The sequence below is a fragment of the Aurantimonas sp. C2-5-R2 genome (assembly GCF_036549495.1).
GTDB classification, from domain to species: domain Bacteria; phylum Pseudomonadota; class Alphaproteobacteria; order Rhizobiales; family Rhizobiaceae; genus Aurantimonas; species Aurantimonas coralicida_A.
Window position 1 is genome coordinate 1 of the sequence record NZ_JAZHLJ010000014.1, and the last position, 55933, is coordinate 55933.

The following is a 55933-nucleotide window of genomic DNA, read 5'->3' on the forward strand; positions in this document are numbered from 1 at the left end:
GGGGCATTACCATGTCGATACGTTACCTGCGCCCTCAAGGGTAAATTCCCGGGTGGTCGATGTCTCATCGTCATTGGCACGGAGGGTGCGCAGTCGTCAAGAAATTGGTTGCGGATCTCGCTCGCAGCGGAAACTTGTCCGTTTACGGAATTGTGGATTGGGACGGCAAGAATTCCGTTCAGGGACGAGTGAAAGTCGTGGCTGAGGGCACGCATTATGCGCTGGACAATTTGTTGTTGGACCCTCTCCTAGTCTGCGCTCTGCTAATCCGCGATCGAAACGCTCCGCAGGGGGTGACCGTCACTTTCGCGGGATTGGGAGAACTCGATACATGTGCGCTGCAGAAACTAGCTAACGCTATACAAGACGCGATTCCGTATCCGGTCGACGCACCGGCAGGATTATCGCCAAGCCATTATCAGGGCGGGATCACGCTAGAAATTCGTGCCGCCCACCAAAAATTGAGGGGACATAAAGTTGAAGAGCTTCTGGTTGCTGCCTTTCCGGCGCTAAGAGTCCGTTTCGAAACTCACTGCGGCGGGTTCAAAGGCCCCTCGGATGGTCGCTCCGCAATGACATGATACCCGATTTCCGCGGGTTTGGGCGTCCCGGGTGAACCATGGAGGCTGGTCTTGGCAGGGTTTCGAAACGGCCTCTAAGAAAATATCATGGAAGAGGTAAATTAACGGCAGAGGTTGTCAGTTCTGTGCTCCATGACTACCCGATTTTCTGCCCCGCTCCTATCGCCGAAGTCTTTAAGCAAATCTCGATCGAGGAAGCCTGATCCAATTACGGATCTCCAATATTTGGTCTAATCCGTTCCCGGAGAGGCGCAAGCGTTTACTCCGCTGCTAAAGCTCTCCTCCACTGACGGGGGTAGCGGCCGAAGCGCACTCGCGACGCAGGCGGGGGCCTCGTTACGCTCGGTCCCCTTCATCCGTCCCTCCGAGTTTCCGGGCGAGCAGCTTGTCTCGCCCGTCCTTCGGACCCTTCTCCCCCAAGGCGGAAAGAATCGGCCGCGCCATTCGCGTCCGGTGCCGGTTTTTGCGGCAACGTCTTGCCGGCCGGCTTTTCGGTGCGGCTGACGATCATCGCCGGAACAGGCGGTCCTAATCCGCGTGGCTGCCGATCCAGAACCAGATGCAGGCGTCGCCCTCGATGACCGCCAAGGCGCGGTAGCGCAGGCCGACCCGCGCCGACCAAAACCGGTCGACGGGCTTGAAATGCAGTGACGGATGCCGCGCGTCTCGCTTGAGAAGCGCGAAGTTGCGGTCCGCCAAGGCACGCCTGGCCCGCGGCAGGCCGTCATAGGCATTCCAGAAGGCCGGCGTCGCGTGATGGATCAAAGGCGGCGCGACCGGCCGGCGCGGAAATCCTCCAACGCGGCGTCGGCCAGGGCGTCGAGCCGGCCAGCCTCGGCATCGGCTGCGAGCGCCGCATCGAAGCGCTCGGCGGCGTAGGCCTCGAACCAATCGCGAAACCGGGCCAACTCGTCGGGAGACAGGCCGGCGACGTCCTGTTCGATCTGTTCAAGTCGGGTCATGATCGCTCCCATACCAGTTCGGTCTGAGAATAGGCGCGGTGTCGCGGTTTTTCTACCGCTGGCGTGGGTGGGTGGTGGGCGCACTTCCCCGCTTCGTCATCCCGGCCTTGAGCCGGGATCCATGCCGCAACTTTTATCCCCATCCCGTTCGGTGACGGATTGGCGGTTCGAACGGGATGGAGTGGATCCCGGCCCAAGGCCGGGATGACGAAGAAACGGTTATCCGAAGCCCAACGACGCGCTGTTCGCTCCCTACTGCCCCGGTCGGCCGGTCTTGCCGGGCCGGCGCTTGCGGCGTTTCTCGTCGGCCGGGTCCTCGTAGGAGCCGCGGCCGATGCGCTCGCGCCGGATCGGGGCAGGGGAGTCGTCGGAGGGGGCCGCGCCCGTCACGTCCGGCTTCGGCTTCGTCGGCGGTGTTTTGCCGGCCGGCTTTTCGGTGCGGCCGACGGTCATTTCGTCGAGGCTGTTCTTGCGAAAGTAGCCTTCGCCACGGCGCTCCGGCCGATCGGGTGTCGGCGTGTCGGTGCCGGGGCCCATGTCGTCCAGCGAGGGTTTCTGGAAGTAGGAACCGGCTTCGCCGGGCCCCCTCATCCGCCCCTCCGGGGCACCTTCTCCCCCCGGGGGCGAAGAAGGCGCCGCGCCGACTTCGGGCTCGGCGTTCTTTTCTGAACCCTTTCGCGCCAGCGGCGCCGGGCGGCGGTCGGAACCCTGACCGCGTGGTTTCAGCGGTTCGCCGCGCGGACCAAACCGTTCGCCGCCGGCGGGGGCGCGGTCGCGCTTGGTCTTGCGGCCATGCTTGGAGCGGCCGGTGACGGGGGAGATCGAGTCCTCCTCCATCGCGGCGGCGGCGGCGAGGGTGTCGTCGGCGTCGGCCAGGTCTGAGCCGTCGCGTTTGCCGCCCCTCATCCGCCCCTTCGGGGCACCTTCTCTCCCCTGGGGAGACGAAGCAGCTTCTGTATCAGCGCCTTCGCCCGGCAGGCCGCCACGGCCCATATCGGGTCCGAATTCCAGCTCCTTGGCCTGCAGCCGCTTGATCTCGTCGCGGAGGCGCGCGGCGGTTTCGAAGTCGAGATCGGCGGCGGCGTCGCGCATCTGCTTTTCCAGATGCTGGAGATGGGATTTGAGGTTGTTGCCGACGAGGGCGCCTTCCTTGGCGCCGGGGCCGACATCGACGCGGACATGGTCCTTTTCGTAATAGGAATCGAGAATGTCGGCGATATGCGCCTTCACCGATTCCGGCGTGATTCCGTGCTCGGTGTTGTAGGCCTCCTGCTTCTCGCGGCGGCGGCTGGTCTCGGCCATCGCCCGCTCCATCGAGCCGGTGACGCGGTCGGCATAGAGGATCACCTTGCCGTCGATATTGCGGGCGGCGCGGCCGATGGTCTGGATCAGCGAGGTTTCGGAGCGCAGGAAGCCTTCCTTGTCGGCGTCGAGAATGGCGACCAGCCCGCATTCGGGAATGTCGAGGCCCTCGCGCAGCAAATTGATGCCGACCAAGACGTCGAAGGCGCCGAGGCGCAAGTCGCGGATGATCTCGATGCGCTCCAGCGTGTCGATGTCGGAATGCATGTAGCGCACGCGAATGCCCTGCTCGTGCAGATATTCGGTGAGGTCCTCGGCCATGCGCTTGGTCAGCACGGTGCACAGCACCCGGTAGCCCTTGGCGACCACCTCGCGGATTTCGCCGATGAGATCGTCGACCTGGGAGCGGGCCGGGCGGATCTCCACCGGCGGGTCGATCAGCCCGGTGGGGCGGATCACCTGCTCGGCGAAGACGCCCCCGGCCTCCTCCATCTCCCAGGAGGAGGGGGTGGCCGAGACCGCGACGGTCTGCGGCCGCATGGCGTTCCACTCCTCGAAGCGGAGCGGCCGATTGTCCATGCAGGACGGCAGCCGAAAGCCGTATTCGGCCAGCGTCGCCTTGCGGCGGAAATCGCCGCGATACATGGCGCCGATCTGCGGCACGGTGACGTGGGATTCGTCGATGAAGACCAGGGCGTTGTCGGGCAGATATTCGAACAGGGTCGGCGGCGGGTGGCCGGGCTGGCGGCCGGTGAGATAGCGCGAATAGTTCTCGATGCCGGGACAGGAGCCGGTGGCCTCGATCATCTCGATGTCGAAGCGGGTGCGCTGTTCCAGCCGCTGGGCTTCCAGGAGGCGACCGGCCTTTTCCAGCTCCACCAGCCGGTGTTTCAGCTCCTGCTTGATCGATTTCACGGCCTGGTTGAGGGTCGGACGCGGCGTGACATAATGGGAGTTGGCGTAGATCTTGACGGATTTCAGGTCGTCGGTCTTCTGGCCGGTGAGCGGGTCGAACTCCTGGATCGTCTCGATCTCGTCGCCGAACAGCGAAATGCGCCAGGCGCGATCCTCCAGATGGGCGGGGAAGATCTCGATGGTGTCGCCCCTAACCCGGAAGCTGCCGCGTTGAAAGTCCATGTCGCGGCGCTTGTATTGCTGGGCGACGAGGTCGGCGAGAAGCTGGCGCTGGTCGAGCCGGTCGCCGATCGCCATCTGGAAGGTCATCGCCGTATAGGTCTCGACCGAGCCGATACCGTAGATGCAGGAGACCGAGGCGACGATGATGACGTCGTCGCGCTCGAGCAGCGCGCGGGTTGCGGCGTGGCGCATCCGGTCGATCTGCTCGTTGATCGAGGATTCCTTCTCGATATAGGTGTCCGAGCGCGGCACGTAGGCCTCGGGCTGGTAGTAGTCGTAATAGGAGACGAAATACTCCACGGCGTTGTCGGGAAAGAAATTCTTGAACTCGCCGTAGAGCTGCGCCGCCAGGGTCTTGTTGGGGGCGAGCACCAGCGCCGGGCGCTGGGTCTTCTCGATGACGTTGGCGACGGTAAAGGTCTTGCCGGAGCCGGTGACGCCGAGCAGCACCTGGGTCTGGTCGTGATCGGAAATGCCGGAAACGAGATCGGCGATCGCGGTCGGCTGGTCGCCCTTCGGCACGTAATCCGAGGCGATGCGGAACGGCACGCCGCCCTCGGACTTGTCCGGCCGGGCCGGGCGGTGCGGCACCCAGATCTCACCGTTCTTGAGCAGCGGGTTGCCCTCGGAGATCAGCTTGGTCAGCGCGTCGACGGTGGCGGTGACGCCGCCCTCGGGCAGCGAGCCGGCATCCTCCAGCGAGACGTCGAGGCCGGCGACGGGATTGAGCCCGGCGGCGGCGCGCTGCTTGGGATCGCGTGTCGCGCCCATCGAGGTGCCGCGGGAGGTCTTTTGGGGTTTTTCCGATTTCGCTCCGGCGGACTTGGGGGTCTTCGCCTTGGTAACCTTGCCCTTCGGCTCGGCGTCCGCCTTGCGCTCGGCGTCGACGGTGGCTGCTTGCGCGATCTCGTCGGCCCAGCCCGAGAGCGGACCGGCGGGCACACCGTCGAAGGACGCCTGCGGCGCTTCCTCGAAACCGGCCGGCCGAGTGGGTTCGGCGGCGTCGGCGAAATCCTGCAACGATCCGCGCCGGGCCGGCGCGCTGGGATCGAAGGGCGGCTCGTCAGCGGTGTTAGCGGGCGGGCGCGGGCGGGTCGGTTTGGGTCGGGAAGCCATGGCGGAACATATAGAGACCAAGACGGCGAGTTGAAAGCGGGCGACGCGATGGATCGGCCGACAGCGTGCGAAGGCGGTGCCGCCGGATCGCGCCGATAGACAGACGTGTCAGCCTTTCGGCAACGGAGGTCCTGATTGGTCGGTCCAGGATTGCGCCTGCGATGCGGCCTCGTTGCGCGGCAGGCTGAGCTCGATCGACAGCGACAGAGCGGGGATGGCGAGCGAGAAGATCGGCAGGCGGTCGCCGACGGCGTGGTCGTAGACGATTTGATCATCGACGGAGAAGACGGGGGCCTCCGACTGCCTCACAGTCGGTAGCTCGTCCCCGGAGTCGGTCGTGGACATGGACAGATACCCCTCGTTCGCCAGTGCCGCGAGGACGTAGGGTGGCGCGTAGTAGGCCGCGTTCTCGGGGGTGATTGGCCGGACACGCAGATGCGATCCGCTCTCGCAGGCCTCCGCGCTCGGCTGGCCCGCGGCCGAGAGGGTGACGTAGCACCGCGTTGGGACGGCGGCGCACCCTGTCAGCGTCAGCACAAGCAAAAGACTAATAGCGGGGCGGTAAAGCATGGGGAACTCGATCTGAGATCGCATCAATCCAATTTATGTTACGTAGAGCTAACGTCGAAAGGAGAAAAAGAATTGCAAATATTCAAACGATAGCCCGTATTGAATCAGGCTTTTTCGATCGGGTGGTTACTACTGAGATTCGCGAGAGAAGACAATTCGATGCGCCGCTTTAACGCTAAATAAGTCATGGCGGAGGCGAAGCCCCATCCGAAGTGCATTTGGCGAATGCAGACGAGGCAAGGGGCCGCGTGCAAGCGTGACCCGCCTGAGCGGATCGGGGGGCGGCCCCTGTTCGACCGATCCGGCAGAGATGACTGGGGTCGGTAAAGGTCGAGCCGGCGAGAGACGGAGGACGAGCGCCGGCTACGAATGCGGTCTCGCCCCGATCTCCGGTTGTTCATCGTCATGCGGGATGCGACGACGGTAATCGGAAAACCCCAGGCGGCTACTGACTACCAACCTGCGGTGATAAAATTCCATTCGACCGGGACGATCGCCGATTCATGGCAGGGAGCGGGGCGACGCGCGATGCGGCGCTCCTGGCCGGACAAGCCCGCTCGGCGCCGTAAGAGGTCCCTATCACCGCAGGTTGGTATTACTGGATGGTGAAGGGAATCTGTCGGCTCGACCGGTCCCGCAGGCCGGGGGCCGGATGGCGATGTCCGCGCGGTTCGATCAGTAGCGGCACACCGTTGAGCACGACATGGCCGGCTGGCAGGCCCCGCAGGATATAATTGCGGCGCGGACCGACGACAGCGACGCGCTCGCCGAGTGTATCGAAGGAATAGGAGCGGCCGTCGCAGAGCACCGGCGTGGCGAAAAGGCTCCGGCTGCTGGCGTCGAAGGAGTCGAGGTCGATGGTTTTGCAGCGCCGGATCTTCGCGGTGTGCAGCGAGCCCGTCGAGCGGTCGAGGACAACCGCGTTAAGGTCGTAGCCTTGCGCCTGCTCCACCAACTCGAAGTGCAGGCTGAGAATGGTCGCCGGTCGCGGCGAGGCGGTTCGTACGGCGTAGCCGAAGGGCGTGGACGACCGCATCGGCGCCGCCGCTATACGCTCGTTCGTCAACGTCCGAGCTGCCCGGGCGCCCGGCCTGTCGAACTGGCATGCGGCGAGGAGCGGGACAAGGGCGGCCAACAACAGTGCCGTCCTATAGGAACGCCCGTGCGAGACACCGCTATTGCCGCAGGTTGGTTTAATCCGTTTTTCCAAAGATCCCGCCGGATTGAGTAGCGTTCTCATCATCGCACACCTGCCGATCTTAAACGGATTGAAGAGGGAAAACGAAAGCCTTCGGTTCGGGATCAGGGAAATTGCCAAGTCGGCGAGGGGGCGGGATCGATGACGCGCTCCTCATCTTCAACGAGCAGCGGCACGCCGTTCAGGATGACATATCCGGGCTCGACATCCCTGAGCGGATGATCGCGTTTGACGCCGCTGACGATGACGTGGCGACCCACCAGATCGAAAACATAGCGTTCATCGTCGCATGCCACCGGCTCGCCGAAGAGGGTTTCACCGCCGATGCCAATATCGATCGTGGCGCAACTGTCGAGCGGGACCGTACTGACTTCCTCGCTCAGCCGGTCGCGGATGAGGGCGTTGAGATCGTAGCCGGTTGCCTTCTCTACGAACTCGAAGGCAATGCTCAGGTCGGCGGTTATGGGCAGCGGAGCGGCATCGATATCCGGGGATGCGAAGGGTATCGCCAGTCCCGCCATGAGAGTCAGCAGCCCGATGGCCATCATTCATCTCCAACCGATGCGCGCGAAAGGAAAGGGGGAGAGGAGGCCCAGGGGCTCCCTCTCCGAAACGTCAGCAACCCTGCGCGACGAGCGTGTAGTGGTCCTGCTCGAGCAATTTGCGAGTCTGGATGTAGACGGCCGGATTGCGTCGCTTGATGATCACTGCACCATCGGCGATGTTTCCGACCCAGCTACGGCTTTCGCCGCTCACTTTCTTGCCCTTGGTGTTGAATATGTAGGTCGAGGGAATATACTCGACCAAATAGCACTTGTCGTTGTTTTCAACGATCTTCCGCGTGAACGTCTTCGCGTCAGCGGCAGCTGACAACGCCAACGTGCTGACCGCAGCGGCAACGGAAATCAGAAACATACGCATTGTTTACGCCTCCCGATATTTTGATATTGCGCAAGGGAAGTATTAAATCAAAGCTTACGGATATAAACTGATTTTTTCATTCATGGCTCGACAAAAGACAGGATGGGCTATTGCGTCAACGGAAGTGTATCAACTTGATACAACCGCAAGTTTCCGTAGCTGTCAACCGAAAGAATCAGCCGATCGTCGTTGCCTCGTCGCCGAATGCCGCTCGCTTCTGCGAGGATACGCTAGCGGTGGCTCGGGCGCGCGAGTTTCACGAAAGTCGCGGCCGGCCCGCCGATTTTCGAGGGCGGACACTCGCCGACTGTGTGACCGGGCGGGACGCAGGCTGGCGGGTTTGCTCGGTCGCGCCGTCGTACTATCGAGCGTGTTGCGCTTCCTGCGGCGCATCCGTTCATGCTCGGTTCAGAGCCGGTGCGCGAATCTCGGGTCATGAAGAACGACTCGCTCCCCCTGATCGATTTCTCGCTCCCCCTGATCGATTTGCAGTATGCCGCCGGTTTCCCGGCCGGCCGGATCGTTTCCGGCGCGCCCATATGGCAACTCCGCATTGCCCATGAGAATTCGGAGTCCCGGGACGCTGTCGCGGAATCGGCGGCGGTAGCCCCCCGGCGGTCGTCCCGCAAGGCGGCCGCTGGCTGGCTGGCCGCGGCGCTGTTGTTCACCGGCGCCGCATCTCCGCCAGCCCAAGCCGCCGCTTCGCGTCCCACCGAAGATGCCGCGCCGGAGATGTCTGCGGGCTGAGCGTCGCGCCTGTCGGCAGCGACGCTTTTCGGCGTCCCGTTCATTCTTCGCTTACCAAACGCCGATAGGTTTTCCTCGTCCCGCTCGAGTTTCGCGGAAGACGAAAGGCCATCGCATGGTATTGCGTAAAAGCGGATGGCGCAGAGTTGCGCTCGCCGCCGTTTGTTTCACGGCGGCGAGCCTTTCTTCGGGGGCATTGGCCCAGAGCGGCAGCGGCGCGATGGTCTGGGGCGGCCGCCTGCCGGCGGCTGGTGAGGGCTACACGCCGAGCGTGGGCAGTGTCGGTCGACAAGACATTCCGATTTCCCAGCCACAGCAACCGATGTCGCCGGCGACGGCTCCGGCGGCAGCGCCCGCAGATGACAAAGCGCTCCTCGACGATCTGCTGGGACGAAGCCGGGCTCGTGCCTCAACGGATGACGCATCCTTCGTGCCCGCCACGCGCCAGGCGCCTGCCGCCCTGACCTATCCGGCCGCCCTGCCGCCGCTTGATGCGCCGAGCGAAGTCGACGCCGATCCCGCGCGCTTCGGCGCCGCCGACTCCGTCGACGATCCCTGGCAAGGCCTCAAGCGCGTCACGCCGGGTGCGATCCCGCCGCCGGAGACCGCGTCCCGCGAGGCGCTGTCGCCGCAACTGGTGCCGCATCGGGGCGTTGTGGCCTCGCTGGGCGGCCAACCGCGACCCGCGCGACGCCCTGACACAGTGCCAGGACGCGGTCGCCTCGAACAGGAGGCGCCGAGCGGCTACACCGCTTTGCCGCGGTCGGAGGCGATGTGTCGCAAGGCATTGCGACAAATGGGCGTAAAATTCGTCGACGTCGCGCCTGTCGGAAAGGGCGCGGGCTGCGGCATCTCCTATCCGGTCAAGGTGCTGGAGATTGCCAAGGGCGTGCGGATGCAGCCGGCGGCCACGTTGAACTGCCCCGCGGCGGCGCGCATTTCAAAATGGGTCGAGGACGAGGTCAAGCCAGCCGCACGCTGGCGGCTATGGACCCGGCCGACGGCGGTGCTCAACGCCTCGTCCTATCGCTGTTCGCGCATCGCCGGCTCACGCACGATCAGCGAGCACGCCAGCGGTAACGCCCTCGACGTGCGCGGCTTCAAATTCGCCGACGGCAGCACCTTCGACGTGGAGAAGAAGGGGTTCTTCTCGTTCCGGCAGAAGGGCTTTCAGAAAAGCGTGCGGCAGTCGGGCTGCCGCTATTTCGGCACCGTCCTCGGACCCGGGTACAACCGCGCGCATGCCGACCATCTGCATCTGGATGCCAAGAACCGGCGACGTGGGGTGTGCAAGTAGGGGGCGGTCGGGCGAAAATCCACGGCGCCGGGTCGTTGTCAGCGCCGCCGGCGTTCTTCGGCCTCGTAGAGCGTCTTGAGCAATTGCCCGACCGAGCCGAGAAACATGCCGGTCGATCCGAGAACGAACATCCAGACCGCCACCGTGTACCAGGCCTCGAATGTCTTGAAGAACAGCACCGAGCCGACCACGAACAGGAAATTGCCGAGAAGGCCGATCCCCAGATGGATGTGGCCATAGTCGCGGACGAGAGTCTGGATCATCGGTGGGCTCCATTGGGGCGGGGATGACTGCAGATACCCGCCCGGGCGCTGGCATCAAGATGGGTCCTCGCGCTGCCCCGAGTCAGCCGTGGCGTGCGGATTGGCCGTGTCCAGCCCTGTGACCGCAGTGTCCGCCTTGTGCGATGGGTTGTCTGACTTATCTTTCGGATCCCATCGCCCTGCGCTGCATGTGGCGCTCTCCCCGATATTGGAAGGCACAGCATGACCACAAAATCCACGCCCGTGTGGTTCATCTCGGGATGCTCGACCGGTTTCGGCCGCGAACTCGCCGAAGCCGTTCTCAAGCGTGGCTGGCGGGCTGTCGTCACCTCGCGCGACAAGGCGCGTGTCGCCGATCTCGTGGACGGCGCGGAGGATCGCGCCCTGGCCGTCTCTCTCGACGTGACCAAGCTGGATGAAATCGCAGCTGCGGTGACGGCCGCAAAGGAGCGCTTCGGTCGGGTCGACGTCCTCGTCAATAACGCCGGCTACGGCTACCAAGCCGCGATCGAGGAGGGCGCCGACAGCGAAATTCGCGATATGTTCGAGGCCAATGTCTTCGGCCTGTTTGCACTGACGCGGGTCGTACTGCCGGGTATGCGCGAGCAGCGTGGCGGTCACATCCTCAACATTTCGTCGGTCGCCGGCTTCATCGGTTTCCCGGGTTCGGGATATTATGCCGCCACCAAGCACGCGGTCGAAGGCTTCACCGACGCGCTGGCCGCCGAAGCGGCGCCGCTTGGCATCAAGGTCGTCGCCGTCGAGCCCGGCCCCTTCCGCACCGATTGGGCCGGTCGCTCGCTGAAGCAGACGCCGAACCGGATCGCCGACTATGCCGACACGGCGGGAAAACGCATGCAGGGCACGAGCGAGGGAAGTGGCACGCAGCCCGGCGACCCGGTGCGTGCCGCCGAGGCGATGATCGCGCTGACCGAGCACGCCGCGCCACCCCGCCATCTCGTGCTCGGCGCCTGGGGCGTCGAGCAGGTTACCCAGCAGCTGAAGGCCCGGCTGGCGGAGATCGAGGAATGGCGCGCCACCGGCGAAGCGACCGACTTCCCGAAGAATTGAGTTAGCCGGCTTCGGCGACGGCGCGGCTCATTTGCCGCGCCAAGACCGGCGCGGCGGACGGCCGGCACAAAAGCTTCACTCCGCCAGCGTTTCCGCCGGGATCGCCACCGGGCGACCATTGTCGTCGATCGCCACCATGACGAAGGTGCCTTCGGTCACCTTGGTCCGCGCGTTGGAGGCGCGGGCCTTGGTCCAGGCTTCGATGCCAAGTGTGATGGAGGTTCGGCCGATTTTTTCGATCGACGAATAGACGCAGAGCGTGTCGCCGATCTTCACCGGCTTCTTGAAGGTCAGCGCATTGACGGCGATCGTCGCGACCCGGCCGCGGGCCCGCTCCGCGGCGCGGATGCCGGCGGCCAGATCCATCTGCGACATCACCCAGCCGCCGAAGATGTCGCCATTGGCATTGGCGTCGGCGGGCATCGCCGGAATGCGCACAGTGAGGTCGCCCCGCGGCATCACGTCGGTCTCGTCCATCATCGTCTCCCCTTCGTCACGTCCGCTTGGCATAGCAGAAGCCGGCGGGTTTGGCAGTCGGCTCAGACCGGCTCACGCACCGGTGGCCGGGCGGGCCGATACATCGGCACAAGTTCGACCGCGAGCATCGCCGCGAAGATCAGCGCGCAGCCACGACGGGCCTCGTTACGACCCGCGCGTGTCCGGCGCGGATGTCGGGTCGTCCGGTGCTTCGGTGACAAGGCGTCCGTCAGGCAGGCGGAGGATCACGAGCTTCCGTCCGCGATAACGAAAGATCAGCCGGTGCCGCCCGGCATCCTCTCCGACGCCGCGTTCCACCGTGCCACGCACATTGCCGCGCCGCATCTCGGCCATGAAAAACGGGACCGGGACATGGAAGGCATGAGCGATCTGGGCGCCATCGACCTCCACGTCCTCGGCCGCGGAAAGGGGGATCAGATCGGTCATGTCAGTCCTCCACGCCGGCGGGCAGCGGAGCCGCAGCCGGCGTTGCCAACTTCGTGGGCCACCTTCGTGAGATGGTTATGGGAAACGCCGTAAGTCGTGGAAATCTCTCCGATCGAGCAGAGCGTATGCGGCCGCGCAGCCGAGTAGATCAGAACGCGCAGCGCATAGTCGGTGTAGCGGGTGAGGTGCATGCGACAGCTCGCCTTCGATCTGGTCGCTAAAACATATATTCCATTTGCATGTTTAGTCCAGCATGTTAGGACGCGACCGACAGAGCGACAGGTGATCCGATGCTTCAGGTGTCCGACGCGCAGCCCGCCGTGAGCGACAGCGAACTTCGCGAATTGCTGGGCGAGTTCTACGGTTTGGTGCGCGAGGACGCGGTCCTCGGTCCGATCTTCGAACGGGCGATCGACGATTGGCCGGCGCATCTGGAGCGCCTGACGGCGTTCTGGTCGTCGGTGATGCGGGGCTCGGGCGCCTACAAGGGCAATCCCTTCGCCGCCCATCGCAGACATCTTGACGAGATTGATCCGGGGATGTTCGACCGCTGGCTGGGAATCTGGCGCGCGACGACGAGCCGCCGCTTCCCGCCCGAGATCGCCGCGATCTTCCATCTCAAGGCCGACCGGATCGGCGAGAGCCTCAAGGCGGCACTGTTTTTTCGGCCCGAGCTGACGCAAACCAGTCCCGCGAACCCGACAAGCAAGTCTGGATAGAGCGCTTGGCCGTGGCGGCATGCGCTGATTAGCGGTTCTCGTGCGGTGTCGGGAGTTCGGCCGGCCCGGCCGGACGGCGACGATACATCGGCACCAGCTCGACCGCGAGCATCGCCGCAAAGATCAGCGCGCAGCCGAGAAGGCCGAGCGCGGCGATGCGTTCGCCCAAAAGGATCACGCCGAACAGCGCTGCGAACAGCGCCTCGGAGGAGAGGAAGATCGCCGCCTGCGGCGCCGTCGTATAACGCTGACCGATGATCTGCAGCGTGAACGCCAACCCCGATGCAAACACGCCGCCATAGACGATCTCCGGCCAGGCGGCGAAGAGCGAGGCAAGGGACGGCGCCTCGAGGATCAGAGCGCCGAGCGCCGCGAGCGCCGTCGTCACGGCGAACTGCGCCACCGACAGCGTGTAGGGGCGCCCGCTGGGGCCGGCGAAGATCCCGACGAGAAGGATCTGCAGCGCCCAGAACACGGCGCAGACGATCATCAGGATGTCGCCGGAATTCAGTGCCGAAACGCTTCCGCCACCAAGCAGCACGATGCCGCCAAAAGCCGCGATCGCCGAAGGCCAGACCACCCAATGGGCGCGATGGCGCAAGATGACGAGGGCGAGGAATGGCGTGAAGACGACATAAAGCCCGGTGAGGAAGCCGGCATTGGTGACCGAGGTGGTGACGATGCCGATCTGCTGGAGGATCGCGGCAAGGAACAGCATGACGCCGATGGCGGCGAAGCCGGCGGGCGCTCCCCTGGGAAGCGGCGATTTGGCGCGTCCGGATTCGCGCAGGGCGAAAGGCAGGACCGATAAGGTCGCCAGGGCGAATTTCGCCGCCGTGAAGGTCCACGGGCCGAGATCGTCCATCGCCGTCGACTGGGCGACGAAGCCCATGCCCCAGACGGCGCCGGCGAGCAGCAGGAGGAGGTTGGCGTTGAGGCGGGACATGGGCGGCACCGGCGAAATTGGGTTGGCGCTGGGGCTAGCGGCTCGACCCGCGCGACGCAAGGGCCGGGCCGGGCGATCGGGCGACGACGTACCTGGTTGGTGTAAGGCCCTACGCCGCGCCCGCTGCCCGCCATCGCCTCATCACGAGCGAGACGAGGGGCCAGACGAGAGCCGCTGCCGCGACCAGAATGAGGGCGATGCTGAGCGGCCGCTCGAAGAAAATTCCGTGTGAGCCCTGCGACATGATCAGGGAGCGCGCATAGTTCGATTCCACAATGGCGCCAAGCACCATTGCCAGAACAAGCGGTGCCATCGGGAATCGCAACTTCTTCAAGAAGTAGCCGCCGATCCCGAAGAGGAGCGCCAGCCACACGTCGAACATCAGGTTCCGCAGGGCATATGTGCCGACCAGCGAGAGCATGACGATGCCGACGGCAAGGACGGAATTCGGCAGGGCGAGGACCTTGCGCCAGAGAGGCATGGCGGCCGTCCCCAGCACGAACAGCATCGGGAAGGCGACCAGCATTCCCACGAACAGGCCGTAGACCACGTCCGGATTCTCGGCGAAAAGTCTCGGGCCGGGTTGCAGCCCGTGAATGATGAGCGCGCCGATCAGCACGGCGGTCGTGGGACTGCCGGGAAGACCCAGGGTGAGGAGGGGCATCAGCGCACCGCCGACCGAGGCGCTGTTGGCTGCTTCCGGCGCCGCGACCCCCTTGATCTGGCCCTTGCCGAAGGTTTCCGGCTTATCGGACCAACGGCGTTCCTGATCATAGGCGAGCCAACCGGCGATGTTGGCTCCGGGGCCCGGGATCGCGCCGATGACGGTACCGATCGCCGAGCCGCGCAAGAATGTCGGGAGCATCGAAGCCGCTCCGCGCAATCCAAGCTTCTCGCCGGAGTCGCTGATGCGGGCTTCCTTGCGGGTATCATCCCGTTCCGCCAGCGTGAAAGCTTCCGCCAGCGCGAAGACCCCGATGAGCACGGCCAGGAAGGGGATGCCCTCATACAGTTCGAAAAAGGATCCGGTGTAGCGCGGTGTGCCGGAGATCGGGTCGACGCCGACCACGGCGAGCAAGAGACCGATGATGCCCGCCGCCAAGCCCTTCAGAATGGTATCCCCGCTCAAACTCGCGATCAGGGTCAGGCCGAACAATCCCAACGCGAAGTATTCCGGGGGCCCGAATTGCAGCACAAAGACAACGAGCGGCTGGGAAAAGACGATCAGCGCGATTGCACCGACGACGCCGCCGAAGGTCGAGGCGGAAAGCGAGGTCTGTAGCGCCAAGGCGCCCCGGCCTTGTCGGTTCATCGGGTAGCCGTCCACGACGGTGGCGGTAGCCGCCGCCGTACCCGGTGTTCCGATGAGGATCGCGGATATCGAGCCTCCGTATTCCGCGGCGATATACAGTGAAACGAGGAGGTTGAAGCCCACGGAGGGCGACAGGCTGAACGTTGCCGGAATAAGAAGCGCGACACCGAGAGACGGGCCGAGACCGGGCAGGGCTCCGACGACGATGCCGAGGGCGGTGCCAACGAAGATCGCCAACAGCCCTTGCCACGTGAAGACGGCCTCGATGCCGAGCCGTAGATTCTGCATGATGTTCGATCCGGCCGAGGGTTAGGGGAAGGGAACGTTGAGCAGAAGCCCGAAGAGTGTGTAGGCGGAGCCGGGAATGACGATTGCCGCTATGATCGCTCCGGTCCAGCCCGCGCCCAGCAGGCGCACCCCGAGCAGTGTCGCCGGGATAAAAAGCACCAGGAAATTCAGAAAGCTCCAGAGATAGATGCAGATCGCCGTGCCCGCGGCCAGGGCCAGCGCACGCGGCATGCCCTGAAGCGTCAGTTCGGGCTCATGCGGGCCGACGAAGCTGCGCGCGATCAGGCCCCCCGAGAGGATCACGAGAAGGGTTCCGAAGATGATCGGCAGCCGCGCCGGTCCCGGTGATCCCAACGTGGTGGGTTTCGGATAATTGCCCGCAACGACGATCATGGTGATCGCCACGACGATCAGCACCAGTGCGGTCCCGATTGTCCCGTACCGCATGAGCGCCGGCCCGCGGCGCTCATGCTGTTCATAGGCTGGATCGCTCAATTGGCGAATCCGTTTTCCTCGAGGAAGGCGCGGCGGGATTCGACCTCCTTGCGCACCTGTATCTGCATTTCCTCCTGATCGAGGTCGAGGGAGGACTGCATGTTCTTCTCCATGAACTCCTGCCATGCCGTGGTTTCCTCGACGGCCGCGATCGCCGCGATCAGCCGGTCGATCGCTTCCTGAGGCGTTCCTTCGCGCACCATCACACCGCGCCAGATCGATTCCACGACGTCATATCCCTGTTCCTTGAAAGTCGGAGTGTCGGGGAAATACCGGTCGCTGCTCTCGGTGGAGATTCCGAGCAGCCGGAAGTCGCCGTTCGCAAGTTGGGCCTTGGCCGAACTCGGAGTCAGAACCGCGGCGTCGATATGCCCGCCGAGCAAGGCAATGGCTGCTTCGTTGCCGCCGTCGAAAGGTACCCATGCCGCCTCGAAATCGGCTTCTTGCTGGAGGCGATAGAAGACGAACTGGTGGAATCCGGCGGACGCGTAACCGCCGATCCTCAGGCCGTTGGGATTTTCCTGCAGGTATTTGACGAAGTCCTTCATGTCCCGCAGGTCGCTGTCGGCGCGCACCGCGACGGCCGACGGTTCTGCCTGCAAGGCACGCAGCACGGTGAAGTTGTCTGGCGTGAACGGAATTTTGCCCTTGGCCATCGTGAACGTCATGCTCGCCGTCGTCGAGAGCACCGTATAACCGTCGGCAGGCTGGGTCATGACGTAAGACATGGCGACTGCGCCCGAGCCGCCTTTGCGATTTTCGACCGGCACTTCGACGCCAAGCTCCTCGCTCAGTTGACGGCCGAGCTGACGCATCATCGTGTCGAGCGGTGAGCCCGCAGATGACCAGACGACGAAGCGAATATCGTTTTCGGGATAGGCTTGGGCCTGGGCGACAGGCGCCTGGACCAGCGCCATGATCGACAGCGACGCGGCAGCGATAAGTGTTTTCATAGCTTGCATTTTTTCCTCCTCAGAATGCCTTCGACATTGCGGCGTTGCGCGGCCCTTCGTTCTCCGGCAGCGGCAGGTCGCGCTTGGGGAAAGGTTTGCCGGGCATCGAGCGAACCGCCTCCTCATTGACGTCGAGACCCAAGCCGGGCCCGTCCGGAAGGGTGATGTAACCGTCAACCGGCTTGAGCGGATTGCGACAGAGCTTCGCGCCGAGTTCCTCGAACGGAATGAAATATTCGGTGATAATGAAGTTCGGCATGCAGGCCGAGGCATGCACGGTGGCCGAAAGCGCCAGCGTCGTCGAATTGTAGTTATGGGGCGAACAGGCGATCATCTCCGTTTCCGCGGCGGCCGCGATGTACATCAATTCCAAGATCCCGCCGCAATTGGCGACATCGGGGTTGATGATGTCGACGGCACGCTCTCGAAGTACCGGCCGGAAGCCGGCCCGACCGTAGAGAGCTTCGCCGGTCACGGTCGGGATTGGCGAACTGGCCCGGACTTCCGCGAGCGCCTGGATGTTCTCCGATTGGCAAGGCTCCTCGAACCAATACGGTTCGAATTCAGCGAGGGCATTGGCCAGTTCGATGGCATGCATCGGCGCGAGCCGACGATGAATGTCGAGCAAAATGTCCACGTCGGGACCGACCGCATCGCGGATCCCGCGTATGATGTCCACCGATTGACGAATGTGCTGCCTCGGAATGAAGGTGCGCCATGGTCGAGGCAGCGGGTCGAGCTTCAGCGCCGTGAAGCCGCTTTCGACCACCTTTTCGGCTGCACGAGCATAATCGGCTACCTCTTGCAGCTTATAGCCCCAGCCATTGGCATAGACGCGGATGCGCTCGCGGGTCTTGCCGCCCAGTAGGTTGTAGACGGGTTGCTCCGTCGCCTTGCCGACGATGTCCCAGAGGGCCTGTTCGATGCCCGACACGGCGCAGTGGAACTCCAGCGAGGCGCGACGTTGGGCGTAATCGTCGAAGGCGACCTGACAGATATGGCGGATCTGGAACGGGTCCCGACCGACTACATAGCGGCCGAGTTCTTCCACTTGGGCCGCTATGGCGCGGTCCCTGTCGTATTGACTATAGGCTTCTCCCCAGCCGACGATGCCCGCGTCGGTCTCGACCCTCACGAAAATCAGGTTCTTGCGCCAACCCGGGTGGACGGTCAGACATTCGACTTTGGTAATCTTCATCGGTGATCAGGCTTTCTTCTTCGTTTTGGCTGGGTCGGCGGCGAGCGTATCGGACTGCAGCACCAGCTTTCCTGTCGCGGACATGGCGTTCAGGAAGCGCTCCTTGCCGCTGCGGATGTGTTTTTCGAGATGGACGCCGGCCATCTCGCAGTCCCCCTGCTCGATGGCTGTCATGATCTCGCGATGCTCCTGATTGGAGACGGCGAGGCCGCCACCGAAGACGAGCCCATGGCGACGGTAGATGCGCAGCTCCTTGCCGAGCGCGCGGTCGAGTTCGGCAAGTCGCTCGTTGCGACTGACCTTGTAGAGGGCGTCGTGGAAATCGAGATTCAGCGCGACATAGCGCTCGGAGTCGCGATCGAGGGCGACCTTGTCCATTTCCTGGATCAGTCCGCGCAGACGGGAAAGACCTTCGGCGTCGATCAATAGGGCCGCCTGCCGCCCTGCCAGGCGGCCGAGACTCGAGCGAATGTCAAAGATCTGGGTGATTTCCAGCAGGGACAGGTCTTTGACGAAGGCCCCCTGGTTGGGAACGATCTTGACGAGGCCCACCCGGACAAGGGCGTGGCATGCCTCGCGAATGGCGGCCCGGCCGACGCCCAACCGCGCCGACAACGCGAATTCGTTGATATGCGCGCCCAGAGCGAACTCACCGCTCATGATGAGTTCCTCGATCCTCGCGGCGGCAAGATCGGATTGTCTCGACAAGCCGCGCACTCCTATTTGTCGGCAATAATCCAAAAATAACGACTAACGGTTCGCAATTCTGATAACATCTGGCATAAATCGCTGTCAAGTGTAGGTAAATTCTGGAAAATTGTGCACAATATTATTGCAGAAAACCCGCCCAGGCGTTCAGCCGCTCGGCATTGGCGCCGAGATCGCTCTTGCCGACCAGCGAGCGCGAATAGAGCCGCAACCGGGTGCCGTCGTCGCCCGGAAGGGCTTGCGCATCGATCGTGTCGGGAAAGCGCAGCAAGGGCGTGCGCGCGACATAGCGGCGGTAGTCCGGCCGACCGCCGTCATCGACCCGCGCGACGTCCGGATCGACAAGAACGATGGCGTCGAGGCGGTCGAGCAGTGCCGCCGGCGCGTCCTCGTAAAGGGGCAGCGCTGCGTCGATCTCGCCGTCGCAGGCGCCCGGCGAACAGGCGAGGGCGTCGTTCGGGGTCGGACTGCGAATGAGCGCCGAGAAGTCGACGGCGCCCTGGTCGGCCGGGGCGCCAAACAGTTCCCAGACCCGCTCGGGGCCGGCCAGGAAGAAGCCACCGATACCCAGGAGGAGTATGGCAACGAGGATCAGGGCGAAGCGAAGCAGAAATTTCATGACGGGCTTTCGCTGCGAACGGGAGGCGGAGCGCGCGACGGGGACGCGCCATTCAGGTCCCGGGCAGCCAGGTCATCGGCTGGTAGCCGGGCAGCGCCTCGATCCGGCTGAGCCAGGCGCGAATGCCGGGATAGGCGGCGAGGTCGAAGCCGCCCTGGTCGGCCACATGGGTATAGGCGTAAAGCGCGATGTCGGCGAGCGTAGGCGCATCGCCGACCAGCCAGTTGGATTGCGTCAGTGCTGTTTCCATGACGGCGAGGGCCTTGTTGCCGCCGTCGAGCGTCTCCGCCAACCGTTCGGGCGTAGCCTGAGCCTTGCGGCTGGGATAGACGAGCAGCGAGCGCCGTACGGCGACGTTGGGTTCGTGGCTGTATTGCTCGAAGAACATCCAGGACAGCATTGTTGCGCGCTCGAATGGGTCGGCGGGGACGAATGCGCTGCCCTCGCCAAGATAGGCCAGGATCGCGTTGGATTCCGGCAGCGTCCGCCCGTCCTCCAACTCCAGCACCGGCACCTTGGCAATGGGGTTGAGAGCGAGAAACGCCGGCCGCCGCGTCGAGCCGTCGAGGGAGTCGACCTCGACATGGTGAAACGGTTTCCCGAGCAAAGCCATCAGCAGCCGCGGCTTGTAGCAATTGCCCGAGTCCTGCATGCCGTGAATGGTGATCATCGAAAGACTGCCCTTGGCCGGAGGCGATAACCGCCCGCCGCGATAGTGCGCCATCGGGCCGCCGGCGACCAATTCATTTCAGTGAACGCAGCAATCGGAACGGCCGCTGGAGGCCTGATCGCATCCCGCGTCGTCTCGGCCTCCTGCATGCTGCTGTCTGACAGAGGGAACCGCCCACCACCGCCAGCGCCCTTGCCAACCGCACCTCGTATGAGAGCGGCCCCGCCGCTCGCTATCTGTCAAACTGGAAAAAAACGCTAAAGCGAAAAACCGTCTCGACAACATACCAACTGGTTGGTATGTAAATTGGTAAGGAGAGATTTGATGGCATCAACCGACATCCCCACCGGCGCGAGAGGCAAGCTTCTGGAGGCCTCGCTGGCGGTCATTCGTGGCAAGGGGTACTCGGCCACGACAGTGGACGACATCTGCCGATCGGCGGGGGTGACCAAGGGCGCCTTTTTCCATCACTTCAAGACCAAGGAAGACCTCGCGATCGCCGCCGCCGACCACTGGTCGATGATGACCGGCGCGTTCTTCGAGGCCGCGCCGTATCGCGAACTGTCCGACCCGCTCGACCGGCTGCTGGGCTATGTGGATTTTCGCAAGGCGATCCTGCGGGGCGAGTTGCCCGAATACACCTGTCTGGTCGGCACCATGGTGCAGGAGACTTTCGCCACCTATCCGGCGATCCGCGACGCCTGCGAGTCGAGCATCGTCGGCCATGCCAAGGTTCTGGAGGCCGACATCGCCGAGGCGATGCGCGAGCGCGGCATCGCGGCGGAATGGACCGCCGAGAGTCTTGCGTTGCACACCCAGGTGGTCGTCCAGGGCGCGCTGCTCCTGGCCAAAGCGACGGGCGGCCCGAAGGTGGCGGTCGAGAGCCTCGACCATCTGCGGCGATATCTCGAAATGCTGTTCAAACACCCACAAGGAGGAAGCGAAACATGACCCAGAATGCCGGAAACAACGATCGCCAACTGGTTCTGACCCGCCTGATCGACGCTCCGCGCGACAAGGTGTACCGGGCCTGGACCGAGCCGGAGCTTTTGACACGATGGTTCGCGCCGAAGCCCTGGACGACGCCGCGCGCCGAACTCGACGTTCGGCCCGGTGGCTCCAGCCTCGTCACAATGAGGAGCCCGGAGGGCAAGGACTATCACAATCCGGGCGTCTATCTCGAGGTCGTAAAGAATGAGCGTCTGGTGTTCACCGATGCCTATACTAGCGCTTGGGTGCCATCCGACAAGCCGTTCATGACGGTCACCCTGACCTTCGAGGATAAGGGCGGGAAGACGCGCTACACCGCCACAGCTCGGCACTGGTCGGCCGCCGACCGCAAGGCCCACGAGGAGATGGGTTTTCACGAGGGGTGGGGTCAATGTGCCCAACAGCTCGAGGAGGTGGCGCGCGAGCTGTGACGCGCCGAAGAAGACCAACAGGGAGGAAGAAGCCATGGAAACTGTCAGAACAGACTCACCTCAGGAGCAGGCCGCCCGGATGCACGCCGTGACGCCGCACCTCGTATGCGCCGGCGCGACGGAGGCGATCGAATTTTATCAACGCGCTTTCGGCGCCGAGGTGATGTTCCTGCTGCCGATGCCGGACGGCAAGGTCGCCAATGCCAGTCTGTGCATCAACGGCTCGTCGGTCATGCTGGTCGATGAGAACGTCGAGATGGACATGACCGGTCCGAAACATCTGAAGGGGACGCCGGTCTCCATCCACCTCATGGTCGATGACGTGGATGCCTGGTTCGGTCGGGCGATCGATGCCGGCGCGACGGTCGATATGCCCATCGCCGACATGTTCTGGGGCGATCGCTACGGGATCGTCGAGGATCCGTTCGGCCACAAATGGTCTCTCGCCACGCATCGGCGCGACGTCAGCATCGAGGAGATGCAGGCGGAGATGGCCAAGCTGATATGCTAGCGGCGGTCGGCAGCGGTTGAAAGACCGCCGCGACGGTCTGCCATTCTGAACAAGTGGGGCCGCCAACATCCCGTCCGGTCCCTGACGCGGAGGAAACTGCGATGCGCAATATTGTCTCGAGAGAGAACTGGCTGCGGGCGCAGGAGGCGCTGCGGGCAAAGGAGAAGGAACTGACCCACGCCCATGACCGGCTGGCCGCCGAGCGGCGCCGGCTGCCTTGGGAGAAGGTCGAGAAGGCGTATGCCTTCGATAAGCTGTCGGGAAAGGCGAGTCTCGACGATCTGTTCGACCGCCGCCGGCAGTTCATCGTCTACCATCACATGCTAAAACCCACCGATCCGGACCCTTGCTCCGGTTGCGGCATGGTCGGCGACCAGATCCCGCACCTGGCGCATTTGCACGTCCGCGACACTTCGCTCGTCTTCGTCTCGCGCGCGCCGATCGCCGAGATCGAGGCGTTCAAGCGGCGTATGGGCTGGACCATGCCCTGGGTGTCGACGGCGGACGATTTCAACGCCGACTTCGGCGTCACCACCGGTTTCGGCCTCAACGTCTTCTACCGCGACGACGGCGACATCTACCGCACCTATTTCACCACCGGTCGCGGAGTGGAGACGCTCGGGACGCCCTGGACCTTTCTCGATCTGACGCCGCTTGGCCGGCAAGAGAGCTGGGAAGATGCGCCGGAGGGAACGGAGCAGAGCGAGCCGTACCAGTGGTGGCGGCTGCATGACGAATATGATGATAGCCGAACGCGCGAAAGCGCCTAGACGAGAAGGAGATCACCGCAATGCCCAGGATGCAGAAAATCTCGAGCTGCCTGTGGTTCGACGGCCATGCGGAGGCGGCCGCCGCGTTCTACGTGTCGGTCTTCCCCGACTCGCGCATCGACCGGCTGATGCGGTCGGGCCTCGACTGGCCCGGCGGTAAGGCGGGTTCGGTGATCCTGGTGGATTTCACGCTCGCCGGGCAGTCGTTCTCAAGGATTGAACGGCGGCCCGCAGGAGCCGTTCAACGACGCGATCTCGCTGGCGGTGAACTGCGAGGACCAGGCGGAGGTAGACCGATACTGGGCGGCTTTGACCACCGATGGCGGCGCGCCCGTCCAATGCGGCTGGCTCAGGGACAAGTTCGGCCTGTCCTGGCAGATCGTCCCGGAGGCCCTGCCGCGGATGTTACGGGACGAGGATCCGGACAAGGCCCGCCGGGTCATGGAAGCGATGATGCGGATGGTGAAGATTGATATCCGCGGCTTGCAGGCGGCCTATGATGGGCCTTGAGAGGCGTCGCCTGTCGGATAGCGGGAGCGGCCTGCTGCTTTGACACCATCTTTAGCCGAAGGAGGAAGCACAATGACCTATGTCGATGGATTCGTGGCGGCGGTACCGATCGCCAATCGGGAGAAATTCCGCCAGCATGCCGAGGACGCGGCGACGGTGTTCAAGGAGTATGGCGCGCTCAAGGTGGTGGAATGCTGGGGCGATGACGTGCCCGAGGGCCAGGTGACGTCGTTTTCAATGGCGGTGCAGCGCAAGCCGGACGAAACCGTGATTTTCTCCTGGATCCTGTGGCCGTCGAAGGAGGTTCGCAACGAGGCGATGCCCAAGCTGATGGACGATCCGCGGCTGAAGCCGGATCTCAATCCGATGCCGTTTGACGGCAAACGCCTGATCTTCGGCGGATTCGAGATGCTCGTCGAACGCTGAAGGGCGGGCTTGCCGAAGACCTCTGCCGTTTTCCTGCATCGCGGAGGTTGCGCTGCGATGATCACCAGCGATCGCCACGGGACAATGCGAAAGCATAGCTGTTAAAGGTGGCTCTGGCTTGACATGCTGCCTTACGATCAGGTCTGACTGAAACAGTTGCGTCTGACGCCTCACCGCAAGGATCAAAGGGCTGTTGAGCCACGATTTTCAAGCCGATATCGATTCTGTCGGCCGCATCAACGCGGTGCCGACAATCCTCGATGTGATTTGCCGGACGACCGGCATGGGATTCGCGGTGGTGGCACGGGTCACCAAGGATCGCTGGATCACCTGTACAGCCCTCGACCACATAGAGTTCGGGCTTGAGCCAGGCAGCGAGTTGCAGGTGGAAACCACGATCTGCCATGAGATCGAGGAAAGCCGGGAACCTGTCGTCATCGACGACGTACCGCGCGACGGGGCCTATTGCGGGCATCCAACTCCGGCCATGTACGGTTTCCGCAGTTATATCTCGATGCCAATTATCCTGGAGAACGGCGAATTTTTCGGCACGCTGTGCGCGATCGACCCTCGGCCGGCGCGGCTCAAGAATCCCGAAACCATCGGCATGTTCAAGCTGTTCGCGGAGCTCATCGCCTTTCATTTGGATGCCGGCGAGCGCCTGGCCGCCAGCGAGGCTAGCTTGATGAGCGAACGCAAGATTTCGGAACTGCGGGAACAGTTCATCGCGGTACTCGGTCACGATTTGCGCAACCCGGTTGCCTCGATCGACGCCGGAGCAAAGCTGCTGCTACGGACGCCGCTCGATGCCAAGGCGTCGCACATCGTGGCGCTGATTCAAGGCAGTGTACATAGAATGCAGGGCTTGATTGACAATCTTCTCGATTTCGCTCGGGGCCGCCTGGGTGGTGGGCTCAAGCTTGAGTGGGACGAGTGCGGATCTCTGGAACCGATTTTCGTGCAAGTCGTCGAGGAGCTTCGTTCGAGCTACCCCGATACGCCGATCGAAACGGATTTCGGCTTCGCCGATCCTGTCCGGTGTGATCGCGGACGTCTTTCTCAGCTTCTGTCGAACTTGCTGGGCAACGCGCTGACCCATGGGGCCGACGGTGGAGCGGTGCGGGTGGGAGCGTCGAGCGACGCGGATCACTTTCGACTGTGGGTGTCGAACTCCGGCGAGCCGATCCCGAAAGAAGCACTTGCCGACTTGTTTCAGCCGTTCTTCCGCGCGGCAACGCGACCGAGCCAGCAAGGCCTCGGCCTCGGTCTCTATATTGCGTCGGAGATCGCACGGGCCCACGGCGGAACGCTAGAAGTATCCTCCGACACGACAGAGACCCGCTTTACCTTTCAAATGCCGCTGCGGTAGCCGTATCGGGCCGCACCCGTGGGCTTTCCCCAACAAATACGGCGGCTGCTTGTTTCGCGCGGCGCTTGACTGCCGGCTTGCGATGCAAAACGTCTGCGATTAGGGTCCGCGCGCTCCCGCTGGAGCCTTCCCGACGTTCTGACCGGAGTCCCTCCCATGGCCTTCCTCGCCGCCGCCCTCGATCGCGTCAAACCGTCCGCGACCATCGCTGTCGCGCAGAAGGCGCGTGAGCTGAAAGCCGCCGGGCGCGATGTGATCGGGTTGGGCGCCGGCGAGCCGGACTTCGATACGCCCCACAACATCAAGAAGGCGGCGATCGAGGCCATCAACCGCGGCGAGACGAAATATACGCCGGTCTCCGGCATCCCCGAACTGCGCCAGGCGATCGCCAGGAAATTCAAGCGCGAGAACAATCTCGACTACAAGCCGGAGCAGACCATCGTCGGGACCGGTGGCAAGCAGATCCTGTTCAACGCTTTCATGGCGACGCTGAATCCCGGTGACGAGGTGGTCATCCCGGCGCCCTATTGGGTGAGCTATCCCGAGATGGTGGCGATCTGCGGCGGCACCTCGGTGTTCGTCGAGGCCGGCATCGAGACGAATTTCAAGCTGACGCCTGACGCGCTCGAAAAGGCGATCACGCCGAAGACCAAGTGGTTCCTGTTCAACTCGCCGTCGAATCCGTCGGGCGCGGCCTATACGCGGGCCGAATTGAAGGCGCTGACCGACGTATTGATGTGCCATCCCGATGTCTGGGTGATGACCGACGACATGTATGAGCATCTCGTCTATGGTGACTTCACCTTCACGACCCCGGCCGAGGTGGAACCCGGTCTTTACGACCGTACGCTGACCATCAACGGCGTTTCCAAGGCCTATGCGATGACCGGCTGGCGCATCGGCTATGCCGGCGGACCGTTGCAACTGATCAAGGCGATGGACATGATCCAGGGCCAGCAGACCTCGGGCGCCTGCTCGATCGCCCAATGGGCGGCGGTCGAGGCGCTGAACGGTCCGCAGGATTTCATCGATACCAACCGCGCCGTCTTCGAAGGCCGCCGTGATCTGGTGGTCTCGATGCTGAACCAGGCGAACGGCATCGCCTGTCCCTCGCCGGAGGGCGCCTTCTACGTCTATCCGTCCTGCGCCGGGCTGATCGGCAAGAAGACCGGGGCCGGCAAGGTGATCGCGAGCGACGAGGACTTCGTTTCCGAGCTGCTGGAAGCGGAAGGCGTCGCGGTGGTTCACGGTGCGGCTTTCGGTCTCGGGCCGAACTTCCGGATTTCCTACGCGACGTCGGAAGCGTTGCTCGAAGAGGCCTGTTCACGCATTCAGCGGTTTTGCGCCAGCCTCGACGGCTGAGGCAAAATGGAAACTGCCGCTGGCGCCATTGAGGTCATGTTAGTCTGGTGACCGCTTTTCAACGATGGGCAGTGTCTGTGCACTCGTTCGAGTTGATCAGCTGAACCTTGCCCTGCAGGTGGCAAGGGCGCATTCGGCATTGGTAGGAATCTCCTCCAGAGCTTTCCGCTCGATCTCAAGGTGGCAGGCGATCAAGATATCCCTCAGGCGGACCGCTACTTGATGGCCGCCACATATTGCGATATTGGAGAACGACGGAGACGGACTTTAGATCGTCTGGAAGCCAACTCGGCTCCTGTATTGATGCGGATTTCTGATCTGCATCTACCGATTATACTGCGGAGTGGCACTCTCTAGTGTCGTCTCGTGCGAGGGTATTCCCTTCCGAATTAAGGGCAATCCATGAGTGGTTGCTGCACATCCGCTTCATTTCAATGAAGCCAATGGATGTGTAAAATGGGAAGCCCAGAAAGACTGAGGAAAATCAGAACTGCTCGTGCACAGAAGCAGAATTGGCTATGCCACTACTGTAATTTTTTGATGTGGGATGGTAATCCCACGGTGTTTTTACAGCGTCATCATGTGCCAAATGGCTTGCTCAACCGCTTCCAATGCACGGCGGAACATTTGCAGCCCAAACAAAATGGCGGGAAAGACATCCGCGAGAATATCGTAGCGGCGTGTAAATTCTGCAATCAAACACGGCATAAAAGGCGGCGCGCCCAACCGCCCGAGACCTACCGACAGCACGTCCAAAAGCGGGTCAAGGCGGGGAAATGGCATCCGCTGAAGATCACCGGCTGAATATCACCGACGGATGACGAGTTCAGGCGGGGGGCGACGATCGGCGCAAAAAAAAAGCCGGGTTCGCGAGAACCCGGCTGAAAGAAGGATCTTCCATTGGAAAATCCTGGGAGGAAACAGTCAGAGCGGAACGAAGGGAGGAGGTATCGCTCGCAACTAACGTACTCTCTACATAGGGATTCTCGCATCCAAAACCAGAGAGGTTTTGGCATGTCAGCCATGCTTTCTGTGCATGGCGGATGATTCGTGAATCCAGCCATTTCAAAAGATTCGCGCGAAAAGCGCAGCCGGCACGCCCCATTGCGCTATGACGAAGCCATGCAAATCTGGAGGATCGCGCGGGACCTGGTCGCTACTCGAATGCCTTGACCACCCGCAGCACGACGAGCGTCAGCACCACCGCGATAAAGGATAGAAGGTACTCGCCCAACCCGGCACCCAGACCGATGGCGCCTGCCAGCCAGAGCGAAGCGCCGGTGGTCAGCCCGTGCACGCGACCGCGCGCCTGGATGATCACGCCGGCGGCGAGAAATGCCACGCCGCTGGTGATTGCCCCGACGACGCGGATCGGGTCGGCGCGCACGTCGCCGCTGTCGAACCGGCCGATCAGCAGCGTCATCAGGAGGGTGAACAGGCAGGCGCCGATTCCCACCAGCATGTGCGTCCGCAATCCGGCGGGTTGATCCTTGCGTTCCCGTTCATAGCCGATCGCGCCGGTGAACAGAGCCGCGACGATCAGCCGACCGGCTTGCCGGGCGGCGGTGCCGAGTGTCTCTGGATCGAGGAATTGCTCCATGGCCAACTTACTGTCTCCGATCTTGAACGAAGCACAAGATCTGTAGCGGGTTGCGGCGCGTCGACAGGACGCGTGGGGTCGAATAAGGCGAACGCCTCAACTCGCCGGGACGATCCGCTGGAGCCAGGCTGTGAGACTGGCGACGGCGGGCTCGCGATAGGCCGGTAATTCGTGCAGCGTCTCGTGCCGGGCGCCCTCGATGATCTCGACCATGACGTCGCGCGAGCCGGCATGGCGCAGATGGCCGGCCAGCCACCGGATCGCCTCGCCCTTGTCGGTCACCGGGTCGGCGGTGCCGCCGAGGAGGTGAAGCGGCAGCGCGGGCGGCAGCATGTCGAGCCCGGCCTGCGAGCCGCCTTGGAAGATTAGGGTCATCACATCCTCCATCATCGACAAGGTCGGCGAAAAGCCGCAGAGCGGGTCGGCGATATAGGCATCGACTGCGGCGTCATCATGCGACAGCCAGTCGAACATGGTGCGGCGCGGCTCGATCGCCTTGCCCCAAGCGTCGAAGGTGGCGCGCTGGAGCAGCGCGCTCGGCACGTCCGATCCCTTCAGCGCCTTTTCGGCCTTGAGCGCCAGCCGGCCGACGCGTTCCTGCAGCCCGGTCTGGAAATTGGCGTTCCACACCGCGGCGCCGGCGAGGTCGCGGCCGTGGGTTTCCGCATAGTTCAGGGCGATCAGCCCGCCCATCGAATGGCCGAAGACCACCACCGGCAGGCCGGGATAACGGCCAAGGGCATGGGTATGGACCGCCCGGCAGTCGGTGAGCACCCTGTCGGCGCCGTGGCGGCGGGCGAATCTTCGGAAGGGCGCGTCGGACGCGCTGGTCGAGCCGTGGCCACGGTGATCATGGGCGACGACGTGGAAGCCGAACCCGGCCAGTTCGGCGGCAAAGCGGCCGTAGCGGCCTGCATGTTCGGCAAGACCGTGGTTGATCAGAACGATGCCGCGCGCAAGTCCCTGTGCCTTGCGGCTGTAGACGTGAACCGCCGCGCCGGAACGGCTGTCGATGGTTTCTCGGTGATCGAACAACGGCGCATCCTCGTCCGTGGCGGCCAACGGGATGGCCGGGCCGGGTGACGTTCTTCCACGCGCACCGAGCATCGGTATAGCGCGAAGAGGCACCGGCCCAAACCCCTTGAAATGGCCCTCTGCTTGACCCGATCGCCCGGCGGTCTTTCGCCCGCCGCCGCTCTGACGTATCGAAAGCCCATGAAACGCTTTTGGCTGCTTGCCGCGCTCCTGCTCGCCGCCCCATCCGCCTTCGCGCAGCTGCCGATGACCGGCCGCTTCGTCGCCGAGGCGCGCTGTCCGGCGCTGCAATCGATCCGCAAACAGACCAATCCGGGCGGCGTCGCGACGGAGCCGGGGACGGAATACGTGCTGATCGGCCGCAACGCCCAGGCAGCGACGCATTACTATGTCGTGATTCCGGACGCCGAGCCGCCGCGCCGCTGGGTCGCGGTGGGCTGTGGCCGCGTCGCGGCCGAGGATGGCGTCTCGGCCGCTGTACGCGAAGATCCGAGCAGCCGTAGCGCTTTAGAACGGGGCATCGACGCATTGGCGAAGGCGCTGGGGCGCGGGCGCGGGGAGGCCCCGACAGATGATCGAGGAACGCCGCCATCCGGCGACCAGCGTTCCGGTTCTGGTGCCTATGTGCTTGCGGCGAGTTGGCACGCCGCCTTCTGCGAGACCAAGCCAAGAGCAAGGGACTGCCGGGACGGCGGCGAGGATGGCGGCTTTAGCCTGCATGGCCTGTGGCCGCAGCCGCGCGGGAACGAGTATTGCGGCGTGGCGGCAAGCACGGTTGCCTCTGACAAAACCGGCGACTGGAGCGCGTTGCCGGAGCCTGAACTGGGCCGAGAGACGCGGCGGGCTCTCGATGCCGTCATGCCGGGGACCAAGGCGAATCTCGACCGGCATCAATGGATCAAGCATGGCAGCTGCTACGGCACCGACGCCTCGGAATATTTCTCCGACGCGGTGGCGCTGATCGGCAAGCTCAACGCGTCGCCGGTCGGCCAGATGTTCGCGACCAACGTCGGCACACATCTCGACGCAACGGTTGTCCGCGCCAGCTTCGACGCGGTTTTCGGCAAGGGCGCAGGCGGCCGCGTCCTGATCGACTGCGCGCGCGACGGCGGCAGGCGGATCATCGTTGAGCTGCGCATCAATTTGGCCGGCACGATCACGCCGCAATCCGATTTCGGCGATCTCGTCATGGCCGCGAACAAGGCGCGAGGCGGCTGCCAGGGCGGCATCGTTGACCCATCCGGTTGGCAATAGCGGGGACGGTTCGGAAATCGGGTCGTGGTCGCAGGGAGGGCATCGTAGGCTCCGGGTTCAATACCTCGGGAGCACCTCGCCCATGCGCAGCCAGACCGACACCTCATCGTTTGCGCCGACGATCAACCGCTCGATGACCCTTGGCGAGTGGGGCATGTTGCTCACCCTCTCGGTGCTGTGGGGCGGTTCCTTCTTCTTCACCGAGGTGGCGGTAAGGGAGTTGCCGCCCTTCACCATCGTCGTGCTGCGGGTCGGTCTGGCCAGCGTGATCCTGTTCGCCGCGCTTCGGCTACTCGGCGTCAGGATGCCGAGGGAGTGGCGCGTCTGGGCCGCCTTCCTTGTCATGGGCCTCATCAACAATGCCGTGCCGTTCAGCCTGTTCGTCTGGGGGCAGACCCAGATTGCGTCGGGCCTCGCGGCCATCCTCAACGCCACGACGCCGCTGTTCACGGTCCTCGTTGCGCATGTCCTGACCGACGACGAAAAACTGACCGGCAAGCGCTTGGCCGGTGTCGTCGCCGGTCTCGGCGCCGTCGCAGTGAACGAACACAGCGTCGCCGCGACGACAAGATGCCGCCCGCGCCCGTTGCCCCGGCGCGCCTGATGGCTTAGGTACGGCGCAACTTCTCTTTTCCCATCATTCACACGGAGCGGCAGCGCGCCATGGCACGCCAGTTCATCTATCACATGTCCGGACTTACCAAGGCCTACGGCAACAAGAAGGTCCTGGAGAACATCCATCTGTCTTTCTATCCGGACGCCAAGATCGGCATTCTCGGCCCCAACGGCTCGGGTAAGTCGACGCTGCTGAAGATCATGGCAGGCAACGACACGGAATTCACCGGCGAGGCCTGGGCGGCCGAAGGCGCCACGGTCGGCTATCTGCCGCAGGAGCCGCATCTCGACGAAACCAAGACCGTCTTCGAGAACGTCATGCTGGGCGTTTCCGACAAACAGGCGATCCTCGATCGCTACAACGAACTGATGATGAACTACTCCGAGGAGACGGCGGAGGAGGGGGCGAAGCTCCAGGATCTGATCGACGCCCAGAATTTGTGGGATCTCGAATCCCAGGTCGAGATGGCGATGGACGCGCTGCGCTGCCCGCCGGCCGACGCGCTGATCGCGCCGCTGTCCGGCGGCGAAAAGCGCCGCGTGGCGCTCTGCCAGTTGCTCCTGTCGAAGCCGGACATCCTCTTGCTCGACGAGCCGACCAACCATCTCGACGCCGAGACCATCCTCTGGCTCGAAAAGCACCTGCGCGAGTACGAGGGCTCGGTGCTGATGGTCACCCATGATCGCTATTTCCTCGACAACGTCACCGGCTGGATTCTCGAGCTCGATCGCGGCCGCGGCATGCCTTACGAGGGCAACTACTCCAGCTACCTGGAGAAGAAGGCCAAGCGCATGAAGCAAGAGGGCCGCGAGGACGACGCCCGCATGCGGGCACTCACCCGCGAGCGCGAATGGATTCAGCAGGGTGCCAAGGCTCGGCAGACCAAGTCGAAGGCGCGCATCAAGGCCTATAACGAGCTGGTCGAGATCGCCGAAAACCGCAAACCGGCCGACGGCAGGATCGTCATCCCGACCGGCGAGCGGCTCGGCAACCGGGTGATCGAGGTCGAGAACCTGACCAAGAGCTATGGCGACCGGGTGCTGATCGAAGACCTGTCGTTCAAGCTGCCGGCCGGCGGCATCGTCGGCATCATCGGCCCGAACGGCGCCGGCAAGTCGACCTTGTTCAAGATGATCACCGGCCAGGAACAGCCCGACAGCGGCAAGGTCGATGTCGGCGAAACGGTGGACCTCGGTTATGTCGACCAGAGCCGCGACGATCTCGCACCGAACAAGACGGTCTGGGAAGAGGTGTCGGGCGGCGTCGACATCATGAAGCTCGGCAAATACGAGATGAACTCGCGGGCCTATGTCGGTAACTTCAACTTCAAGGGCAGCGACCAGCAGCAGAAGGTCGGCACCCTCTCGGGCGGCCAGCGCAACCGGGTGCATCTCGCCAAGATGCTCAAATCCGGCGCCAACGTCATCCTGCTCGATGAGCCGACCAACGATCTCGACACCGAGACGCTGACCGCGCTCGAGGACGCGCTGGAGGAATATGCCGGCTGTGCCGTGGTGATCAGCCATGATCGCATGTTCCTTGATCGGCTGGCCACGCACATCCTCGCCTTCGAGGGGGACAGCCACGTCGAATGGTTCGAGGGCAATTTCGAGGATTACGAGCAGGACAAGATCCGCCGCCTCGGCCCGGAATCGGTCAATCCCAAACGCCCAACCTACAAGCGCCTGACGCGCTAGATCGCAAGGGGAGCGGCGGCCTGTTTCGGCCGTCGCGGGAGGCGCGCATTTGCTTGCAAGCCTCTCCCTGCGGCACGCGCGCCGTGCTAATCTCGCACGATACGGCCACATGACGTGGCCGGTTCGCTGGGAGGCGGTCATGGTGTCGAATAAGGCATTGAAAAGGGCGGGCGGCCTTGCGGCGCTCGCCCTCGTCGTTTTCGCTACGGGTGCCGAGGCCAAGCCGGCGAAATGCTTCGCCAGCGACGACGGCTATTTCGACTGCGATTTTGAGATGACGGACGCGGCCGGAAGCTTCACCATCGAGGGACCGGGGGTCACCTATATCCTCCTCGTCGACAGCCCCGGCTACGCCTCCGGTTTCGTCAATCTGGGCAATCGCAACATTTCGCTTGCCGGAACCTATGTGCGCGAGCGGGACGATCCCGCTTGCTGGGCTAATGCCGAGACGGAGACGAAGATCTGCGCCTGGTAGGTGCGCGCGGCCTTTGTCTCAATCCGCCCGCAACTCGTCGAGATAAGGATTTTGCTCTTTGCTGGCGCTGAAGGCGCCGGGATCGATGTCGGCGAGGAGCATCGCCGGCTCGCTCTCGCTTGCAGCGGCGAGGCGGCTGCCGTCCGGCGCCGCGATCGAGGACAGGCCCTGATAGGCGAAGCGGGCGTCCGCGCCGCACCAATCGGCATAGACGACGAAGACCTGGTTCTCGAAAGCGCGAACCGGGATCACGTTCCGCGCGATGAAGCGCGCCGCCGGGCTCCGCGGCAGCGCCGTCGGCACCAGCACGATGTCGGCGCCGCGCCTGGCGAGATCGCGGACATGCTCGGGAAACTCGACGTCGAAACAGACCAGCAGGCCGGCCTTCAGCCCGCCGAGTTCGACGACGGGGGGAGGGATGTCGCCAGCGCGAAACAGCGCCTTTTCATAAGTGCCATAGAGTTGGCGCTTGGCGTAGACGACGGGTTCCTCACCGGGTCTGAGCAGTGCGGCGGCGTTGACGATCGAACCTTGGCGTTCCAGCGCGATGCCGGCAACGATGGCGATGCCGCTTTGGTCGGCCAATCGGGCGAGGGCCGTCAGCAGTTCGTCGCCGCGCTCTCTGGCCGCGTCCTTGATCACCTCGCCGGCGCCGTAGCCCGGCAGGACGAGTTCGGGAAACACCGCCAGCGTCGCGCCCGCGCGTTTCGCGTCGGCGGCATGGGCCGCGATCGCCGCGAGCCGGGCCGAGGATGTCTCGCCGCTCGCCGCGAGCTGGAATGCCGCGATTTTCATGTCTCGTCGCCCGCGCTCCAGGCGCCGAGCAATCGCGGCAGGTCGCCGAAGCGCGCGACGAGGCCGAAGACCGCCACTGCGACCCCGACGAACAGGATCGAGACGCTGGCCATGGTCGGCGTGTAGCCGTAGCGCAACGCGTTGAAGATCTTGATCGGAACCGTCTCCATCGTGAAGCCCACGGTCATGTAGGCGACGATATATTCGTTCAGCGACAGGACGAAGGCGAAGGCAAAGCCGGAAACGATGTAGGGCGCGATCATCGGCAGCACGATCGTCGACAGGATGATGCGCTCGTCGGCGCCCATGGTGCGCGCCGCCTCGGTCACCTCCCGGTCGATGGTCGAAAAGCCCAGCGACAGTGTCACCAGCGGCAGGCTGGTGAAGAAGATCGCGTGGGAGATGACGACGCTGTACCAGGCGCCGTAGGAGCCGACCGTCGCCCAGAAGCTCAACGCGCCGAGTGCGGTGATCACCGGCGGCAGCACGAAGGGCGAGATGCCGAGGGTCTGGATCAGCCGCCCGGCCATGCTGACGCGCTTCCACAGAACATAGGCGATCGGTAGCGCGATCAGGACGGAGAGCGTCGCCGCGCCGAACGCGATCAGTACCGAGGTCGTCAGTGCGCCGCGCCAGCCGGCATCGGTAAAGATCTGAGCATACCAGTGAAACGAAAAGCCCTCGGGCGGGAAGGTCAGGCTGCGCTTTTCGTTGACCGACACACCGGCGATGACGACCAGGGGACCAGCGAGGAACAGCGCGACGAGGAAGAGGAACAACCGGGTAAAAAGCCGCTCGCTCATGCCGGTTTCCCTTTATGACCGAGCACGGTCGTCAACAGCACGAGCAGCAAGCTGGCGATCACGAGAAACACCGCCATCGCCGCGGCGAAGGGCATGTTGGACTGGTAGATCGCCTGGTCGGTGATCAGCACCGACAGCGTCCAGTGTTGCGGCCGGCCGAGCAGTTGCGGCAGGAGATAGGCGCCGAGGGCGAAGACGAAGACGATGATGAAGGTGGCGATCAACGTCGTGCGCATCGCCGGCAGGATGACGGTCAGAAACGAACGGATCGGCGAGGCGCCGAGGGTGCGCGCGGCTTCGGCCAGCGAGGGATCGAGCCGGGAGAAGGACGGGTAGAGCACGAGCACCGCATAGGGCAGGGCCTGATAGACCATGCCGGCGAGGACCGCGCCGAAACTCGGGCTCCAGGCGTCCGGTCCATCCATCAGCCCGACCGCCGCGAAAAGGTTCGATATTCCGGCCGTGCGGCTGAGCAGCGTCGACCAGGCGAAGCCGATGATCACCTCCGACAGCGACAGGACGGCGAGCATCGCCACCAGCCAGGGCACCTGCCGGCGGCGGGACAGCTTGGTGAGAAGATAGGTGAAGGGGGCGCCGACGGTCAGGCAGATCGCCGAGACCAGCGCCGACAGGCCGAGCGAAAACAGCAGGATTTCGCCGAAGAACAGGCTGAGGAAGCGGGCGTAATTCGCGGTCGTGAAGACCGGCACGTAGAAGCCGCCCTGGACACGCTCGAAAAACGACACCGCGATCATCAGCCCGAAGGGCACGACAAAGAAGGCGAACAGCATCAGCGCCGGAAAGACCAGCGGCAGCTGATCGCGCGTGCGTCTGCCGGCAATCGCCGCCGCGCTCACGGGCGCCCGCCTTCTGGAAAGACGACGATGGATTGGGGATCGAGACCAAGCGAGACCTTGTCGCCGACGGCAAGCCCGCCGCTGCCGGCGGGCCTTTGGGCGATGATCCGGCCGGCGGCGGTGGTGAGATAAACCTCGACCGCCGAGCCCATGTCGCGGATGAATTCGACGCTCGCCGCGATCGGCGCCGCGCCCTCGGGCCGAACCGAAACGTCTTCGGGTCGTACGGAGATTTCCGCCGTGCGCCGGCCGGCCGGCAGCGCGAGGCCGGGGATCGGCGCGCCGGCGACATGCACCGTCCCGGCCTCGACAGAGGCGGTCAGAAGATTGGTCTGGCCGAGGAAATCGGCGACGAAGGGGTCGACCGGCCGGCGATAGATGTCGATCGGCCGGTCCATCTGCAGGATGCGGCCCCCCTTCATGACGACGATCTTGTCGGCCATTGTCATCGCCTCGCGCTGGTCGTGGGTGACGACGATAGTGGTGACGCCGAGGCGCTGCTGCAGCTGGCGCAGTTCCACCTGCATCGCCTCGCGCAGCTTGGCGTCGAGCGCCGACAAGGGCTCGTCGAGCAGGAACAGTTTTGGCGAAACGGCGAGCGCTCGGGCGATCGCGACGCGCTGGCGCTGGCCGCCGGAGAGTTGCGAGACCGCTCGATCGGCGACACCGGGAAGCCGAACCATGTCGAGCAGTTCGGCGACGCGCGCCTCGCGTTCCGTCTTGCTCCGGTGGCGGATCTTGAGCGGGTAGGCGATGTTCTCGCCGACGGTCAGATGCGGAAACAGCGCCAGCGACTGGAACACCATGCCGAAATCGCGCTTGTGCACCGGGCGGTCGCCGATCGCCTCCCCGTCGAAGCGCACGTCACCGGCACTCGGCGTTTCCAGTCCGGCGACGATCCGCATCAGCGTGGTCTTGCCGCAGCCGGACGGGCCGAGCAGGCAGACGAAGCTGCCGGCCGGCACGTTCAGCATGGCGTCGTCGACGGCGACGATGGAGCCATAGCGCTTGGTGACATTGACGAGTTCGAGGCCGCTCATCGCTGGTGTCCGGTGATTGAGGCCGGTCGTCGCCAGGACGACCGGCCGATTTCGCGAGGGCGAGGGGCTCAGCCGACGATCAGCTCGGTCCATTTCTGGTTCAGCCAGTCGGCCTTGTCGACATAGAGATCGTAGCGCGGCACGATCGGGTCGATCTCGGAGGAAACGGCGGCGAACTCCTCATCCGTGAGGTCCAGCAGTTCCCGCTTGATCACCGGGGCTGTGCCGACCTTGCGGGCAAGCAGCGCTTGGATCTCCGGCTGCGTCATGTAGTCGATGAACTCATGGGCGAGATTGAGTTTCTCGGACGCCTTGGTCACCGCCCAGCAGCCGGAATCGGAGATGCCGCCCTCTTTCGGGAAGGTGGAGCGGACCGGGAAACCGTCGGCGGCGGCAAGTCCCGTAACGTCATGATAATACTGGCCCATCGGGATTTCACCCGATTTCAGCGCCTGCTCGAACTGCGCCTCGTCGCGGTACCAGAGCTGGACGTTCGGCTTCAGTTCGGCGAGCTTGTCCATGACCTTCAGGATGCCTTCCTCGGTGTCGAGGGTGTCGGTGCCACCGAAGAAGGTCTTCGCCGTCACTTCCAGCAGGAAGGAGTTGGAGACCAGCGCGAGCAGGCCGAGCTTTTCCTTGTTGGCCGGATCCCAGAACGCCTCCCAGCTTTCCGGCGCATCCGGATAGGACTCGGTGTTGGTGACGAGCGTGATGTACCAGGCCACCGCGCCGATGCCGGCGACCCGCCCGTCCGGATATTCGACGATGAAAGGCCGCAGAACGTCGCCGGCGTTGGCGATCTTGCTCGTATCGAGCGGCGCCCAGAGTTCGGTCGACAGTCCCTTGCGCATCGACACCTGCGACATCATCGAGACGTCGGCGGGGGCTGCGCCGGCGCGGGCGGCTTGTTCGAGCTGGACGAGCCAGGCTTCACCGGTCGGCTCGGCGATGCTTTCCACCGCGATGCCGGTCTTCTCGGTGAAGGCAGGGAAAATGTTCTTGTCGAAAGAATCTTTGAAGTAACCGCCGTAAACGCCGATCTTCAATGATTTTTCTTGCGCCCGAAGGATTGAGGGCATGGCCAGACTCGCGCCGGCCATCGTCGCTCCAGCGAGGAGCGTGCGACGGTTGATGAGGAACGGGGATCGCGTCGTCATGTTCTGTCTCCTTGGTTGGTTCTGCCAGTCGTAATGAAACTGCGGCCGGTCAGCGGCGGCCGGCCGTAAAGGGAACGAGGCTCAGAAGCTCGAACAGCATCTGCGCCCCGGCATGGGCGGTGTTGGTCGTCGCGTCATATTGCGGCGCGACCTCGACGACGTCGCCGCCGACCATATCGACCCCGGCGAGCCCGCGCAGGATCGCTTGCGCCTCGCGCGTGGTCAGTCCGCCGATTTCCGGCGTTCCAGTTCCCGGCGCAAAGGCCGGGTCGAGACTGTCGATGTCGAAGGAGACATAGACCGGCCCGTCGCCGGCGACCGCGCGGGCCTTGGCGATCACAGCGTCGATGCCCATCGCCGGAATTTCCTCGGCGTGAATGACGGTCATGCCGGACTCGAAAGAGAACTCCCACAGATATTCCGACGAACCCCTGATGCCGATCTGGATGGTGCGTTCGGGGTCGAGCACGCCCTCAAGGACGGCCTGCCGGAACGGGCCGCCATGGTGGAACTTGCAGCCGTCGAACGGCCCCGACGTGTCGCAATGGGCGTCGATATGGATCATGCCGACCGGCCGGTCGCCGCCGATGGCGCGCAGGATCGGTAGGGTGATCGAATGGTCGCCGCCGACGGAGAGCGGGATGGCGCCGGCGGCGACGATCGCGGCGATGGTTCGCTCGATATCCGCGTGCGATGTCGCGAGATCGAAACGGCTGCGGAACGGCACGTCGCCGATATCCGCCACAGTGAGGTCGGCGCCCGGCATCGTCTTCAGCACATGATTGTAGGGGCCGACCCGCTCCATCGCGCGCATCGCCCGTGGGCCGAAGCGGCTGCCGTTGCGGTTGGTGACGCCGAGATCCATCGGCACGCCGATCAACGCGACGTCGAGGCCGGAAAGATCCGGTGCCGACCAGTTGACGGCGCGGAACGGCATGTCGAGCAGCGTCGGCAGGCCGGCATAGGGTGCGACGCGCGTGCCTTTCGGATCGAACAGCTTGGCCGCCACGGCCGCGAAGCCGGCGTCGTGGATCGTCCGCTCGTTATCGCCGGCAAAGCGCTGGCGCAGCGCGTCGAGTTTATTGCTATCCATGGGCTGTCCTCGTCGCATGGGGTTGGTCGTCCGCCCGAAAGCCGCCGGCAAGACCGAGCGCCAACCGGCGTGCCAGTTCGCGGATCTGGCTGACCGGGACATTGGCGAAGGCGATCCGCAGATGGTCTTCCTGACCGTGGCCGAAGAAGCTGCCCGGCAGCACCAGCACGCCGAGTTCGCGCATCAACGCCTCGGCGACCGACTCCGCCGACAGGCCGCGATAGGGATGCCGGACATAGGCGAAATAGGCGCCGATCTGTGCGAGCGCCCAGCCATTAAGTCGGCCGATCTCGGCCCGGAAAACATCAGCGCGTTTCGCGATCTCGTCGCGGTTGTCGTCCCGCCAGTCGGCGAGCGCGGGGATTGCCCAGGGGAGGGCCGCTTGCGCCGGCCGCGGCGCGCAGATCTGCACGCAGTCGATGACCTTTTCCATCTGGTCGATGAAGCCGGGTCCGGCGATCATCGCACCGACCCGGTGACCGGGAATCGCGTAGGATTTGGAGAAGGAATAGAGGCTGACAAGATGCTCGCGCACGGCGGCGCTGCCGAACAGGCGATGCGGCGCGCCGGTCTCGGGCGCCAGGAAATCGCGATAGGTCTCGTCGAGCACCAGCGTGAGTCCACGGCGGACGCAGACGTCCACGAGTTCGGTCAACAGCTCGGGCGGATAGATCGCGCCGGCCGGATTGTTGGGGGAGACGAGAACGAGGGCGCGGCAGCGGTTGTCGATCAGCGCCTCAACCTCGTTGGGGCATGGCAAAAAGCCGGTTTCCGCTTGCAACGGCAGCGCACGCGCCTCGATGCCGAGCATCTCCAGGGTCATCTTGTGATTGAAGTACCAGGGCGCCGGCAGGATCACGGCATCGCCGGCCTGGGCGACGCCCAGCATCGCCGCGAAGAAGGCCTGGTTGCAGCCGGCGGTGATGGCAATGCGGGATGCGGCGATCTCGCTGTCGTAAAGGCGCGAGATATGTACGGCATAGGCCGCTCGCAATGCTTGGTCGCCGAGAATGTCGCCGTAGCGTGCCGCCGTTGGGGAAGCGGCCGCGACGGCGAGGCGGTCGGCGAATTCGGCCGGTGGCGCGTGATCGGGAACCGCCTGGCTGCAATCGATCATCGCGCCATGGGCGCCGTCGTAGGATTCGATCCAACGGCCGGCCCGCGCGATCGGTGGCGCGGTGACGGCGGCAAGCAGCGGATTCGATCGTGGCGACGCGAAACCGTCTTCATGCTCAGCCAGCGTCGGATCCTCCCCCGGTTGCCCATAGTTTGCTCACTATGGCCCTTCGCCTTTTCCCCGGACATTTGAAGGGGGCTGGACGTGCCATGACATAACGCACTATCAATCCTGACATTGGCAAAAATCAATGTGAGACGGGTGGGTATGCGTGTTTCTGGGAGTGACCTGCGATTGCTCAAGGTCTTCGACGCGGTCGTCCGCAATGGCGGTTTCGCGGCGGCAGAGACCGAGCTGAACATCAGCCAGTCGACCATCAGCAACCACATGACGGCGCTCGAGCAGCGGCTCGGCTTCACGCTCTGCCAACGCGGTCGTGGCGGCTTTCGGCTGACGGAAAAGGGGCGCGCCGCATATGAGTCGGCGCGACAGCTCGAAAAGGCCCTGCAGGATTTCACCGCCGACGTCGCCTCGGTGCGGGGCGAGTTGAAGGGCGAACTGCGCATCGGCATCCTCGACGCCATCGCCAGCGACCCGGCCAACCGCCTCGCCGACGTGGTCGCCGAATTCGGCCGCGTGGCGCCGCAGGTGAAACTCGTTCTGGCCCAGGAGCGGCCGCAGGACATGCAGCAGAAGGTGGCCGACGGACTCTACCATTGCGCCATCGGTAGTTATCGCAGCCGCCTCGAGGGGATCGAGTACGATCGCCTCTACGAGGAGCGGCACAGCCTCTATTGCGGCCGAAGCCATCCCGATTTCGGCACGCCGGATGCCGAACTGACTGACGCGCGGCTCGCCGCTCTGCCGTTCGTGCATCGGGGCTATTGGCGTGACGAGGACTCATTGCGGCAGATCGACTGGCGAGTCGAGGCGACAGTGTATCAGATCGAGCCGCAGCTGATCCTGATCCGCTCCGGCCGCTTCATCGGCCTGTTGCCGGATCACTATGTCCGCCAGGAGGTCGAGGCCGGCGAACTGCGTCCCGTCCGCCCGGCCGAGATCGGTTATGTTTGCGCCTTCGAACTGCTCTCACCGAAGAACCGGCGCACCAGCGACATCGCCCAGGCCTTCATCGATACCGTCCGCGCCGTCTGGCGATGCCAACGGCCGGCGCTTCACGTCGTCAGCGATAGATCAACGTCGGCAGCCACATGGTCAGCGCCGGCACGAAAGTGATCAGAAGCAGGACGGCGAACAGCGGTATGAGGAAGGGTGCGGTCGCGGTCACGCAACGTTCGAACGGAACGCCGGAAACCCGTGACAGCACATAGAGAACCATGCCGATCGGCGGGGTCAAAAGCCCGATCATCAGATTGAGCACCATGATCACGCCGAAATGCACCGGGTCGATGCCCATCTTGATGGCGATCGGCAAGAGCACCGGCGTCAGGATGGTGATCGCCGCCACCGTTTCCAGGAAGCAGCCGACGACAAGCAGAATCAGGTTGATCAGCAGCAGCACGATCCACGGATTGTCGGAGATCGTCAGGATCAGCGCGGCGAATTGTTCCGGCGCCCGGTTCGAGGTCAGGATCCAGGCGAAGATCGACGCGGCGGCGACGATGAACAGCACCACCGATGTCGTCTCGATCGTGTCGAAGGAGACCCGCAGGAAGCGTTTCAGCGTCAGCGTACGGTAGACAAACAGGCCGAGGATCATCGCCCAGGCACAGGCGGCGATCGCCGCCTCGGTCGGCGTGAAGGCGCCCGACAGGATGCCGCCAACGATGATCAGGGGGGTCAGCAGCGACAGGAAGGCGCGCTTGAAGGTGGACCAGAGGACTGTGAAGCTGAAGGCCTGGTCGATCGGATATTTCCGCCAGCGGGCATAGAGCGCGATCATCACCATCAGCGACACGGCCATCAGCAGACCGGGCACGAAACCGGCGGCGAAGAGCTGGCCGATCGAGGCGCCGGCGACGACGCCATAAATGACCATCGGCAGCGACGGCGGGATGATCGGCCCGATCGTCGAGGAGGCGGCGGTAATGCCGACGGCAAAGCCGGGATCGTAATTAGCGTCGCGCATTGCCTTGATCTCGATGGCGCCGAGGCCGCCGGCGTCAGCGACTGCCGCGCCGGACATGCCTGCGAAGATCACCGAGGCGCCGACATTGACGTGGCCGAGGCCGCCGCGCATCCAGCCGAAGATGGCCTTGGCGAAGTCGAAGATCCGCTCGGTGATGCCGGAGGTATTCATCAGATTGCCGGCCAGGATGAAGAAGGGGATGGCGAGCAGCGGAAAGGAATCGACGCCGTTGATCATGCGGTGGATGACCACCACGTCGGGCACGCGTCCCTCGATCAGGATGAACATCGCCGAGGAGCCTGCGAGCGCGATCGCCACGGGCACGCCCACCATGATCAGGACGAGCACGAGAACGAAAAGAGAGATCAGCAGCATCGGGACGGACCGGTTCCAGGATGCGCGACCCCAAATCGCCGGCAGGTGCCGGCTGCGGTCGCGGAGAGGATGAGGAGAGAAGGTGCGTTCGGCACCGGCGTCAAAGGCCCGCGGTCGTTGGAGCAAAACGCTCCGGATCGATCAGCCGGCTGGTTCCGGTCTTGAGATGCCCCACCAGCGCCACAAGGGCGTAGATCGCCATGAAGCCGAAGCAGATGGCGACGCCCCAGTAGACCAGCGATTTCGGCACGTCGATCGACACCATCATCTGCTGGGTTTTCTGGGCGAGCTGCGTGCAGAACCAGCCCATCGCCACATAGAAGGCAAGACTGACGCAATCGACGAAGATCTGCAGCGCGAAGCGAACGGGCCGCGCCAGATAGCGGTAGATCAGTTCGACGGCGATATGGCTCTGCTTGCGCGCGGCCATGACCGAGCCGATGAAGGTCACGGCGATCAGCAGGAACCGGGCGATCTCTTCGGTCCAGCCGAGGGAGTCGTTGAGCACGTAGCGCGTGAAGAACTGCAGAAAAACGACGAAGGCCAGCAGCCAGAAGACGAACAGGATCAGCCCGTCGCTCCAGCGAATGTCCGACAGGTCGATCGGCTGATCGGTGAGCGGGCTCGGCGCTTCGGCCCGGATTGCCGGGCTCGGATCATTGTCTGTGGGCATGGATGCCATGACGGTCTCCGGGAATCGCACAAAGGCCGCCCGACATAGCTGCCTGAGTGTCAGGGCTTACTTGATCGCCTGGAGCTTGTCGTAGGTCTCCTGGTCCCAGGTGGCGTCCTCGCCATTGTGAAGCTTCATCGTGGCTTCGCGGAACGGCGTGATGTCGACCTTGTTGACCGTCACACCCTGCTCCTCGAACCATGCCGCGAGCTCGGCTTCCTTCTCGCGCACCTGCGCGGTGGCGCAGTCGGCGGTTTCCGTCAGAACCTGGGTGAGGGCGGTCTGGTCGGCCTCGTCCATTTGGTCCCAGGTCGGGCCACCGACGATGGTCAACAGCGCGTCGTTGATGTGTCCGGTCAGGTTGATGTTCGACTGGACCTCGTAGAACTTCTTCGCTTGGATGGTCGGCAGCGGATTTTCCTGCCCGTCGACCGTGCCCTGCTGCAGAGCGAGATAGACCTCGGCGAAGGCGATCGGCGTCGGGTTGGCGCCGACGGCCTTGGGAAACATCATGTAGAGCGGGGCGTTCGGCACGCGGATCTTCATGCCGGCCATGTCTTCCGGCTTCAGGATCGGCTTGTTCGACGTGACGTGCCGCTGGCCGTAATAGGTCGTCGCGACGACATGATTGCCGCTCGCCTCTCGATAGCCCTCGGCGAGTTCCTTGAACAGGTCGGAATTGCGGTATTTGTCCCAGTGATCGTAATCGCGGAACATGAACGGTGCGCCGCCGATGGCGATCGGCCCGTAGGCGCGTCCGGCAAAGAGCTGGCCCGTGTAGATGATGTCCACCGTTCCGAGCCCAAGGCCTTCGTTGATGTCGACTTCCTTGCCGAGCGAGGAGGCCGGGAACACTTCGATCGAATACCGGTCTTCGGTCGCGGCCTTCAGCTTGTCCGACGCGGCCACGGCGCAAGTGTGATAAGGCTCGCTCTCTTCATAGACATGCGCGAATTTGAGGACGGTCTCGGCCGCTGCCGCCTGCGCGGATAGAGCGACGCCCATTGCCGCCGACATGGCCAGGCACTGCTTTAGATATTTCATATTATTCCTCCCTAATGTATACGCTGACTCCCGGCGGCATCATATTCACTGCGCCTTCTAGTGCAATGGCCGGAGCAACATTCTTTGCGTTAGGATGAATGCGCCGCGCGCTTTGCCGCCATCGACGAATTTCCACCGCGACGGCGCCGTCATGCTCATGTGTTTCGGCGGCCTCGGTTCCAGGGACAACCAGACAATGTCGACCAATACGGTTCGCCTCGACTCCTCCGACAATGTGGTGACGGCGCTGCGGGCGCTCGAAGCCGGCGCGGAGGTGGAAGACGTCCGGACGCTGACGATGATCCCGCGCGGCCACAAGATCGCCACGCGGGCGATCCCCAAGGGCGAGCCGATCATAAAGTATGCGCAGGTGATCGGCTACGCCGGCGAGCCGATCGCGGCGGGCGCTCACGTCCACACCCAGAATGTCGAATTCCGCGGCACTGCGCATGACTACGAATTTTCGACCGATCTGCGCCCCGTTGCCCCGGTTGCGTCGGACAAACGCGACAGCTTCATGGGCTATCGCCGCGCCGACGGGCGGGTCGGCACGCGCAACACCATCGCGATTCTGACGTCGGTCAATTGCTCGGCGACGGCGGCCCGCAAGATCGCCGAAGCGTTCGGGCCGGAGGAACTCGCCGCCTATCCGAATGTCGACGGGGTCACGGCGTTCGTACACGGCACCGGTTGTGGCATGGGCGGCGATGGCGAAGGTTTCGACGCGCTGCAGCGGGTGATGTGGGGCTATGCCCGCCATCCCAATGTGGCCGGCGTCCTGATGGTGGGACTCGGCTGCGAGGTCAACCAGATCGACTGGCTGCTTGAGGCCTACGGTATCGAAAAGGGACCGATGTTTCAGGCGATGAACATCCAGGATGTCGCCGGCCTACGGCGCACCATCGAAATGGGCGTCGAGAAGGTTCGGGCGATGCTACCAATCGCCGATCAGGCTCGCCGCGAGCCGTGCCCGGCCTCCGAGTTGACCGTCGCGTTGCAATGCGGCGGTTCGGACGCCTGGTCGGGGATCACGGCGAACCCGGCGCTCGGCTATGCGTGCGATCTCCTCGTCGCGCAGGGCGGAACCGGCGTTCTCGCCGAAACCCCGGAGATCTACGGGGCCGAGCACCTTTTGACGCGCCGGGCGAAGGACGTGAAGACCGGTGAGAAACTCGTCAAGCTGATCGAGTGGTGGGAGGACTATACCGATCGCAACAAGGGCTCGATGGACAACAATCCCAGCCCCGGCAACAAGAAGGGCGGCCTGACCACGATCCTGGAAAAGTCGCTCGGCGCCGCCGCCAAGGGCGGGACCACGCCGCTGATGGGCGTCTACAAATACGGCGAGCCGATCCGCGAGCGCGGTTTCGTGTTCATGGACTCGCCCGGTTACGATCCCGCCTCGGTCACCGGACAGATCGCATCGGGCTGCAACCTCGTCGCCTTCACGACGGGCCGCGGCTCGGCGGCAGGCTTCAAGCCGTCACCCTCGATCAAGATCGCGACCAACACCGAGATGTACCGGCGGATGACCGAGGACATGGACGTCGATGCTGGCCGGATCGTCTCGGAAGGCCGCTCGATCGAGGAACTCGGTCGCGAGATCTACGCCATGCTGCTGCGGGTCGCCTCCGGCGAGATGTCGAAATCCGAGGCGCAAGGGCTCGGCGATTACGAGTTCGTGCCCTGGCAAATCGGCGCGACGATGTAGAGGCGGGAGCGCGACCCTGATTGCCGGAACAGGACCCGCGCGTCATCCGGCGGGGGCGAGAAGGCGGGGTCGCGCACTCAGGCCGGGGCGGCGCCCGGATTCCGACCTGTTCGTTGCATAACAGTCTCCACAAGCGTGAGGACCTCGGCAACGACGTCATCCAGGCTCGGAGAAACGTCGATCACATGAGCGTCCTCCTCGAGCGGGATCGGTGTTTCCAGATCGAGGAGTTGACTATCGAGCAATGCGGCGGGCGCGAAATGGTCGCGGCGCGCCAGCATGCGGTCATGGATCAGGCCGCGCGCGCCGGCCAGGTGAATGACGCATAGCGCATCGATCTCCCGACGCAGGAAGTCCCGATTGCTCTTTCTGAGCGCCGAACAGGCCAGGAAGACCGGCCGTTGCTGCTCCAGGCGGGTTCGCTCCACAGCGCCGCACACCCGCCGCAGCCAGCCCTTTCGGATGAAATCGTTGATCGGGATACCGCAGGACATGCCGTTGATATGCTTGGCGAGATGAAAGTCATTGGCATCGAGAAAGATGCCATTGAGACGATGGGCGAGCGCTTGTCCGACCGTGCTTTTCCCTGCCCCGGATACCCCCATGAGCAGGAAGACGGGACTTGAAGGTGTCATGGCTTCGTCCTCCCGGTCTGCTTGGAACAATTCGTACTCACGCGGTTGTCCCTGATAGCGAAGGGTTGATACCGACATTATCGCCCATCGGTTTCATTTTTCTTAGAGGCCGTTTCGAAACCCTGCCAAGACCAGCCTCCATGGTTCACCCGGGACGCCCAAACCCGCGGAAATCGGGTATCATGTCATTGCGGAGCGACCATCCGAGGGGCCTTTGAACCCGCCGCAGTGAGTTTCGAAACGGACTCTTAGACAGTCAGCTCGTAACGTGCGCCAGATTGTCGTGGTTTCAACCGGCAGAAGTTGGCGCGCAAGCGAGTTCGTCCTCATGAAGCCGCAGAGCTGGCCGGCGATCGGGCTTGTGGTGCCGCGCAAATGGACACTGACAGATCGATCGGCTACGCAAGGCCGATAGGCGATGGGACGAGCTTTGGGAGGCGTTGGCGGCGTGCAGGATCATCCTCTGGTTCCGATCATCATGGCCGGCGGGGCGGGCACACGCCTCTGGCCGGTATCGCGCGATTCCATGCCGAAGCAGTTCATCGCACTGCTCGATGAAGGAATGTCGACCTTCCAGGCCACGCTTCTGCGCTTCAAGGACGAGGCATTCGGCGAACCGATCGTCGTCACCAACCACGAATTCCGGTTCATCGTGGCCGAGCAGATGGCGACCCTTGGAATAACGGGGGATATCGTCCTGGAGCCGGAACGCCGCGATTCCGCCGCGGCCGTGGCCGTCGGAGCGGTGCTCGCGGCCGATCGCGCACCTGACAGCATCTGCATTGTCGTCGCCGCCGATCACGCCATCGAGAACGCCGACGCTTTCGTAAACGACTGCCTGCTGGCCGCAACGGTCGCCGCCGGCGGGCCGATCATGACCATCGGCATCGAGCCCGATTGCCCGTCCACCGCCTATGGCTACATCGAGCGGTCGGACGACATTCTCGGCGAGCGGGCGCACGGTCTTGCAAGATTCGTGGAAAAGCCGGTGCGCGAAGTGGCGGAGCGCTACGTTGCCGAAGGCTATCTGTGGAACAGCGGCAATTTCATCTTTTCCATCGGCACGATCCTGGAGGAGATGGAGCGTCATTGCCCCGAGGTTCTGAGCGCCGCGCGCAAAGCCGTCGCAAGGGCGGTACGCGATCTCGATTTCCTTCGCCTCGATGCGAATGAATTTGCCAACGCACCGAGAATTTCGATCGATCATGCGTTGATGGAGAAGACCGAGCGGGCGGGGGTGCTCGCGGCATCGTTCGACTGGTCGGACATCGGCGCCTGGGACGCGATCCACGATCTCAAGGCCAAGGACGACAACGGCAATCGTCTCGAAGGCCCTGTCGCCGTGCTCGACACGACGAACAGCTTTATCCGCAGCGAGGACATGCTGACGGCCGCGGTCGGCCTCGACGGCGTGATCGTCGTGGCGACGCAGGACGCGGTCTTGGTCGCCGCCAAGAGCGAGGCCGGCCGCGTCAAGGATCTGGTCGCCGATATGAAGCGCGACGGGCGGCGCGAGGCGAGCGAGCATCTGAGAATCTACCGGCCATGGGGCTGGTATCAGCGCATCGATATCGGCGAGCGCTTTCAGGTCAAGCATATCTGCGTCAAGCCCGGCGGGCTGTTGAGCCTGCAGCGCCACCACCATCGCGCCGAACATTGGGTCGTGGTCCATGGCACGGCCGAGGTGACGATCGACGGCACGGTCTCGCTGTTCCACGAGAACGAAGCGGCCTATCTGCCGATCGGCTGCGTCCACCGTCTGCACAATCCGGGCAAGATCGACCTCAAGCTGATCGAGGTTCAGGTCGGCAGCTACACCGGCGAAGACGACATCGTGCGCATCGAGGACGTTTACGCCCGCGCGGATTCTGCCGTCTGAGCCCACGCGCGAAAGCTGGCGTTTACGCGGCGCCGCGCGGGCGCTGCTTGGCCGGCTGGCCGTTTCCCTGAAAATTTTAGTCGATCCTTAACGGTGTTCGACCTTTTCGGCGCTCGTCGAGCGGGAGCGCACCACCCGTTAAGTCTTATTCCGCAGGCTGATCGCATTTGAACGTGACAGACGTTCCGACGCTCGAGACCCTGCGATGGCTGTGCCGAAACCGACGATTCTCCGCCGCAACGCGATGCTTCTTGCGGTGCTCACTGTTTTCGGAGCCTGCGCCAGCGGACCGCGCCTGCGCCCGATGACCGCGCACGAATGCATGACACGGGTGATGTATTTCGAATCGAATCGCTCGAGCCCCGACGGGATGCTGGCTGTCGGCACGGTGGTGATGAACCGGCTCCAGAGCGGCCTCTATCCGAAATCGGTCTGTGGGGTCGTTGGCCAGAAGAACCAGTTCGCCCCAGGCGTACTTTCGAAGCCAATGAACAAGGGCCGCGACCTCGCCGCCAAGATGGCCACGCGGGTTCTCAGGGGCGAACGTCACCCAAGCGTCAGCAAGGCGATGTTCTTCCACACGGCCGGGATGACCTTCCCCTACACCAACATGCATTATCTGGTCGAAGCGGGCGGCAACGTGTTCTACGAAAAGCGCAAGAATGCCCGCCGAATCGGCGATCCGCCGTTTCGCAATCCGGCATCGCGGACGGTGCAGTCCGAACCGCGTTTGATCCGCATCGCCGAGGAACCACGCTATGTGAGGCCTCCGTCGGTGTCTCATCGTATCGCTGCGCCAGCCACCCACAGCGTAGGCCTTGCGCCGATGACCGTGGCCGATCTCATCGCCGCGAACGGTAACTGACCGAACCACGGATTTCCCCTTTCCCGTTCCGATCGCTCTCGCCTCTCACCGGAAGGCGGGATAAGAGTTTGAATGCCGAGCGGACTAATGTATACGTTATGCAGCGTATCGTTGCGAAGGTGCGACGGCGGCGCATAGGGATGCATCCGGAGACCCGATGACAAATGACCTCAAGGCCGGCCAACTACGCTCCCGCGCGTGGTTCGACAATCCGTCCAATCCGGACATGACGGCGCTCTATCTCGAACGCTATCTCAATTTCGGCCTCAGCCAGGAAGAGCTGCAGTCGGGCAAGCCGATCATCGGCATTGCCCAGACCGGCTCGGACCTCAGCCCCTGCAACCGGCATCATCTCGAACTCGCCAAGCGGGTGCGCGAGGGCATTCGCGAGGCCGGCGGCATTGCCATCGAGTTTCCGGTCCATCCAATTCAGGAGACTGGCAAGCGCCCCACTGCGGCGCTGGACCGCAATCTAGCCTATCTCGGGCTGGTCGAGGTGCTTTACGGCTACCCGCTCGACGGGGTGGTTCTCACTATCGGCTGCGACAAAACCACGCCCGCCTGCCTGATGGCGGCGGCGACCGTGAATCTTCCGGCGATCGCTCTGTCGGTCGGTCCGATGCTCAACGGCTGGTTCCGCGGCGAGCGCACCGGTTCCGGCACCATCGTCTGGAAGGCGCGGGAGATGATGGCCGCCGGCGAGATCGACTATGCCGGTTTCGTCAAGCTGGTCGCCTCGTCGGCGCCCTCCACCGGCTACTGCAACACCATGGGTACCGCGACGACGATGAACTCGCTGGCCGAAGTGCTCGGCATGCAACTGCCGGGCTCGGCGGCGATCCCGGCGCCCTATCGCGACCGGCAGGAGATTTCGTATCTCACCGGCAAGCGCATCGTCGATATGGTGCATGAGGATCTGAAACCTACCGACATCATGACGCGCGACGCCTTCATCAACGCAATCCGAGTCAACTCGGCCATTGGCGGCTCGACCAACGCGCCAATCCATTTGAACGGCCTCGCGCGCCATCTCGGCGTCGAACTGTCGATCGACGACTGGCAGACCTATGGCGAGGAAATCCCGCTGCTGGTCAACCTTCAGCCGGCCGGCGAATATCTCGGCGAGGACTACTACCATGCCGGGGGCGTGCCCGCGGTGGTCAATCAGTTGATGAGCAAGGGCCTGATCGCCGAGGACGCGATGACGGTGAATGGCCGAACGATCGGCGACAATTGCCGTGGCGCGGTCATCGAGGACGAGAATGTCATCTGGCCGATCGACCGGCCGTTGCTGCAACATGCCGGCTTCCGGGTGCTCAAGGGCAATCTGTTCGATTCGGCGATCATGAAGCTGTCCGTGATCTCGCCGGAATTCCGCGACCGCTATCTTTCGAACCCGGATGATCCGATGGCGTTCGAGGGTAGGGCGGTGGTCTTCGATGGCCCGGAGGACTATCACGCTCGGATCGACGACCCGGCGCTCGGCATCGACGAACATTGCATCTTGTTCATGCGTGGCGCCGGTCCGATCGGCTATCCGGGCGGGGCCGAAGTGGTCAACATGCGGGCGCCCGACTATCTGTTGAAGCGCGGCATCCATTCGCTGCCATGCGTCGGCGACGGGCGCCAGTCGGGCACGTCCGGCAGCCCCTCGATCCTCAACGCTTCGCCAGAGGCCGCGGCCGGCGGCGGACTGGCGGTGCTGGTCACCGGTGACCGCGTGCGGATCGATATGGGACAGGGCAGCGCCAACATCCTCATTGCGGACGACGAGCTCCAGGCGCGTTTCGCCGCTCTTGCCGAAGCCGGCGGCTATGCCTATCCGGCACATCAGACGCCTTGGCAGGAAATCCAGCGCGGCATGATCTCGCAGTTGGAGACCGGGATGGTGCTCGAGCCGGCCGTCTCCTATCGGCGCCTGGCCCAGGGCGGGGTCGACGGCACCGGCGCTCGCGTGCCACGCGACAATCATTGAACTAACCGTCCGAAGGCGGACAGGAGCAGGGAGTGAGCATGACGAAGCGTCTCGACGGCAAAGTGGCCGTCTGTACGGCCGCCGGACAGGGAATTGGCCGCAAGGTCGCCGAAGCGTTTCTGGAGGCAGGTGCCAAGGTCTACGCATCCGACCGCGACGCGGCGAAGCTGGACGGGCTGAAGTCCTTCGGCATCGTCGATACGGCGGCGCTGGACGTCACCGACTCCGATGCGGTCGCCGCCTATCTGAAGCGGGTCGACACGCCGGACATCCTGTTCAACTGCGCCGGTTTCGTCCATCACGGCACAGTGCTCGATTGCGACGAGGATGCCTGGGACTTTTCCTTCGACCTCAACGTCAAGGCGATGCACCGCACGATCTCAGGCCTGTTGCCGCGCATGGTCGAGGCCGGCGGTGGCTCAATCATCAACATGGCCTCGGCCGCGTCCTCGATCAAAGCGGCGCCGAACCGCTACGTCTACATGGCGACCAAGGCGGCGGTGATCGGCCTCACCCGCTCTGTGGCGATCGACTTCATCAAAAGCGGCATCCGCTGCAACGCGATCTGCCCCGGCACAATCGAATCGCCGTCGCTGGAAGGCCGGATCGAGGATCTGGGCAAGAGCGTCGGCGGCACCGAGAAGGCCAAGACGATGTTCATCGAGCGCCAGCCAATGGGCCGTCTCGGCACCCCCGAGGAGATCGCTCACCTCGCCGTCTATCTCGCCTCGGACGAAAGCCGCTTCACCACCGGCACCACCCAACTGATCGACGGCGGCTGGTCGCTCTGACCCGTCCGTAGGGAGACTGAGTAATGCGAATTCTGATTTTGGGTGCCGGCGGCATGGTCGGCCGGAGGCTCGTCGACAAGCTTCTCGCCGATGGCAACTTCGCCGGCCAGCCGATCGAGGCGATCCACGCCTTCGATGTCGTGGAGCCCAGCTTCGACAAGGCGTCCGGCACCATAGCGATCGAATCGAGCGCGGGAGACATCGCCGATTCCGCCACGGTCGCGGCGCTGGTCGCCAAGCGGCCGGAAATGATCTTCCATCTGGCGGCGATCGTATCGGGCGAGGCGGAGGCCGATTTCGAGAAAGGCTACCGGATCAATCTCGACGGGATGCATCATCTCCTGGAGGCGATCCGCGCGCAGGGTGACGCCTATCGTCCCCGTCTGGTCTTCACCTCCTCGATCGCCGTCTTCGGCGCGCCCTTCGAGGATCAGATCTCCGACACCTTCCAGCAGGCGCCGCTGACCAGCTACGGCACCCAGAAGGCGATCTGCGAATTGCTGCTGGCCGACTATACCCGCAAGGGTTTCGTCGACGGCGTCGGCATCCGCCTGCCGACGATCGTCGTGCGCCCCGGCAAGCCGAACAAGGCGGCGTCGGGGTTCTTCTCCGGCATCATCCGCGAACCGCTGGCCGGCCACGAAGCGAATTTGCCGGTGGACGACGAAGTGCGTCACTGGGTCGCGAGCCCGGCCGCGGCCGTCGGTTTCCTCATCCATGCGGCGACGATGGACACCGAGATACTCGGCGCTCGCCGCTCCTTGTCGATGCCGGGGCTGTCGATCACCATCCGCGAGATGATCGCCGCGTTGCGTGAGGTTGCCGGCGACGAGGTGGCCGGCCGCATCCGGCGCGAGCCGGACGCCACCATCGAGAAGATCGTCTCGGGCTGGCCGCGCGACTTCAAGGCGGACCGGGCCATCGAGGCCGGTTTCGTGGCCGACACCGATTTCGTCGCGATCATTCGCGCCCACATCGCCGACGAGGCCGCCCGCCAGGGCGCCAAGTGACCGGCCTGCACTCGAAGAGGAACACACCATGACGGATCGTCCGCGCATCGGCTTCATCGGCGTCGGCCTGATGGGCCACGGCATGGCCAAGAACATCCTCGAAGGCGGCTACCCGCTGACGGTTCTCGCGCACCGCAACCGCAAGCCGGTCGACGATCTGATGTCGCGGGGAGCCGAGGAGGGGGCAAGCGTCGCCGACATTGCCGAAAAGTCGGACATCGTCTTCCTTTGCCTGCCGGGCAGTCCCGAGGTCGAGGCAACCGTTGGCGAAATTCTCGACGCCAACGGCGCGACCAGGACCATCATCGACAGCTCCACCAGCAATCCGGTTTCCACGCGTGCCGTGGCGGAGCGTTGCCGCCAAGCCGGCGTGACGCTAATCGACGCGCCGTTGTCGCGAACGCCAAAGGAAGCCTGGGAAGGCACGCTCGACACCATGGTCGGCGCCTCGGCCGAGGATTTCGAGCGCGTGCGCCCCATCTTCGAATGCTGGGCCGGCAAGGTCGTGCGCGTCGGCGATACCGGCGCCGGCCACACGATGAAGCTGCTCAACAATTTTCTCTCGCTCGGCTATGCGTCGCTTTATTCCGAAGCGCTGGCGATCGGTGCGAAGAACGGCATTGACGCCAAGACATTTCATGGCGTCATCAGCGGCGGCCGGATGGATTGCGGCTTCTACCAGACCTTCATGCAGTATGTGGTCCAGCGCGACCGCGATGCCCACAAGTTCACCTTGCGCAATGCCCATAAGGACATGCGCTACGTCGTCTCGATGGCCAATGAAAGCGGCATCGCCTCGCATGTCTCGTCGAGCGTGAAGAACGGCCTGGCGACGGCCGAGGCCATCGGCCGGGGTGACGATTACCTGCCGATGCTCTCCGACGTGGTGGCGGAATTGAACGGCATCGGAGCCGCAAAGGGCTCGAAAGAATGAGCGGAGGACCGCGAACGCTGATGCGCCGGAAGCAGGGAGGCTCGCACTGACCAAACCGGACACCACCAGCGACAGCGGTCGCAGAAAGACGGCCACGGTCACCACGCCGGGCGGTTCGCGGCCACGGCCGACGCTCCAGGGCGTCGGCAAGATGCCGGCGCGCGAGCGGGCCTATCACGAACTGAAGTTTCGGATCCTCGAAGGCCGCCTGCCACCCGGCACTACGCTGCTGGAGACCGAGGTGGCCAATCTTCTGTCGCTCAGTCGCACGCCAATCCGCGAGGCGCTGATCCGGCTGGAGGAGGAGGGCCTCGTCGCGGTGCGGCCGCGCCATGGCATTACCGTGAAGGCCCAGTCGCTCGACGATCTGGCCGATATCTACGAGGTCTTTTCCACACTCGAGGTCAAGGCTGCGCAATTGGCCGCCCGCCGCGGTCTTTCAAAATCCGAGGCCGATCGCTTGCGCGCGCTCATGGGACAGTTGGAGCGCGCGACGCAGCGCGACGACATCGAGCAATGGTCGCGGCTGGACGACATCTTTCATGCCGAGATCGTCTCGTTCTGCGGCAATGCCAGACTGCAGGCGACGCTTCGGCAATATTGGGATCAGCAATATCGCGCCCGTATGGCGATCATGCCGCTCCGCCCGCGCCCGACGCAATCGGATGACGAGCACCGGGCGATCATCGCCGCGATTCTGAGCGGCGACGAGGCCGAAACCAGGCGCCTGCACCAGGAGCATCGCGATCGCGCCGATCGGCAGGCGCTCGATCTCCTGCGCAGCCAGTCCGGCAACCTTTCGGCGGGCGAGGCCAAGGGCCTTTAGCTTCTGTTTTCTCTTCGCGGCCGACCGAGCGCCTGGCGCCGCGTTTCATCTTCTTAAAGGAGCCGCCCATGAGCCTCGACAACATCACCCTGATCGGCACCGGCATCATGGGTGCGCCGATGGTGCGGAACATCGCTAGGGCCGGCTTCCGCGTCACCGTCTGGAATCGGACGCGCGCGAAAGCCGAGGCGCTCGCCGATGTCGCGACCGTCGCCGCCGATCCGCGTGAGGCCGTGGCCGAGGCCGACGCCGTCATCACCATGGTCGACAATTCGCCGATCGTGACGGAAATCTATTTCGGCGAGCTCGGTGTGATCGAGGCGGCGCCGGCAAACGCGCTGTTCATCGACATGTCGTCGATCCAGCCGAGCGTTGCGCGCGATCACGCCGGCGCGGTCGAGAAGGCCGGCCGGCGCCATATCGATGCGCCGGTGTCGGGCGGCGAGAAGGGCGCGATCGAGGCGACGCTCGCGATCATGGCCGGCGGCCGCGCGGAGGACTTCGCCGAGGCGGAACCGGTTTTGAAGGCGATGGGGCGGCCGACTCATGTCGGCGTTCATGGCGCCGGGCAGGTCGCCAAGCTCGCCAACCAGGCCATCGTCGCCGTCACCATCGGTGCCGTCGCCGAGGCGATGCTGCTTGCCCAGGAAGGCGGCTGCGATCCCGCCGCACTGCGCGACGCGCTGATGGGCGGCTTTGCCACCTCGCGCATCCTCGACCTCCACGGCGAGCGGATGACCGAGCGCAACTGGGTTCCCGGCGGCCCGCTCGAACTGCAGTTGAAGGATCTGGAGAACGCTCTCGAAGTGGCGCGGGAGGCGGGGTTGACCCTGCCGCTGACCGAAAAGGCGCGCGACGCTTTCCATGCCCTCGCCAAGGAGATGGAGATGGGTCGTCACGACCACGCGGCCTATCTGCGCTGGCTGGAAGCGATCAATCCCGGCAAGCGGCTCGGCGCCGGCCCCGATCTCAATCCCAGCGCCCACGCCTGACATCCGCCGTCCTTGCCGACGCCACGTTGCCGGCCGTGATCAGCGATGATTGCGGCGGGCGAGGGCGCGTTCCCAGTCGAGGGCATGGCCGACGATCTGCCGCAGATCATCGTATTCGGCGCGCCAGCCGAGCTCCCGGCGGGCCAGGGACGGGTCGGCGACGATGGCCGCGGGGTCGCCGGGCCTGCGGCCCTTTATGCGGATATCGAAGTCTTTGCCGACGACATCC

At 64.0% G+C, this 55933-nt stretch carries 58 protein-coding genes and 2 pseudogenes (1 of these 60 cut by a window edge); 27 read left to right on the plus strand and 33 right to left on the minus strand.

All coding sequences use genetic code 11. The features are described 5' to 3' along the window. Positions 1-1109 precede the first annotated feature (1109 nt). The 7 genes from VQ044_RS08860 to VQ044_RS08890 all read right to left on the minus strand — a co-directional run bounded on the left by VQ044_RS08860 (position 1110) and on the right by VQ044_RS08890 (position 7787). Positions 1110-1346, minus strand: coding sequence for a hypothetical protein (locus VQ044_RS08860; RefSeq protein ID WP_327646777.1), 237 nt, complete (start codon positions 1344-1346; stop codon positions 1110-1112). Further along, positions 1343-1543 carry a hypothetical protein gene (locus tag VQ044_RS08865; protein WP_327646778.1) on the minus strand — a complete coding sequence of 67 codons (201 nt, stop codon included), beginning with the start codon at positions 1541-1543 and terminating at the stop codon, positions 1343-1345. Before VQ044_RS08865 ends, VQ044_RS08860 begins: the two co-directional genes overlap by 4 nt. A gap of 252 nt (positions 1544-1795) precedes the next feature. Beyond that, positions 1796-5098 carry an excinuclease ABC subunit UvrB gene (gene uvrB / locus VQ044_RS08870; protein WP_327646780.1) on the minus strand — a complete coding sequence of 1101 codons (3303 nt, stop codon included), beginning with the start codon at positions 5096-5098 and terminating at the stop codon, positions 1796-1798. 108 nt (positions 5099-5206) lie between these two features. Beyond that, positions 5207-5668, minus strand: a complete 462-nt coding sequence (locus VQ044_RS08875; protein WP_327646782.1) for a hypothetical protein — start codon at positions 5666-5668, stop codon at positions 5207-5209. Positions 5669-6263: 595 nt separating this feature from the next. Next, on the minus strand, positions 6264-6806 hold the full coding sequence (locus tag VQ044_RS08880; RefSeq protein WP_327650909.1) for a hypothetical protein: 543 nt from the start codon (positions 6804-6806) through the stop codon (positions 6264-6266). Between the two features lie 164 nt (positions 6807-6970). Next, complete coding sequence (locus VQ044_RS08885) at positions 6971-7411, minus strand: hypothetical protein (RefSeq protein WP_327646785.1); 441 nt, start codon at positions 7409-7411, stop codon at positions 6971-6973. A gap of 70 nt (positions 7412-7481) precedes the next feature. Further along, entirely contained in the window at positions 7482-7787 is a 306-nt protein-coding gene (locus VQ044_RS08890) for a hypothetical protein (RefSeq protein WP_327624487.1), read from the minus strand. Positions 7788-8222: 435 nt separating this feature from the next. Between VQ044_RS08890 and VQ044_RS08895 the strand changes: the two genes are divergently transcribed. After that, positions 8223-8534, plus strand: a complete 312-nt coding sequence (locus VQ044_RS08895) for a hypothetical protein (RefSeq protein WP_327624486.1) — start codon at positions 8223-8225, stop codon at positions 8532-8534. 430 nt (positions 8535-8964) lie between these two features. Next, on the plus strand, positions 8965-9831 hold the full coding sequence (locus tag VQ044_RS08900) for an extensin-like domain-containing protein (RefSeq protein ID WP_327624485.1): 867 nt from the start codon (positions 8965-8967) through the stop codon (positions 9829-9831). Between the two features lie 38 nt (positions 9832-9869). On the opposite strand, the gene VQ044_RS08905 is transcribed toward VQ044_RS08900, so the two are convergent. Continuing rightward, positions 9870-10094: a YrhK family protein gene (locus tag VQ044_RS08905; RefSeq protein ID WP_327624484.1), complete on the minus strand. Its 225-nt coding sequence runs from the start codon at positions 10092-10094 to the stop codon at positions 9870-9872. A gap of 222 nt (positions 10095-10316) precedes the next feature. On the opposite strand from VQ044_RS08905, the gene VQ044_RS08910 reads away from it, so the two are divergent. After that, entirely contained in the window at positions 10317-11165 is an 849-nt protein-coding gene (locus VQ044_RS08910; RefSeq protein ID WP_327646786.1) for an oxidoreductase, read from the plus strand. Between the two features lie 75 nt (positions 11166-11240). Here VQ044_RS08910 and VQ044_RS08915 read toward each other — a convergent pair whose 3' ends face one another. The 3 genes from VQ044_RS08915 to VQ044_RS08925 all read right to left on the minus strand — a co-directional run bounded on the left by VQ044_RS08915 (position 11241) and on the right by VQ044_RS08925 (position 12280). Beyond that, positions 11241-11645 carry an acyl-CoA thioesterase gene (locus VQ044_RS08915; protein ID WP_442872893.1) on the minus strand — a complete coding sequence of 135 codons (405 nt, stop codon included), beginning with the start codon at positions 11643-11645 and terminating at the stop codon, positions 11241-11243. 162 nt (positions 11646-11807) lie between these two features. After that, positions 11808-12089: a DUF6522 family protein gene (locus VQ044_RS08920; protein WP_327646788.1), complete on the minus strand. Its 282-nt coding sequence runs from the start codon at positions 12087-12089 to the stop codon at positions 11808-11810. Beyond that, positions 12086-12280 (minus strand): Rrf2 family transcriptional regulator, encoded by a 195-nt coding sequence (locus VQ044_RS08925; RefSeq protein WP_327646789.1) that lies wholly within the window; start codon positions 12278-12280, stop codon positions 12086-12088. The genes VQ044_RS08920 and VQ044_RS08925 overlap by 4 nt, the downstream gene beginning before the upstream one ends. A gap of 99 nt (positions 12281-12379) precedes the next feature. On the opposite strand from VQ044_RS08925, the gene VQ044_RS08930 reads away from it, so the two are divergent. Next, positions 12380-12808 carry a group III truncated hemoglobin gene (locus tag VQ044_RS08930; protein WP_327646790.1) on the plus strand — a complete coding sequence of 143 codons (429 nt, stop codon included), beginning with the start codon at positions 12380-12382 and terminating at the stop codon, positions 12806-12808. Between the two features lie 28 nt (positions 12809-12836). Here VQ044_RS08930 and VQ044_RS08935 read toward each other — a convergent pair whose 3' ends face one another. The 8 genes from VQ044_RS08935 to VQ044_RS08970 all read right to left on the minus strand — a co-directional run bounded on the left by VQ044_RS08935 (position 12837) and on the right by VQ044_RS08970 (position 19997). After that, positions 12837-13754: a DMT family transporter gene (locus VQ044_RS08935; protein ID WP_327646791.1), complete on the minus strand. Its 918-nt coding sequence runs from the start codon at positions 13752-13754 to the stop codon at positions 12837-12839. Between the two features lie 109 nt (positions 13755-13863). Continuing rightward, the gene (locus VQ044_RS08940) at positions 13864-15354 is read right to left on the minus strand and encodes a tripartite tricarboxylate transporter permease (RefSeq protein ID WP_327646792.1); all 1491 of its coding nucleotides are present in this window, start codon (positions 15352-15354) and stop codon (positions 13864-13866) included. A gap of 21 nt (positions 15355-15375) precedes the next feature. After that, positions 15376-15849, minus strand: coding sequence for a tripartite tricarboxylate transporter TctB family protein (locus VQ044_RS08945; RefSeq protein WP_327624476.1), 474 nt, complete (start codon positions 15847-15849; stop codon positions 15376-15378). Then, positions 15846-16811, minus strand: a complete 966-nt coding sequence (locus tag VQ044_RS08950) for a Bug family tripartite tricarboxylate transporter substrate binding protein (RefSeq protein WP_327624475.1) — start codon at positions 16809-16811, stop codon at positions 15846-15848. The genes VQ044_RS08945 and VQ044_RS08950 overlap by 4 nt, the downstream gene beginning before the upstream one ends. 10 nt (positions 16812-16821) lie before the next feature. Further along, positions 16822-18000 carry a mandelate racemase/muconate lactonizing enzyme family protein gene (locus tag VQ044_RS08955; RefSeq protein WP_327646794.1) on the minus strand — a complete coding sequence of 393 codons (1179 nt, stop codon included), beginning with the start codon at positions 17998-18000 and terminating at the stop codon, positions 16822-16824. A 6-nt stretch (positions 18001-18006) separates the two neighbouring features. Next, on the minus strand, positions 18007-18708 hold the full coding sequence (locus VQ044_RS08960) for a GntR family transcriptional regulator (RefSeq protein ID WP_327646796.1): 702 nt from the start codon (positions 18706-18708) through the stop codon (positions 18007-18009). 121 nt (positions 18709-18829) lie between these two features. Then, positions 18830-19327 carry a DUF1499 domain-containing protein gene (locus VQ044_RS08965; protein WP_327646798.1) on the minus strand — a complete coding sequence of 166 codons (498 nt, stop codon included), beginning with the start codon at positions 19325-19327 and terminating at the stop codon, positions 18830-18832. A 52-nt stretch (positions 19328-19379) separates the two neighbouring features. Beyond that, the gene (locus tag VQ044_RS08970; protein ID WP_327646799.1) at positions 19380-19997 is read right to left on the minus strand and encodes a glutathione S-transferase family protein; all 618 of its coding nucleotides are present in this window, start codon (positions 19995-19997) and stop codon (positions 19380-19382) included. Positions 19998-20321: 324 nt separating this feature from the next. Here VQ044_RS08970 and VQ044_RS08975 point away from each other — a divergent pair, with 324 nt between their 5' ends. From VQ044_RS08975 to VQ044_RS25625, 9 genes and pseudogenes are all read left to right on the plus strand, one after another. Further along, positions 20322-20948 (plus strand): TetR/AcrR family transcriptional regulator, encoded by a 627-nt coding sequence (locus VQ044_RS08975; RefSeq protein ID WP_327624470.1) that lies wholly within the window; start codon positions 20322-20324, stop codon positions 20946-20948. Then, positions 20945-21418: an SRPBCC family protein gene (locus VQ044_RS08980; RefSeq protein WP_327646800.1), complete on the plus strand. Its 474-nt coding sequence runs from the start codon at positions 20945-20947 to the stop codon at positions 21416-21418. Before VQ044_RS08975 ends, VQ044_RS08980 begins: the two co-directional genes overlap by 4 nt. Before the next feature lie 34 nt (positions 21419-21452). Beyond that, positions 21453-21929, plus strand: a complete 477-nt coding sequence (locus VQ044_RS08985) for a VOC family protein (protein ID WP_327646802.1) — start codon at positions 21453-21455, stop codon at positions 21927-21929. A 101-nt stretch (positions 21930-22030) separates the two neighbouring features. Further along, positions 22031-22699 (plus strand): DUF899 domain-containing protein, encoded by a 669-nt coding sequence (locus tag VQ044_RS08990; protein WP_327646804.1) that lies wholly within the window; start codon positions 22031-22033, stop codon positions 22697-22699. Positions 22700-22728: 29 nt separating this feature from the next. After that, positions 22729-23209, plus strand: a pseudogene (locus VQ044_RS08995) (VOC family protein). A 72-nt stretch (positions 23210-23281) separates the two neighbouring features. Next, entirely contained in the window at positions 23282-23635 is a 354-nt protein-coding gene (locus tag VQ044_RS09000; RefSeq protein ID WP_327624465.1) for a DUF1428 domain-containing protein, read from the plus strand. A gap of 193 nt (positions 23636-23828) precedes the next feature. Further along, positions 23829-25004, plus strand: coding sequence for a GAF domain-containing sensor histidine kinase (locus VQ044_RS09005; RefSeq protein WP_327646806.1), 1176 nt, complete (start codon positions 23829-23831; stop codon positions 25002-25004). 156 nt (positions 25005-25160) lie between these two features. Further along, the gene (locus VQ044_RS09010; RefSeq protein WP_327646808.1) at positions 25161-26366 is read left to right on the plus strand and encodes a pyridoxal phosphate-dependent aminotransferase; all 1206 of its coding nucleotides are present in this window, start codon (positions 25161-25163) and stop codon (positions 26364-26366) included. Positions 26367-26906: 540 nt separating this feature from the next. Further along, positions 26907-27170 (plus strand): HNH endonuclease, encoded by a 264-nt coding sequence (locus tag VQ044_RS25625; protein WP_442872896.1) that lies wholly within the window; start codon positions 26907-26909, stop codon positions 27168-27170. A 352-nt stretch (positions 27171-27522) separates the two neighbouring features. Here the strand turns inward: VQ044_RS25625 and VQ044_RS09020 are convergent, their stop codons facing one another. Both VQ044_RS09020 and VQ044_RS09025 read right to left on the minus strand, forming a co-directional pair. Further along, positions 27523-27966: an MgtC/SapB family protein gene (locus VQ044_RS09020; protein ID WP_327624497.1), complete on the minus strand. Its 444-nt coding sequence runs from the start codon at positions 27964-27966 to the stop codon at positions 27523-27525. 96 nt (positions 27967-28062) lie between these two features. Then, positions 28063-29001: an alpha/beta hydrolase gene (locus VQ044_RS09025; RefSeq protein ID WP_327624462.1), complete on the minus strand. Its 939-nt coding sequence runs from the start codon at positions 28999-29001 to the stop codon at positions 28063-28065. Positions 29002-29181: 180 nt separating this feature from the next. Between VQ044_RS09025 and VQ044_RS09030 the strand changes: the two genes are divergently transcribed. From VQ044_RS09030 to VQ044_RS09045, 4 genes and pseudogenes are all read left to right on the plus strand, one after another. Then, positions 29182-30255: a ribonuclease T2 family protein gene (locus VQ044_RS09030; protein ID WP_327646810.1), complete on the plus strand. Its 1074-nt coding sequence runs from the start codon at positions 29182-29184 to the stop codon at positions 30253-30255. Positions 30256-30388: 133 nt separating this feature from the next. Then, positions 30389-30793 (plus strand): annotated as a pseudogene (locus VQ044_RS09035) (DMT family transporter); the annotation flags it as partial. A 125-nt stretch (positions 30794-30918) separates the two neighbouring features. Next, positions 30919-32568, plus strand: coding sequence for an energy-dependent translational throttle protein EttA (ettA, locus tag VQ044_RS09040; RefSeq protein WP_327624458.1), 1650 nt, complete (start codon positions 30919-30921; stop codon positions 32566-32568). Positions 32569-32707: 139 nt separating this feature from the next. Beyond that, entirely contained in the window at positions 32708-33043 is a 336-nt protein-coding gene (locus VQ044_RS09045) for a hypothetical protein (protein ID WP_327646812.1), read from the plus strand. Positions 33044-33061: 18 nt separating this feature from the next. On the opposite strand, the gene VQ044_RS09050 is transcribed toward VQ044_RS09045, so the two are convergent. The 7 genes from VQ044_RS09050 to VQ044_RS09080 form a co-directional block, all read right to left on the minus strand. Next, complete coding sequence (locus VQ044_RS09050) at positions 33062-33838, minus strand: nitrilase-related carbon-nitrogen hydrolase (protein WP_327646814.1); 777 nt, start codon at positions 33836-33838, stop codon at positions 33062-33064. Then, positions 33835-34641, minus strand: coding sequence for an ABC transporter permease (locus VQ044_RS09055; protein WP_327646816.1), 807 nt, complete (start codon positions 34639-34641; stop codon positions 33835-33837). Before VQ044_RS09055 ends, VQ044_RS09050 begins: the two co-directional genes overlap by 4 nt. After that, positions 34638-35432 carry an ABC transporter permease gene (locus VQ044_RS09060; RefSeq protein WP_327646867.1) on the minus strand — a complete coding sequence of 265 codons (795 nt, stop codon included), beginning with the start codon at positions 35430-35432 and terminating at the stop codon, positions 34638-34640. The genes VQ044_RS09055 and VQ044_RS09060 overlap by 4 nt, the downstream gene beginning before the upstream one ends. Before the next feature lie 62 nt (positions 35433-35494). Next, positions 35495-36538, minus strand: a complete 1044-nt coding sequence (locus VQ044_RS09065) for an ABC transporter ATP-binding protein (protein WP_327646817.1) — start codon at positions 36536-36538, stop codon at positions 35495-35497. Positions 36539-36606: 68 nt separating this feature from the next. Next, entirely contained in the window at positions 36607-37695 is a 1089-nt protein-coding gene (locus tag VQ044_RS09070) for an ABC transporter substrate-binding protein (protein WP_327646819.1), read from the minus strand. A gap of 49 nt (positions 37696-37744) precedes the next feature. After that, positions 37745-38788: an agmatinase gene (gene speB / locus VQ044_RS09075; protein ID WP_327646821.1), complete on the minus strand. Its 1044-nt coding sequence runs from the start codon at positions 38786-38788 to the stop codon at positions 37745-37747. Beyond that, positions 38781-40028, minus strand: a complete 1248-nt coding sequence (locus tag VQ044_RS09080; protein ID WP_327646869.1) for an aminotransferase — start codon at positions 40026-40028, stop codon at positions 38781-38783. Before VQ044_RS09080 ends, speB begins: the two co-directional genes overlap by 8 nt. 171 nt (positions 40029-40199) lie before the next feature. Here VQ044_RS09080 and VQ044_RS09085 point away from each other — a divergent pair, with 171 nt between their 5' ends. Further along, positions 40200-41141 carry a LysR family transcriptional regulator gene (locus tag VQ044_RS09085; RefSeq protein ID WP_327646823.1) on the plus strand — a complete coding sequence of 314 codons (942 nt, stop codon included), beginning with the start codon at positions 40200-40202 and terminating at the stop codon, positions 41139-41141. Here VQ044_RS09085 and VQ044_RS09090 read toward each other — a convergent pair. The 3 genes from VQ044_RS09090 to VQ044_RS09100 form a co-directional block, all read right to left on the minus strand. Continuing rightward, positions 41089-42369, minus strand: coding sequence for a TRAP transporter large permease (locus VQ044_RS09090; RefSeq protein ID WP_327624448.1), 1281 nt, complete (start codon positions 42367-42369; stop codon positions 41089-41091). The genes VQ044_RS09085 and VQ044_RS09090 overlap by 53 nt on opposite strands. A 100-nt stretch (positions 42370-42469) precedes the next feature. Further along, a complete protein-coding gene (locus VQ044_RS09095) occupies positions 42470-43051 on the minus strand; it encodes a TRAP transporter small permease (RefSeq protein WP_327624447.1) in 582 nt (193 codons plus the stop codon). A gap of 57 nt (positions 43052-43108) precedes the next feature. Then, the gene (locus VQ044_RS09100) at positions 43109-44086 is read right to left on the minus strand and encodes a sialic acid TRAP transporter substrate-binding protein SiaP (protein ID WP_327624445.1); all 978 of its coding nucleotides are present in this window, start codon (positions 44084-44086) and stop codon (positions 43109-43111) included. A 196-nt stretch (positions 44087-44282) separates the two neighbouring features. On the opposite strand from VQ044_RS09100, the gene VQ044_RS09105 reads away from it, so the two are divergent. Beyond that, a complete protein-coding gene (locus VQ044_RS09105; RefSeq protein ID WP_327646826.1) occupies positions 44283-45797 on the plus strand; it encodes a UxaA family hydrolase in 1515 nt (504 codons plus the stop codon). Positions 45798-45874: 77 nt separating this feature from the next. Here the strand turns inward: VQ044_RS09105 and VQ044_RS09110 are convergent, their stop codons facing one another. Then, a complete protein-coding gene (locus VQ044_RS09110) occupies positions 45875-46432 on the minus strand; it encodes a gluconokinase (RefSeq protein ID WP_327646827.1) in 558 nt (185 codons plus the stop codon). 448 nt (positions 46433-46880) lie between these two features. Between VQ044_RS09110 and VQ044_RS09115 the strand changes: the two genes are divergently transcribed. The 8 genes from VQ044_RS09115 to VQ044_RS09150 all read left to right on the plus strand — a co-directional run bounded on the left by VQ044_RS09115 (position 46881) and on the right by VQ044_RS09150 (position 55704). Continuing rightward, positions 46881-48311 carry a mannose-1-phosphate guanylyltransferase/mannose-6-phosphate isomerase gene (locus VQ044_RS09115; RefSeq protein WP_327624442.1) on the plus strand — a complete coding sequence of 477 codons (1431 nt, stop codon included), beginning with the start codon at positions 46881-46883 and terminating at the stop codon, positions 48309-48311. Positions 48312-48516: 205 nt separating this feature from the next. Then, a complete protein-coding gene (locus VQ044_RS25630; RefSeq protein WP_442872894.1) occupies positions 48517-49176 on the plus strand; it encodes a cell wall hydrolase in 660 nt (219 codons plus the stop codon). Between the two features lie 157 nt (positions 49177-49333). Beyond that, on the plus strand, positions 49334-51151 hold the full coding sequence (locus tag VQ044_RS09125; RefSeq protein WP_327646828.1) for an IlvD/Edd family dehydratase: 1818 nt from the start codon (positions 49334-49336) through the stop codon (positions 51149-51151). Between the two features lie 38 nt (positions 51152-51189). Next, positions 51190-51942, plus strand: a complete 753-nt coding sequence (locus tag VQ044_RS09130) for an SDR family oxidoreductase (RefSeq protein WP_327646829.1) — start codon at positions 51190-51192, stop codon at positions 51940-51942. Between the two features lie 23 nt (positions 51943-51965). Further along, positions 51966-52952: a D-erythronate dehydrogenase gene (denD, locus tag VQ044_RS09135; protein ID WP_327624439.1), complete on the plus strand. Its 987-nt coding sequence runs from the start codon at positions 51966-51968 to the stop codon at positions 52950-52952. 28 nt (positions 52953-52980) lie between these two features. Then, positions 52981-53886 (plus strand): NAD(P)-dependent oxidoreductase, encoded by a 906-nt coding sequence (locus VQ044_RS09140; RefSeq protein ID WP_327624438.1) that lies wholly within the window; start codon positions 52981-52983, stop codon positions 53884-53886. A gap of 151 nt (positions 53887-54037) precedes the next feature. Continuing rightward, the gene (locus VQ044_RS09145; RefSeq protein WP_327624437.1) at positions 54038-54712 is read left to right on the plus strand and encodes a GntR family transcriptional regulator; all 675 of its coding nucleotides are present in this window, start codon (positions 54038-54040) and stop codon (positions 54710-54712) included. A 68-nt stretch (positions 54713-54780) separates the two neighbouring features. Further along, the gene (locus VQ044_RS09150) at positions 54781-55704 is read left to right on the plus strand and encodes an NAD(P)-dependent oxidoreductase (RefSeq protein WP_327624436.1); all 924 of its coding nucleotides are present in this window, start codon (positions 54781-54783) and stop codon (positions 55702-55704) included. Between the two features lie 39 nt (positions 55705-55743). Here VQ044_RS09150 and galE read toward each other — a convergent pair whose 3' ends face one another. Beyond that, on the minus strand, positions 55744-55933 hold the 3' end of the coding sequence (gene galE, locus VQ044_RS09155; RefSeq protein ID WP_327624435.1) for a UDP-glucose 4-epimerase GalE. It continues 800 nt past the right edge of the window; the window shows 190 of its 990 coding nt (coding positions 801-990); the start codon falls outside the window, past its right edge; it ends in the stop codon at positions 55744-55746.

Coding starts and splice junctions, on each gene's coding strand:
- VQ044_RS08935 (WP_327646791.1), bottom strand. CDS start 13,754: ATGTCCCGCCTCAACGCCAACCTCCTCCTGCTGCTCGCCGGCGCCGTC.
- VQ044_RS09110 (WP_327646827.1), bottom strand. CDS start 46,432: ATGACACCTTCAAGTCCCGTCTTCCTGCTCATGGGGGTATCCGGGGCA.
- VQ044_RS08930 (WP_327646790.1), top strand. CDS start 12,380: ATGCTTCAGGTGTCCGACGCGCAGCCCGCCGTGAGCGACAGCGAACTT.
- VQ044_RS09050 (WP_327646814.1), bottom strand. CDS start 33,838: ATGAAAATCGCGGCATTCCAGCTCGCGGCGAGCGGCGAGACATCCTCG.
- VQ044_RS09095 (WP_327624447.1), bottom strand. CDS start 43,051: ATGGCATCCATGCCCACAGACAATGATCCGAGCCCGGCAATCCGGGCC.
- VQ044_RS09105 (WP_327646826.1), top strand. CDS start 44,283: ATGTCGACCAATACGGTTCGCCTCGACTCCTCCGACAATGTGGTGACG.
- VQ044_RS08890 (WP_327624487.1), bottom strand. CDS start 7,787: ATGCGTATGTTTCTGATTTCCGTTGCCGCTGCGGTCAGCACGTTGGCG.
- VQ044_RS08950 (WP_327624475.1), bottom strand. CDS start 16,811: ATGCAAGCTATGAAAACACTTATCGCTGCCGCGTCGCTGTCGATCATG.
- VQ044_RS09090 (WP_327624448.1), bottom strand. CDS start 42,369: ATGCTGCTGATCTCTCTTTTCGTTCTCGTGCTCGTCCTGATCATGGTG.
- VQ044_RS09060 (WP_327646867.1), bottom strand. CDS start 35,432: ATGCTGTTCGCCTTCTTTGTCGTGCCCTTCGGGCTGATGATCGCGGTG.
- VQ044_RS09130 (WP_327646829.1), top strand. CDS start 51,190: ATGACGAAGCGTCTCGACGGCAAAGTGGCCGTCTGTACGGCCGCCGGA.
- VQ044_RS09000 (WP_327624465.1), top strand. CDS start 23,282: ATGACCTATGTCGATGGATTCGTGGCGGCGGTACCGATCGCCAATCGG.
- VQ044_RS08940 (WP_327646792.1), bottom strand. CDS start 15,354: ATGCAGAATCTACGGCTCGGCATCGAGGCCGTCTTCACGTGGCAAGGG.
- denD (WP_327624439.1), top strand. CDS start 51,966: ATGCGAATTCTGATTTTGGGTGCCGGCGGCATGGTCGGCCGGAGGCTC.
- VQ044_RS09100 (WP_327624445.1), bottom strand. CDS start 44,086: ATGAAATATCTAAAGCAGTGCCTGGCCATGTCGGCGGCAATGGGCGTC.
- VQ044_RS08920 (WP_327646788.1), bottom strand. CDS start 12,089: ATGACCGATCTGATCCCCCTTTCCGCGGCCGAGGACGTGGAGGTCGAT.
- VQ044_RS25625 (WP_442872896.1), top strand. CDS start 26,907: ATGTGGGATGGTAATCCCACGGTGTTTTTACAGCGTCATCATGTGCCA.
- VQ044_RS09070 (WP_327646819.1), bottom strand. CDS start 37,695: ATGACGACGCGATCCCCGTTCCTCATCAACCGTCGCACGCTCCTCGCT.
- VQ044_RS09145 (WP_327624437.1), top strand. CDS start 54,038: ATGCCGGCGCGCGAGCGGGCCTATCACGAACTGAAGTTTCGGATCCTC.
- VQ044_RS09065 (WP_327646817.1), bottom strand. CDS start 36,538: ATGAGCGGCCTCGAACTCGTCAATGTCACCAAGCGCTATGGCTCCATC.
- VQ044_RS08990 (WP_327646804.1), top strand. CDS start 22,031: ATGCGCAATATTGTCTCGAGAGAGAACTGGCTGCGGGCGCAGGAGGCG.
- VQ044_RS09125 (WP_327646828.1), top strand. CDS start 49,334: ATGACAAATGACCTCAAGGCCGGCCAACTACGCTCCCGCGCGTGGTTC.
- VQ044_RS08955 (WP_327646794.1), bottom strand. CDS start 18,000: ATGAAGATTACCAAAGTCGAATGTCTGACCGTCCACCCGGGTTGGCGC.
- VQ044_RS08965 (WP_327646798.1), bottom strand. CDS start 19,327: ATGAAATTTCTGCTTCGCTTCGCCCTGATCCTCGTTGCCATACTCCTC.
- VQ044_RS08885 (WP_327646785.1), bottom strand. CDS start 7,411: ATGGCCATCGGGCTGCTGACTCTCATGGCGGGACTGGCGATACCCTTC.
- VQ044_RS08970 (WP_327646799.1), bottom strand. CDS start 19,997: ATGATCACCATTCACGGCATGCAGGACTCGGGCAATTGCTACAAGCCG.
- VQ044_RS09150 (WP_327624436.1), top strand. CDS start 54,781: ATGAGCCTCGACAACATCACCCTGATCGGCACCGGCATCATGGGTGCG.
- VQ044_RS08875 (WP_327646782.1), bottom strand. CDS start 5,668: ATGCTTTACCGCCCCGCTATTAGTCTTTTGCTTGTGCTGACGCTGACA.
- VQ044_RS09020 (WP_327624497.1), bottom strand. CDS start 27,966: ATGGAGCAATTCCTCGATCCAGAGACACTCGGCACCGCCGCCCGGCAA.
- VQ044_RS08905 (WP_327624484.1), bottom strand. CDS start 10,094: ATGATCCAGACTCTCGTCCGCGACTATGGCCACATCCATCTGGGGATC.
- VQ044_RS08915 (WP_442872893.1), bottom strand. CDS start 11,645: ATGATGGACGAGACCGACGTGATGCCGCGGGGCGACCTCACTGTGCGC.
- VQ044_RS25630 (WP_442872894.1), top strand. CDS start 48,517: ATGGCTGTGCCGAAACCGACGATTCTCCGCCGCAACGCGATGCTTCTT.
- VQ044_RS08975 (WP_327624470.1), top strand. CDS start 20,322: ATGGCATCAACCGACATCCCCACCGGCGCGAGAGGCAAGCTTCTGGAG.
- VQ044_RS09030 (WP_327646810.1), top strand. CDS start 29,182: ATGAAACGCTTTTGGCTGCTTGCCGCGCTCCTGCTCGCCGCCCCATCC.
- VQ044_RS09010 (WP_327646808.1), top strand. CDS start 25,161: ATGGCCTTCCTCGCCGCCGCCCTCGATCGCGTCAAACCGTCCGCGACC.
- VQ044_RS09045 (WP_327646812.1), top strand. CDS start 32,708: ATGGTGTCGAATAAGGCATTGAAAAGGGCGGGCGGCCTTGCGGCGCTC.
- speB (WP_327646821.1), bottom strand. CDS start 38,788: ATGGATAGCAATAAACTCGACGCGCTGCGCCAGCGCTTTGCCGGCGAT.
- VQ044_RS08865 (WP_327646778.1), bottom strand. CDS start 1,543: ATGACCCGACTTGAACAGATCGAACAGGACGTCGCCGGCCTGTCTCCC.
- VQ044_RS08985 (WP_327646802.1), top strand. CDS start 21,453: ATGGAAACTGTCAGAACAGACTCACCTCAGGAGCAGGCCGCCCGGATG.
- ettA (WP_327624458.1), top strand. CDS start 30,919: ATGGCACGCCAGTTCATCTATCACATGTCCGGACTTACCAAGGCCTAC.
- VQ044_RS09055 (WP_327646816.1), bottom strand. CDS start 34,641: ATGAGCGAGCGGCTTTTTACCCGGTTGTTCCTCTTCCTCGTCGCGCTG.
- VQ044_RS08895 (WP_327624486.1), top strand. CDS start 8,223: ATGAAGAACGACTCGCTCCCCCTGATCGATTTCTCGCTCCCCCTGATC.
- VQ044_RS09140 (WP_327624438.1), top strand. CDS start 52,981: ATGACGGATCGTCCGCGCATCGGCTTCATCGGCGTCGGCCTGATGGGC.
- VQ044_RS08980 (WP_327646800.1), top strand. CDS start 20,945: ATGACCCAGAATGCCGGAAACAACGATCGCCAACTGGTTCTGACCCGC.
- uvrB (WP_327646780.1), bottom strand. CDS start 5,098: ATGGCTTCCCGACCCAAACCGACCCGCCCGCGCCCGCCCGCTAACACC.
- VQ044_RS08910 (WP_327646786.1), top strand. CDS start 10,317: ATGACCACAAAATCCACGCCCGTGTGGTTCATCTCGGGATGCTCGACC.
- VQ044_RS08925 (WP_327646789.1), bottom strand. CDS start 12,280: ATGCACCTCACCCGCTACACCGACTATGCGCTGCGCGTTCTGATCTAC.